This window comes from Neorhizobium galegae, assembly GCF_021391675.1.
In the GTDB taxonomy this organism is placed as follows: Bacteria; Pseudomonadota; Alphaproteobacteria; order Rhizobiales; family Rhizobiaceae; genus Neorhizobium; species Neorhizobium galegae_B.
This window is the reverse complement of record NZ_CP090095.1, coordinates 4,005,001-4,059,458: the sequence shown is the minus strand read 5'-3', so window position 1 is coordinate 4,059,458 and position 54,458 is coordinate 4,005,001. Positions and strand designations below refer to the sequence as shown.

Here is a 54,458-nt window from a genome sequence, read left to right as displayed (position 1 = left end):
TGGCTCCAGTCCAGCCTGCAGCCGCGCGGCAATGGCCCGTTCAGCAATACCCGGCTCCCGCCGGTCGGCCTCAAGAAGCTGTTTCGCGTAGTGGAGATCCTTGCGGGTCAGGCCAGCTTCTTCGGCCGTGAAAGCGTTCTCGTCTGGAACGCTTTTCGGGCGCCCTTTCAAGGTCTTGCCTTCCGCCTTCGCCTTCTCCCACTCCTCGGCAATCCGCATTTTGGTCCGGACTTCGATGCTGAGCGCATCCGCCTGGATACGGTGACAGGCCTCAAGGCTTTCCTTCAGCCGGAACCGCGCCGAGAACCGACCGCCGGCCTTCGCCTGCTCATATATGCCCTCGGCGAGTTCCCGCGCCGCCATCACGTCGCCATGGGCGAGCAATGACCGGGCCGTGCCCAGTTTGGCTTCCATCGCCGCGACACCCGTTCCGGCCGGCTCGCCAACAGACGCAACCGGAACGGCGATACCACCTGCGATCTGAGTTTCCAGCCAGGCCAGCATCTCCCGAGCCTTTTCGGTCGGATACCACTTCGCCCCGTCCTTCGGATCGCGGTCGAGATAGCCGTTCCCGTTGGCTTTCGCCGCCGCCTGCCGGTCCGATTGCCGTTTGCCATCGTCGAAAATGCCGCCCGCCACCGCGGTGCGGATGATTTCGAGGCCGCGAATGCCTGGGACCGTAAAGGGCTTTTTCCCGGAATAAGTCATCACTCGCACCTCGCGAGGCGCCGGAGATAATCCTTGCCCTTTTCGGTGATGACGAAGGTGAAGCGGTCGCCGGCATCATGATCGAGATATCCGGCGGAGAAACATTCTCCGGCCAGCGCCAATTCATCGGCACCCGTGACGCAAATCACGCCCGAGTTCATAACCACCTGCCGCATGAAGGCACGTGCATGGCCGCCGATCGGCTGGATGATCGTGGCGGTCATTGGAGCACCCCGCCGTCGTCATTCATCCTGTGGCGCAACCCATCCAGCGCCGCCTGCAGCGCGACATGCGCGTCGACGTCGTCGTGGCCACGCTTGATGCAGGCGTAGGCGCAAGCCGTGGCGGCCGCGCCAAGCGCTTCGTCGTCGCCTTCGGGCAGATTGCTCGCCACAAGGTTGACGAATGCCCGCGCCTTGTCGGAGACATTTCCCATCTCATCCTCCCATCATTGAAAAGAGCCGCGCGAGATCCTGCTGGGCGGCGACGATGCGGCTGCGCACGGCGGCCCGCTCCGCAGCGTCGATTCTGCCGTCCTCGATTGCGCGCACGACCTCACGCACGACGTCGTCGAGCACCCCATCGAGTTTCAGGACTGCGGTTGGCGTGAGCGACGTTGCCGGCGCGATCGGTTCGTTGCGAACCAGGCGGCTCATGGCATCGAGGAAGAAGGGATGCGACGTCCGCCGATCCAGTGCCACAGCAAGGTCGAGACGGATGTAGCTCGAAACCCATTCCGAGCCGGTAGAGGCATATTTCGTAAGGGTCGACGACGCGACCCCGATCGCATCGGCGGCGCGAGTGACACCGCCGATGGCGTCATAGCTCGCAGCCGTCGCGGCCTTGAGAGCTTCCTGTTCTTTGGCGTCGAGTGGGCGCACGAAAATACCCCTGAAAATCGGTCAAGGAAAAAAGGTGGATGGTTTGATTCCGTGAATGCCGCCGGGAGGCGGCTTAAGGTCCGCCTGTCAAATCACGGGGGACCGCATGCCATCTGCAGAAAAAGAAAGTCGCCGGAGCATTGAGGTCCGCCACTCCGGCGACAGTTGGCGCAACCCGTACCCGAGAGGCAGCGCTGGAGGAACTTTAGGTGGAAGCGCCTCATTCGACGGCCTCCTGAAGCACTGTTTGTTCGCGAGCCGCGCAGTTGGCACGATAGAGTTCTTTGGGGCCAAGGTCGGTAAGCTGAATCAAGGCATCCCAATAGCGATCCGGGACGCCGGTTTTCGGCCACTTGTAGATCGCGTCGCGCGTGAGGTCGTGGCCTCGCCTCTCCAGTTCGGCCTGAACAGCCGCCGGCCCTCCAGCTACCTTGATGACGTCCCTGATCGAAAGAGCTTCACTCATGCTGAACAAATACTGGATTATAAATCCAATTACAAGGCACTGGAAATCCAATCCGGAATTTTTATCCGGAACTATGATGCTTGATATGGAATGGTGGAAACGACTTGATCAAGCCCGTAAGGAACTTGGCTGGAATAAGGCTGAGTTGGCTCGCCGTTCAGGCGTGCCTTATGACAACATCAACAAATACCTCCGGGGGGACATTGATCAACCTCGCGGTGACGTCATGCAGAAGCTCGCAGACACAGTGAGCAAGCCGCTCCTTTGGCTACGGGATGGACTGGACGCCGCGGATGCAGATGCATTCCCTGTGCGCGAGCGCATGACATCGGCAGCAATTGTCGGAACGGTAGAGGCCGGAACCTTTCGGGAGGTGGATCAATTCGATCAGTCCGAGAGTGAGTACATGACCTTGTCGCCCGACGAACGATTCCCGAACGCGCGCTTACTTATCTTCAATGTCGGCGGAGATTCAATGAACGATCTCCGGCCCCGAGCAATCCTGCCTGGTGACCGCGTCGTATGTGTCGCATATGAGGATGTTGCACACGAGGTTCCTTTGCGGGATCGAATGGTTGTGGTGGTTGAGCGCACAAGAGACGGCGGGCATATCCGCGAATGGTCGGTCAAACAGGTTGAAATATACCAGGACCGGACCGAGTTTCACCCGAGGTCAACCAACCCGAAACATAAGCCCATTGTGGTGCAGCGGGACATGGCGGCCGACGAAGGAACCACCGTTGAAGTCATTGCGCTGGTGAGGAAGATACAGAACGAGGTTCCTCTTTAAGCCTCAGGTCGCCGGCGTGACACGCCGAACAGGCGCCCAATCGTTCCTTCACAACGGCGACAGGAGAACCGCAGCGATCCTAGGAAGCCGCTTTCCATCAACTCGTCCTCGTCAGACGGCGCGTCATCCACATTCGGAACTTCGACAGCCCGCAAATATTCCCTAAGGCAGTTCTCACATCGAATGTGCAGATCAAAAATCCGCACCTCTCGGCTCATCTCCATCTGCATTTTGTTCTCCTTTGGTTCTTACTGAATCCATAAGTGCAACCGAGAGTCTAGGCGAATCAGCAAGTTGGAAAATTAATCCAACTTCCCGATTGACGTTTCCATAAATTGGATTTAATTTCCATTTCATCCAAGCCGCACCGCGGCGAGGACCTCCCCGCAACGAGAGGGACCGGCGCGCCACCGCCAATCACGCGCCGGTCCAGCGGGGTCCCCTTCAAGATGGAGAGAACCATGCGCCAGCAGATCCAGAACCATAACGCTTTTCCACTTTGCCGAAATCGCGACGAGCAGGTTGCTTGCCTTGCCGAAGCAATGCGCCGCTTCGGCGAAGGCTGCACCGCCGACGACCTGAAGGCGTGCCTTGGCATCACCCAGGCTCAGCTAATGGACATCGCGGACGATGCCCGTGCCCGTGCTGTTACGCTCAGCACCTATCAGACCCGCGTCTCAGTGCCGGCTAATCGCGCCACCGGCATGTTCGAAAACCGGATCTAATCGCGATGCCGGCGACCGACCACATCTTCGACCAGCGCGGGCTCAATCTGAAGCGCCCGCCCGCGGCTGCGGCTAAGACAGCCCCTCAAACGCATTTCCGCGTCCATCTCGCGGACGGCTCCAAGCACGACGTTCTCGCTGCCTCGTCGGCTGACGCGAACAAGCATGTCGAGAAGCTGTTTCCCGGCATCAAGGTTACCAAGACTAAGCGTGCTGCCCCGAGGACGCCGGCATGAACACCATCCGCGTCATCCCCTTCGCTATAGAATCTCGTCGCGAGCAGAGCCGCCGCGAGTTCCTCGACATCCTTGCTACCGCCAACTTCTGGCGCGCTCGCGCGGTCGAATTCCTGTGCCTGAGCGTGATCGTCTTCTGGCTTGGCTTCGAGATCGCCCGCCGCCTCTGAAGGGCGACCGGCAAACGTTCGTCACCCTCGGGGCGGTCCCGATGGGAAACCGGGGAGAACACCCATGAAAATCATACGCGATGCAAAACTGCTGCTCGGCCTGCTCGAACGGGGCGAGCTGAACAAGGAACTGACAGACGTTCTGCAAGAGACCCAGAAGGCCCTGGTCGATCTGGTCGCCGCGCAGCCGAATCGCAAGTTCTCCGCCACCGTCAAGCTTGAGATGAAGCTGACGGCGGCCGGCGATACGATCGAGTTCAACTGCGACATCCCACCGGTGAAGCTGCCGAAGCTTCCGCGCCGCTCGACCGTTTATTTCGCCCTCGACGACGGCAACATTTCCACCGAGCACCCCCAGCAGATGGACATGATCGGCGGCCCCTTCGAGATCGACCACAACCGCAAGGGCCTCACCCGCCCGTCCTGATCACCGCCTGCTCGTCGTCTGACGAATCGGCACCCTCATCTTATTAATGGAGAATTTGAACCATGGACCAGCTGTCCGAAACTGCCGTCAATGCCGTTGCCGATCTCGTCAGGGAGAAGGGCTTCCAGATCGTCAGCGTCACAGCGCCACCCGGTGCCAAGGGCGTCCCGACCAGCATTCCCCTTCTGCTCAATCCGAAGGATGGCACCGCCGCTGGCATCAAGAGCCATTTCGACAGCTGGCGCGATACGCCCGAGCGCAAGACGGGCACCGCAAAGGCCACCACGCTCGACAGCTTCATTGAGCTGACAGAGCGCCACATGACCGATCACTCGGTGATCTTCGCCGACACCAACTGGCCGAAGCCGTCCTTCACTACTGTCATCGACTACCACCAGATGAACATCGCGAATGTTGTCGAGGGCAGCAAGGACACCTTCACCACCCTCGGAAGCCCGGATAAAGGGCACCACCGCATCCACTACCCGTTCCCGCTGTCCGAAGAATGGCAGGCTTGGGTTGCCGGCAACAAGAAGCCGATGAATCAGGTCGATTTTGCCGAGTTCATCGAAGACCGCATCGGCGAGCTTGCCGCTCCGCACGAGGACGAGATCACCTTCTGGGAAGCGAAACTTGGCGGCAAGATGGCATACCCCAACGAGCTGCAGCTCCTGTCCCGCGGTCTGAAAATCCATGCGCAGACCAAGGTCTCCAACATCGTCACCCTGTCGAGCGGCGAGGGCGAGATCAGCTTCGAGGAAGAACACCGGGACATGAAGGGCGACAAGCTCACCATTCCGTCTCTCTTCATCATCCAGCTTCCGCCGTTCTTCCAGGGAGAGCCGACCCGCGTTCCGGTCCGCCTCCGCTATCGTGCCAAGGAAGGCATCACCTGGTTCTACCAGCTTTACCGGCCCGACCAGTACATCACCGAGCAGGTGATGCGCGATCTTGCCCGCGCCGCCAGCGCGACGGGCCTTCCCGCCTACCAGGGCACGCCGGAAATGTCCGGCTCATCGTCCATGTAAGCCAGCTTTGGTGACCGCCGCCTGTCAGAGAGGCGACGGCATCCAAAACCGGCTTTGGAGGCTATGATGGGCAAACAGACGAACAGAATTGAGAAACGGGTCACGACAATCGAGCTCGACGAGCCGGCGATCCGCGCCGCCTACCTTGCCGGTGACGCGCCTTCGACGATCGCCAGCCGGGCACCAGACAAGGCGCACTATGCGGCCATCATCGGCTTCATCGCAATGCATCGAGACGTCTGGCTGCGCGAACGCCTGAAGCTGCGCCGCATGCCGAACGACAAGAAGATTGTCGTCGAGCGCTGCATCTACGAAGACGAGATGGGCCGGTCCCGATTCATGAAGATCAGCCTCCCGCGCGTCTCGATGCACATCGCCGCCATGCAGGAGGCGCAGCAATGACCGATCGTCAGCCCGTGCCAGGGGTCCACGAAAACTTCGCCGAATCTCTAGCCCCGTTCTCTCCGGCAGTAGATTCAGAGCCGATTGGATGGTGGTACCAGGACAGCACCGGTTGCATCCACATGAGCCTCGACATGGACCTCGGCCACCGGCACGAACGGGAGACCGGTCATGCCCTGAACTTGATGTATGGCAAACCCCTGCCGAGCCAGCCATTTGGCACGGCCCCACCACCCCAATCACATAGGCGTGGGATCTACATCGCCAGCAAGACGAAACACGCCGATCGCTGGCGCCGGCTTCGGGAGGCAGGATTTCCGATCATCTCGACATGGATCGACGAGGCAGGCGCAGGCGAGAGCGGCGATCTGTCCGATCTATGGCGGCGTTGCATTCTCGAAGCTTCGACCGCCTCCGCGCTGGTCCTCTATCGTGAGCCGGCCGATGTCTTGAAGGGTGGATGGGTGGAGCTCGGCGCTGCGCTCGCATGCGGTGTCCCTGTCTTCGCTGTGGGCATCGAGGAATTCACGATCGCCAAGAATAAGCGGATCCGGCACTTCGCCACGCTGCACGCCGCCCTTGCCGCCACCGCGACGGAGGGCTCGGCCGAATGATCCGCGTCCTCGATCTCTTCTCCTGCGTCGGCTTCCACTCGATCGGTCTGCAGCGCGCCTCGATCGATTTCCAGTTGGTCGCTCTATGCGAAGCCAACGAGCGTCGCCGCCGCGTTCTCGAAAACATGCACCACGGAGTTCCCGTATATGACGATGTCCGCACCCTTCCTGTCATCGAAGCTGACGTCGTCTTCGGCGGGCCTCCCTGCCAGCGAACCAGCGTTGCTGCCGCTATCCACGGATACCGCGACGGGCATTCTCTCTGGCCCTACATGTTATGCGCCGGGATCGACGCCGGAGCAGAATGGATTGTCGTGGAGCAGCCGCCCGGCAACGCGGCGTGGGAAGCCCAGGTCAATCGACAGCTTTCGCGATCTGGCTACCACGTCGCCCGATTTGTCTTCGGCGCTGAAGACGTTGGTGCGCCATATCCAAGGCGGCGAGTGTACCTTATTGCCTGCACCAGCCTGCCGAGACTGGAGATCGCCTGGCAGGCGGGACCATCCGCGATTGACCGCGCCAAGAGGGCAGCAGCTGCCCGAGGTGATTGGAACCCGGATACCATCCCCGCTTTCGATCTGGATACTTGGCGCTCCGAAGACGTGCTGGAACGTCGAGAAGCCATAGAGGCTCTTGGCGACAGCAATCCCCCGGCTATGGCTGAGGTCATCGGATACATGATCCACGACGCCATGCAGGTGTCACCAGGGCCCCAACCGAGGGTCACGGTAGCCTACGCACACTGCTGCTCTGGCTCCGTTCTCTATTGCGACTGTGTCAACAAGAGCCACGGCACGGCCATGGTGGGCGAGAACGAGGCAGGCGAAGACTATCCGATTGTCACCCCGCCGCCGGAAACGAGTCTGGCTCTCCACGCTTATGAGCCCGGCGACAACGGTTGCCTCTTCTGCGGACGAGGCATCAACCATGCTTCGCACTCGCCAGCGCCCGAAACCAATATGGCTGGTGAAGATCGGGAAGCGATCGCTAGATTGCAAGCCGCCCTCGAAGCAGCGCACCCACACCATAAGACGATGTTCGTCTACGTTGAAGATCTTCGCCGCGCCCTTGCCGTCACCGCGCCGGAGGCCGGCCGATGACCATGCGAAGCTGGATTGCCGAAAAACTCTACCCGCAGGCTTTCGCCGATCAACGGTCCCATCTGCGCATGAAGGCCGAAGCTGCCGATGCATATCACTGGCTTGGCGGATATCCTGATGCTGCCGATACGCTTCGCTGGCTTCTGGACAACAACCACAATCGAAACCGTGCGATCGGCGAAAAGGCCATCGGCGAGCTTCCGTCCCAGATCCACGAATTTCGGGAGCGTCTTCGCGCCCGACAGAATGCGACATGGGAAGAAGACCGGAAAATCCGGGAGATTGCCTATCATCTTGGCGACGCATGCGTTCCGGGCAACATCGATCTACTCGACCAGGCCGCCGATCTCGTCGACTGCGAGCCGGGTTGCGATCATGGCGATGTCGAGTGGGACACCAACGCCTTCAACTGCAGCAAGATGGACGAAGGCACCTGCGGCAACACGATGGCCGAGGAGCTGCGAGCGCTCGCGGTAGCGTTCCGCAATCATCAGGCTCTATCACCAGCGCCCCAACCGAATTTGCCGCCGGATGTTTTTTCTGTCCATGATGGCGGGAACTCGATCACGCTGCACTTCGCCGAGATCAAATCCGCAAGGACCTTCCGCGACACGTTCCCGGCCTCCATTGTGGCGCCAGCCCCCGAGAAACAACCGGGCGGACTAGTCGAGCTGAACTGCGGATCGGAACAGCACCTCCCGAAGCACAGTCCCGTCCTCGGCGGTGATTTCGAAACGGGTCACGTCAATAACGTCGTTGGCCAGACCCACCTCCGCAATTACCTCCCGCGCGGCCTTGACGGCATAATTGTAGGCGTCGTCGAGGTTGGCAAACTTAGTTCCCTTAGGATCTTTCCCGAGGACACCGCCCTCTCGGACATGGAAGTAGTACCTAGGCATGCGGCCTCCATAGAGCCAATGGACCATAACTCCAGTATTCGATCCGGGTTCTCGCCATCGCCCCCACCAAATGTGGTTTCGTCTCATGTTCTGACGGATGAGGCGATCGACCAGATCCGCGACAAGCTTCTGGACTGGGACGGCGTGCCTAATCCAGAAGTCCTGCGCGAGATTTTGCAACCTCTGTTCAGCCCGCCCGCTCCCGATGTGGTGGACCAGTTACGCTGCCATGAGCGCCCAAAGTCCGAATACCAGTGCGATCGCAATGAGGCCGACCACCATAAGGATGCGTCCGAGGCAACCGCGACCTTCACGCGAAAAGAGCATGATGTACACAGCGCAAACAACGGCGAAGACGAGCAAAAAAGACATAGTACCCCCGGTGCATATGAACCCATTCTGGGAGCGGCTGCAACCACTTCACCCTCGACGGATGTGGAGGCTTTCAACCCTGCGCATGGGTCGAAGGCGACCGCGGATCAAATGGCCGCTGTCATGCTCCTGCACGGAACACCAGAGCAGAAGCGGGAGGCACTGAATCTCCCGCCCCAATCGAAAGGCGACCAGCCATGACCGCAACGGCGATCGTCAAAAAGTCCGACCTTGATCGGATGGCCGACGTGGCGAATGCGAAGAATGTGACGGTCGAGATCGTTGAAGGCGGCAGGACCATCCGGGTTTCTCCGGCCCCACCAGCGCAGCCCGAACGGAATCCGCTTGCGCCTAGAGGTGGAGTTCGGCTTTGATGGAACTCATGCCGCGCAAGTTGCCCCTCAACGTGATCAAAGAGAAGACCCGACACCAAACGTGGGTCTTCTACTATCGCGTTGGCAAGGGACCGCGTACCCGCCTGCGCGGCGAACCTGGGACTGAAGAGTTTCAGGCAGCCTACAAGGCGGCGGTTGCGGGAACCCCTATAGTGGAACGCCGGCAGACTGCCGATAGCCGATCACTGAAGTGGTTGGTTGAGCGATACATGGAGAGCCGCAAGTGGGCGGCTCTGTCGGTTTCGACCCGGCGGGCGAGGGGGAATCTTTTCCTCCAAATGCTGAGAAACGCTGATGATGCCTTCTTCGGAGACATCTCGAAGAAGGATATAGAGGCCGCCCTCGACGCCCGTGTCGGCACGCCGGCGCAGGCCAACGCGCTGCTGAAAGCTCTGCGAGGTCTATTCGAGTGGGGCGTCAAGAATGACATATGCCTCTTTGATCCGACGCATGGCGTCGAGAACGTCGCATACAAGTCGGATGGTTTTGAGCCCTGGACTGCCGAGGACGTGAACAAGTTCTGCAGGAAGTGGAAAGAGGGCACAACGCAGCGCCTGGCGTTCGAACTGCTGCTTTGCTCTGGACTGCGCCGCTCAGACATCGTCAAGGCCGGACGCCAACACATGACCGGGAACACGTTCTCTATGAGGACGAAAGAAGACCGGCGCGGAAATAACCGTCGAGTTTCCCGCAAGGCTTATGAAGGCCATAGCTGAGACGAAGACCGGCGATCTCGCGTTTATCGTTGGCGAAAACGGTCGGCCCTTCACCACCGAATCATTCGGAAACTGGTTCCGCAAACATTGCACCAAGGCGGGCGTGAGCAAGAGCGCCCATGGCGTCCGAAAATTATCGGCAACACTGGCCGCCAATGCCGGCGCCACCTCCCATGAATTGATGGCGCAATATGGCTGGGCGACCTCCAGGCAAGCAGAAACCTACACGAAGCAGGCGGACCGCAAGCGTCTCGGGATCAAGGCGTCGAAGCTGGTTGCAGAACAAATTGAGATCGAACTTTCCCCGCACCTAAATCCGAGTGCGGGGAAAATTCAAAATAGCACAAGGAAATCAAAGGCCGGAAAGTGATGTGGTGCCCCGTGCCGGAACCCCCCCCCCCCCCCCCCCCCCCCCCCATATTATGAGCCCCCCCCCCCCCCCCCCCCCCCCCCCCCCCCCCCCCCCCCCCCCCCCCCCCCCCCCCCCCCCCCCCCCCCCCCCAAGGAAAAAGAAGCCCCCCCCCCCCCCCCCCCCCCCCCCCCCCCCCTTCCCCCCCCCCCCCCCCCCCCCCGTCCTTTTTTCCCCCCCCCCCCCCCCCCCCTTCCCTCTTTTCCCCCCCCCCGGAACAACCCCCCCGCCCGGACCTCCGGGGCCGCGATATCAGGTCCCCTCCGATGTCCCCCTTGTATTTTCGGCATCCCGGATGTTAGCTGGTGCAGCAAAAATAGAAGCGCTGCCCATGAAACTGCCTGCCCCTGCCTCTTATCTAGACCTTTTCCGCGATTTCGCCTGGGAGATCCCCCAGCGATTTTTTATGGGGGGGGGGGGGCCCGCCCCCGGCGCCACAAAATCCCCGCCCCCCCCCTCCCCCCCCTTTCTCCCCCCAGGGTCATTTTTCCCCCCCCCCCCATCTCGGGTTTTCCCCCCCCCCCCCCCCCCCCGCGGAAACTTTTTTCCCCCCCGGTTTTAAACCCGGGGTTCGGATTTCCCCCCTCCCCCCCCGGAGTTTCGAGACGGGGATCGCGCATGTGGCGATCTACAAAATGGGCGGCATCGCCCTGCCGCTGGCGCTCCTGTTCGGGGCGGAAGCGCTCGAATACCTTAGCTGAAGGCATCGGGCGCGACGGCGATCGTCACCAACCCCTTCGGTCTGTCGCGGCTGGCGGATCTGCGCGAAAAGCTGCCGGAGTTGCGGCATGTCATCGTCACCGGCGAGGCGCCCCCCGCCGGGGGGGCCTTCTGGGGCTCGACGCGCTGATTGCCGCCCATCCGCCCGTGTTCGAGGTTGTCGATAGCGGGCCTTCTGGGGCTCCACGCGCTTATTCCCCCCCATCCCCCCGTTTTCGAGGTTTTCGATGGGGCCTAACGATCCGGCGCTGATGATCTTCACCTCCGGCACGACCGGCCCGCCGAAGGCGGCGCTGCACGGTCACCGGGTGCTGGCCGGCCACATTCCGGGTTTTCAGCTGGCGCATGAATTCGCGCCGCAGGAAGGCGACAGGATCTGGACGCCGTCGGACTGGGCCTGGGCAGGCGGCCTGCTCAACGTGCTGCTGCCGGCGCTGATGCTCGGCATTCCGGTCGTCTCCTCGCCGGCCCAGAAATTCGATGCGGACATGGCTTTCCGGATCATGAGCGAGATGGATGTGCGCAATGCCTTCATTCCGCCGACGGCGCTCCGGCTCCTGAAGTCGGTCGAAAAGCCGCTTGAAAAATACGATCTCAAGTTGCGGACGATCGCCTCGGCCGGCGAGGCGCTCGGCCGCGAGACCTATGACTGGGCGAAGGCGGCATTGGGGCTGACGGTCAACGAATTCTACGGCCAGACCGAGTGCAATTTCGTGCTGTCCTCGGCCGCCAATCTCGGCGTGTCGCGCGGCGGGGCGATCGGGCGGGCGGTGCCCGGCCATCACGTGGCGGTGGTCGACGGCAAGGGCATCGAGCTGCCGGCCGGCAAGATGGGGCAGATCGCCATCCGCCGTCCGGATCCGGTGATGTTTCTCGGCTACTGGAACGACGAGGCTGCGACGGAAGCAAAATTCGTCGGCGACTGGCTGATCACCGGCGATCTCGGCCGCCAAGATCGCGACGGTTATGTGGAGTTCATCGGGCGGGATGACGACGTCATCACCTCGTCCGGTTACCGCATCGGGCCGAGCGAGATCGAGGACTGCCTGACCGGCCATCCGGCGGTGCGGCTGGCGGCCGTGGTCGGCAAGCCGGACCCGATCCGCACCGAGATCGTCAAGGCCTATATCGCGCTGGCACCAGGCTATCTTCCCAGCGACGAGCTTGCGGCGGAAGTCAGCGACTGGGTGAAGACGCGGCTGTCGATGCACGAATATCCGCGCGAGGTCGCCTTCGTCGACGATATTCCGCTGACGACCAGCGGCAAGGTCATCCGCCGGCTGCTGCGGGACAAGGCGGCCGCCGAGTGATCATTCCGGAGTGATTATTCCGAACGGCCGGCGAGCGACATGATCTTTTCCCGGAGCATGCGGGCCATGTTGCGGGTGTTGCGGTAGAGGTGGAGCTGGGCTGCCACCTGGCGCACATCGCGGTCGCCGTTCTGCCTCAGGCCGATCACCAGCGTCCCCATCTCCTCGCGCTCTTCCCAGAAACGGCTCATGATCGGGTGATCGGGAACCGCGCAGCTGTCGGTGCGCATGATATTGGCGTCGTCGAGATGCCATTCGGTCAGCTTCACCATCAGCAGCTTGCCGGGCGAGAACTGGGAAAAGCTTTCGTCGTAGGCTGTCTTCCACGTATAGGCCTCGCCGGCCATGATGAAGACGATGAGCGAAGCGATCGCGCGGCCGTCGAAATCGATGGTGTGGATGCGGACCGCATCGACTTCCGCCAGGTTGGTGATTGCCTCGCGGGCGAAGGCGGCGCGGTAGCGGTCGTTGATCAGGGCCGAGCGTTTGCGGCCCTTCCAGCCTTGGGCTTCGAGTGCGAGGAATTCCTCCATCCGCAGGCGGATTTCTTCCGGCTGGCGGGCAACCGAATAGCTGAGCGAGCCCTTGTTGCCGAGCTTGCGCCAGATGCGGCGCATTTCGCGGTAGTGATGCGACGAGATCGCGTGCTTGAGATAGGCCTCGCCGTCGAGCAGGCTTTCCAGCATCGGCCGCTGTTGGGGATCGGTGACGGTGACCGGCAGGTTGCGGCCGATCGCGACGGCCTTGGCGAGCTGCGCGAACGGACCGGAGAGCCTGACGTCCGGCATGACCAGCACGGAGGGGAGGCGGGCTTCGCGCATGCTGAGCGCCTCGAAAAGGTTGTCGATCGTCTCGGCTGAATCTTCCGCGTCGACGAGCGGCGTGCCGATCGGCCCGAAGGGGTTGGCCCAGGCGCGGATGATCGAGGCGCCGACGGAAAAGCCTGGCTTTTCGACCGTGAACGGCATCAGCAGCCGCATGCGGCTGCGCGTGCCGGTCTCGTCGCGGATCAGCGCCAGGCGGACCTGCTTGTCCTCGACCCGCGGCATGGCGGGGGCGAGCAGCCGGGCCGAAAAGAAGATGTTCGGCTCCAGCGCACGGTTGGAGAGGAATTCGAGTTCTTCCTGCAGGTCGTAGCCGAACGCGGCGGGATAAAGGCAGAGCTCGCGGCCCGGCCGGCCGACCTGGAGATGGGTGTCGGCATCCGGCCGCTCGGCGCGGAGCGTCTGGAGCATGCTCATCCGGCCGCCGCCATTGCCCTCGAATTCGCTGCTGAATGGAGGTTGCGCCATGGTCAGGAAGCCTTTGAAGGAGCAGAGGGCGTCGGATCGGCAAAGGCAAAGAGCACGATGCCGAGCGTGCGGCGGACTGCGATATGCAGCAGGATTGCCTCGATCATCATCGCCGCCGCCGTCGCCATCGCGGCCCCGGTCAGGCCGAAGCGGGGGATCAGCGCGATGTTGAGAGCGATGCTCGCCAACAGCGTCACGGCGTAAAGCAGGACGCAGAGCTTCTGGCGACCGGCCATGCTGAGCAGCACCTCGCCGGGGCCGACCATGGATTTGGCGAGGATGCCGCAAAACAGGATCGCCATCAGCCAGTACCCGGCCGTAAACGCGCTGCCGAACAGCGACAGGAGCAGTTCGCCGGATGCCAGCGCCATGAGCCCGACGGCAAGCGACGGCCAAAAACTCCAGCGTGCGGTCTGTCCGGCAAAGGAGGCGAGCGCCGTCATGTCGTTCTCCGCCATGATGGCGGAGAAGCGGGGTCCGGCGGCAGCCTTGATCGAGAAGTAGACGAACTGCACCAGCACGATCGTCTTTGCAGCAGCGTAATAGATGCCGACCTGGTCCGGCGGCAGGTAGAGGCCGACGACGACCACGTCGGCATTGGTCAGCAGGAAGCCGATGCCGTCGACGAGGAAGAGCGGCAGCGAATAACGGAACCAGGCGCCGATCTCGAACTGCATCGGGCCCGGGCCGTAGAGCCGGCGCAGGCGCAGCGTCAGGCGCAGCAGCTGCAGGAGCGTCGTGACATAGGTTGCGGCAAGCGCCGCCTCCATGGCGGTGACGGCGGTATGCGGCGCCCCGAACCAGAGGGCGGCCAGCATAAAGGCGAGGATCAGGGTCGGGCGGATCAGGTAGGTGGGCGAGAGCGCCGTCACCGTCCAGCCGTTCGAGCGCGCGGTGCCGTCGAGCACGTCTCCGAGCGCGATCATCGGTATGGTGAAGAAGGCCAGTGACACCGGCACGAGGTAATAGGCCTCGACCGTGTGGCCGTAGACATGCAGGAACAGGAAGCCGAGGCCGGCCACCGTGCTTGCCGAGATGAGCGCCACCAGACGGACGGCGAGATTGAGCCCGCGCACGGTCGCCACCTCGTCGCGTGCCTTGTGCTGGTGCAGGAAGCGGATGACGGACGTGTGGAAGCCGAGGCAGGAGAGATTGCCGGCGAGCACGACCAGAACCCAGACGAATGCGAAGATGCCGTATTCGAATTCGCCCATCAGGCGAGCGAGCACGATCTGCGACACGAAGGCGATGGCCGCGCTTGCAACACGGATCACGAAGGCGGTCAGCGCTCGACGCTGGGCGCGGGCTGTCTCGTCGTCGTCGGTGAGGATCGATTCGAGCTTGCGGGTCAGCGGTGCCAGCCGGGTCCTAAGACCAGGCGGAAGCAATCTTTCCGCTGTTTCGATAACCGCCATGATGGGCACGCAATACTCGTAACGACGACGGGAACAATGGGCAAAAGTGTTGCCACAGCAGGGTTAAGAAAGGGTTCGCCCGGGCGTCGATGGCTTCACGAACTGCGAACTTCAAGGCTCCCTGGAAGACCCGGCCAAAAGCTTGCGGATCGCCGGAACAACGTGGTGAAGGGCCGCAATCGCGAGTGCGACGGCAGTCATCCCCACGGCAATTGCAAAGGTGAACGACATGCCGGCGGCCACGGCTTCGGGAGGTGCCGTCGCGACATCGCCCGTTCCCGAGGCCATTGCGAACACCGCGCCCATCAGCGAAGCGCCGGTGATGAGGCCGAGATTGCGCGACAGATTGAGCAGGCCGGAAACGACGCCGCGCTGCTGCGCGCCGACGTCCGCCATGACCGCGGTATTGTTGGCTGCCTGGAACAGTTGATAGCCGGGCGTCAGCACCGCGATGGCGGCGACGTAACCGCCAATGCCGAACGTTCCGGGAAGCAGGGTGAGGGCAAGCGAGCCGGCCACCATTCCGACGAGACCGATGACGGCCGCCGTCCCCGCGCCCATGCGGTCAACGAGCCGGCCGGCCGGCACGCCGCTGAATGTGGAAACAATCGGGCCGATCGACATGACGAGCCCGACGAAAGCCGCGTCGAGACCGAGCGAACGCGAAAGATAGAACGGCCCGACCACCAGCGTCGACATCATCACCGCCGAGACAAGCGCACTGGTTATCAACCCCGTGCTCAAGGCCGGATTGCGCAACATCGATAGTCGGATCAGGGGTGACGTCGCTTTCGCTTCGACAAGAACAAACAGGCCGGCTCCGACGGCAGCCAGCAGCAGCAGGGCGGCGTTGACTGGACCAGGATTGCCGCGGCCGATCGTCATGGCGAGTGCATAAGCTGCAAGCACCAGGGCAAGCAGCAGCGTGCCAGAGACGTCGAAGCCCGGTCTTTGGTCCGGTCTTTCGCGGCGAAGATCGGCAGGCAGGTAGCGAAAGGCAAGGAGGAGCGCCAGCAGGCCCAAAGGCACGTTGATCAGGAAGATCGCCCGCCAGCCGGCGCCGGCGATCAGCAGGCCGCCCAGGGAAGGGCCGAGCGCGGTGCCGATTGCCGACATGGTTCCGAGCAATCCCATGGCCGCGCCGGTGCGTGTCTTTGGAAATATGTCAGCGACAAAAGTCATGGTGAGCGCCATCATGGCGGCGGCTCCGAGACCTTGTGCGGCTCTTGCGGCGATCAGGATACCCAGCGTCGGAGCAATCCCGCAGGCGATCGAGGCCACCGTGAAAAGGGTAATCCCGGCGAGCAGGAGCCGCCGACGTCCCGAAATGTCGCCAAGCCGCCCGACGCTGACGATCAGTGTGGTGATTGCGAGAAGATAGGCAAGGACCACCCATTGGACCTGCTGGAAGGAGGCGTCGAACGCCTGCGCCAATGTCGGCAGGCCGACATTGGCGACGCTGGTGCCGAGCGAAGAGAGCAACATCGAGAGCGAAAGACCGGCGAGCGCCCCACGGAAGGCACTCGCCCGTTCTGCCGGTTGCGGAACCGGATCGTGGGCGGCAGAGGTCATCGCTTTTTGCCCTCCGCCGGTTTCGCGAGGTTGCTCACGATCCGGCGCGCAAGCGGCGCGACAACCAGCACGACCGGAAAAGCGATGATCCAGGAGGGAAGCCATGCTCCCATCCAGATCCCGAGGAAGCCGTCGATCGGTCCTGTGCTGCGGAGCGTGGAAACGCCGGAGACCAGCAGGGACATCAGGCAGGAAAGAACAAGGCCGAAAACGACGGGTATCAGTCGTACGGGTATCATGGGGGACCTCCAGAAACTGTTGTCCGATGGCTATCTCAAGGGCAGTCATGGCGGAAGGCGCATCGTTTGCATCAATTCAATGCGTCGGGCGCCATGTCATATCGAAGCGCCTGTGTTATGCTGCGCGCATGTCCAGACCCGATCTCAACCTGCTTTTCACCCTCGACGTTCTTCTGGCCGAAGGCAGCGTGGCGCGGGCGGCCAAACGGCTGCGGCTCAGCCAGTCGGCCATGAGCCGGGCCTTGGCGCGATTGCGCGAGACGACGGGTGATCCGCTGCTGGTGAGGGCCGGCCGTGGGCTTGTGCCAACGCCACGGGCGATCGAACTGCGCGAACGGGTCGGCGGCCTCGTGCAGGACGCGGAAGCGGTCTTGCGGCCAGTCGAGATGCTCGATCTCGGTAAGCTCGTCCGCACATTCACGCTGCGCACCAGCGAGGGTTTCGTCGAGAATTTCGGGCCTGGCCTCATCGCTCGTGTCAGCGCTCAGGCGTCCGGCGTCCGGCTGCGTTTCATCCGCAAGCCGGACAAGGACAGCGCCTCGCTTCGCGATGGAAGCGTCGATCTGGAAACCGGGGTCGTCGGCACGGCGATCGGTCCGGAAGTGCGGGCCCAGGCATTGTTCCGGGACCGTTTCATCGGCGTCGTGCGCAGCGGGCATCCGCTGGCCGAGGGCGAGATATCGGCTCGGCGATACGCGGCGGGCGACCATATCCTGGTCTCACGACGTGGGCTTGAAAGAGGGGCGGTCGACGAGGTCCTGGCAGCGTCGGGGCTGGAACGGCGGATCGTGACGATCGTAGACGGTTTCGCCACGGCGCTGGTTCTCGCCAGGTCTTCGGATCTGATCGCCAGCATTCCCGAGCGGCACAGCGGCAACCTGCGTGCCGGAATGTTCAGTTTCGCCCTGCCGGTCCAGGTGCCCGAGATTACCGTGTCATTGCTCTGGCATCCGCGGCTGGATGCCGATCCGGCTCACCGGTGGCTGCGGACATGTGTTCGGGAAATCTGCGCCGGGTCTCCAGCCGAAGGCTGATGCGATCTTTCCGGAAGGCGGACACGAAAACGCCGCCCAAGGGCGGCGTTCGCATCATCAGGTTTCGCGGAAGCCTCAGGCCTGCTCGAAGGCGCCGTGGCAATGCTTGTATTTCTTTCCGGACCCGCAGGGGCAGGCCTCGTTGCGGCCGATCTTGCCCCAGGTGGAGGGATCTTCCGGACGACGGTCTTCCGGTGCAGCGATGAAGTTCTCGCTATCGAAACCGGTGACCTGGTTGAGGCCGGTCGTCGGATCGACATGCTGTTCGTCGTAGATCGCCGGCGGCTGCGGCGGTTCCGGGTTCTGCACCAGCTCGACGCGCATCAGCTGTGCGGTGACCGCCTCGCGCAGGTTGGCAAGCAGGGCCTGGAACAGCTCGAAGGCTTCCGCCTTGTATTCCTGCAGCGGATCGCGCTGGGCATAACCGCGGAAGCCGATGACCGAGCGCAGGTGGTCGAGGTTGACGATATGCTCGCGCCACAGGTGGTCGAGCGTCTGGAGCAGCACGGAGCGCTCCACATAGGTCATGATATCGGCGCCGAAGCGTTCCTTGCGATCGGCCGCGGCCTTGTCGGCAGCCTCGGTGATGCGCTCCCGGATGTCGGTCTCGCCGATGCCTTCTTCCTTGACCCAGTCCTCGATCGGCAGGTCGAGGTTGAGCATCCGGTCGGCGTCTTCGCGAAGGCCTGCGGCATTCCATTGCTCGGCATAGGCGCGTTCGGGAATGTGCTTGGCGACGAGAACTTCGATCACCTCGTTGCGCATGTCCTCGACGGTCTCGGATACGTCTTCCGAGTCCATCATCTCGATGCGCTGCTCGAAGATCACCTTGCGCTGGTCGTTGGTGACGTCGTCGTATTTCAGAAGGTTCTTGCGGATGTCGAAGTTGCGGGCTTCGACCTTCTTCTGGGCGCGTTCGAGCGCCTTGTTGATCCAGGGATGGACGATCGCTTCGCCTTCCTTGAGGCCGAGCTTCTGCAGCATGCTGTCCATGCGGTCGGAGCCGAAGATGCGCATCAGGTCGTCCTGGAGCGACAGGTAGAACTTCGAACGGCCCGGGTCGCCCTGACGACCGGAACGGCCGCGCAGCTGGTTGTCGATGCGGCGGCTTTCGTGGCGTTCGGTGGCGATGACGTAGAGGCCGCCGGCGGCAAGCGCCTTTTCCTTGAGCTGCTTCACTTCCTCGCGGCTTGCCGCTTCCAGTGCATCGCGCTCCGGACCCGGCTCCATGCCTTCGAGCTCGCGTTCGAGGCGCATGTCGATATTGCCGCCGAGCTGGATGTCGGTGCCGCGGCCGGCCATGTTGGTGGCGATCGTCACTGCGCCCGGCACACCGGCCTGCGACACGATATAGGCTTCCTGCTCGTGGTAACGGGCGTTCAGGACCTGGAAATTGTTGAAGCCCGACTGGCGCAGCATGGTCGCCAGCAGTTCGGATTTTTCGATCGAGGTCGTGCCGACCAGGACCGGCTGGCCGCGTTCATGGGCTTGTTTGATCTCTTCGATGATCGCCTTGAACTTCTCGTCGAAGGTCCGGTAGACCTCGTCGTCCTCGTCGATACGCTGGATCGGCAGGTTGGTCGGCACTTCGATCACTTCGAGCTTGTAGATATTGCCGAACTCTTCCGCTTCGGTCTGGGCCGTACCGGTCATGCCGGCGAGCTTTCCGTACATGCGGAAATAGTTCTGGAAGGTGATCGAGGAGAGCGTCTGGTTCTCCGGCTGGATCTGCACCTTTTCCTTGGCTTCGAGCGCCTGGTGCTGGCCTTCCGAATAACGGCGGCCGGGCATCATGCGGCCCGTGAATTCGTCGATGATGACGATCTCGTCGTTGCGGACGATATAATCCTTGTCGCGGGTGAAGAGCTTGTGGGCCTTCAGCGCGTTGTTGATGTGGTGGACGATCGCGACGTTCTCGACGTCGTAGAGGGATTCGCCCTTCAGCAGGCCGGCCTGACGCAGCAGGTTCTCGAGCTTTTCGGTGCCGACCTCGGAGAAGTTTGCAGAGCGCTGCTTCTCGTCGATCTCGTAGTCTTCCGGCGTCAGGACCGGGATGAAGGCGTCGATCGTGTTGTAGAGTTCCGAACGGTCGTCGAGCGGGCCGGAGATGATCAGCGGCGTGCGCGCCTCGTCGACCAGGATCGAGTCCACTTCGTCGACGATCGCGTAGTTGTGTCCGCGCTGGACCATCTGGCTGCGCTCGTACTTCATGTTGTCGCGCAGATAATCGAAGCCCAGTTCGTTGTTGGTGGCGTAGGTGATGTCGCAGGCATAGTTGGCGTGGCGCTCTTCGTCGCTGAGGCCATGGACGATGACGCCCGTGGTCAGCCCGAGGAAGCCGTAGAGTTTACCCATCGTGTGGGCGTCGCGCTGGGCCAGGTAGTCGTTGACGGTGACCACATGGACGCCCTTGCCGGCGAGCGCGTTGAGGTAGACGGGCAGCGTCGCCACCAGCGTCTTGCCTTCGCCGGTCTTCATCTCGGCGATCGCGCCATCGTGAAGGATCATGCCGCCGGTCAGCTGCACGTCGAACGGGCGCATGCCGAGTACGCGGCGGGACGCCTCGCGCACCACCGCAAAGGCGGGGATCAGGATGTCGTCGAGCGTCTTGCCCTCGGCGAGCAGTTTCCTGAACTCCACCGTCTGGGCTGCGAGCTGTTCGTCGGAGAGAGCCTTGGTCTTCTCCTCGATTGCATTGATGGCGTCGATGGTCGGCTGGTAGCTGCGCACGCGGCGATCGTTTGCCGAACCGAACAATTTGCGGGCGATGCCGCCAAGGCTGACCATACGAATGGTCCTTTCTGAAATCTGTCCCATGGGGGCGCGGGACCGGTCGAACCATCGGTTTCTGATGCCGATAAAATGACCCGTCACGCCCGGAAACTCTGCTGGACGCCAAGTTGCGTGACAGATAAGAGGGGGGTCGAATGATGTCAACGGTGGCGGCCGATACAGAATGGCCACAATCCGGTGTTTGTGAAGGTTTTCTGGCCGGAATCAGACGTTCTGAAACCGGCATCCTTATCGAAAGGTCTTTATCGATGTTGCGCCACAAATTTCTCATGACGGCCGCGCTGGCCGCCGCGATCCTCTGCCAGGCTCCCGCCTTTGCGGCGGAGGATACGGTCGTTGCCAAGGTCGGTGACCTGGAAATTCACCAGTCGGAACTGGATATTGCGGTTCAGAACCTCGACCCGCAGCTCGCCCAGCTTCCGGACGACCAGAAGAAGGTCGCAGCCCTTTCCGGCGCCATCGACGTCAAGCTGCTCGCCAAGGGCGCTCTCGCCGAAGGCATCAAGGATACGCCGGACTTCAAGAAGCGGATGGACTATATTGCCGACCGCGAGCTGCATAACGCCTACTTCCGCAAGCATGTGATCGACGCCACCACCCCGGCAGAGGTCAAGGCTCGTTACGACAAGGAAATCGCCTCCCTGCCGAAGCAGGAAGAAGTGCATGCCCGTCACATCCTGGTGAAGACCGAGGACGAGGCCAAGGCGATCATCGCCGATCTCGACAAGGGCAAGGATTTCGCCGCGATCGCCAAGGAAAAGTCCCAGGATTCCAACAAGGATGAAGGCGGCGACCTTGGCTGGTTCGGCCGCGGCCGCATGGTCCCGGAATTCGAAGAAGTCGCTTTCACGCTGAAGAAGGGCGAATATTCCAAGACGCCGGTCAAGTCGCAGTTCGGCTATCACGTCATCAAGCTGGAAGACACGCGCGATGCTCCGGCGCCGGCTTTCGACCAGGTCGAGGACCAGGTCAAGCAGCTTGTGATGCGCGACAAGTACGTCGCTCTCATCACCAAGGCCAAGAGCGAGCAAAAGATCGACATCAAGGATGCGGCCCTCAAGAAGGGCTATGACGACGTCAGCAAGATGCAGGACGGTGCCGTCCCGGCCCAGCAGTAATCTTTTGACGACGGGCCCGGATCTTCCGGGCCCTTTTCCTATTTGAGCCAGGTAATTTCCGATGTCCGATTCCGTTTCGCCGCTCGCTCCGAAATCCTATCCCGACATGCCGGCGATCCGCGGCGTGCGCATGGCGACTGCCGCCGCCGGGATCAAGTACAAGAACCGCACCGACGTGCTGCTGATGGTGTTCGACGAGCCGGCGACCGTCGCGGGCGTCTTCACCCGCTCCAAGTGCCCTTCGGCGCCGGTCGATTTCTGCCGCGCCAATCTGTCGCATGGGGTGGCGCGTGCCGTGGTCGTCAATTCCGGCAATGCCAATGCCTTTACCGGCATCAGGGGCAAAGCCGCGACTGAACTCACTGCCAAATCGGCCTCCGAGGCTGTCGGCTGCGGCGAGAACGAGGTCTATCTGGCTTCGACCGGCGTGATCGGCGAGCCGCTCGACGCGACGAAATTCGCAGGCGTGCTCGGCGACATGAACACCGGCGCCACCGGCAACTTCTGGCTCGAAGCTGCCAAGGCGATCATGACCACCGACACCTATCCGAAGGTCGCGACCCGCATTGCCGAAATCGGCGGCGTCAAGGTGACGATCAACGGCATCGCCAAGGGCGCCGGCATGATCGCGCCGGACATGGCGACGATGCTGTCCTTCGTGGCGACCGATGCGGACATCGCGTCGCCGGCGCTGCAGAGCCTGCTTTCCGCCGGCGTCGGCCCGACCTTCAATTCGGTCACCGTCGATAGCGATACCTCGACCTCCGATACGCTGATGCTGTTTGCCACCGGTGCCGCCGCCGACGATGGGCAAGCCCGCGTCGAGACCGCCGACGATCCACGCCTGACGAGCTTCCGCGCGGCGCTCAACGACCTGCTCAAGGATCTGGCCCTGCAGGTCGTTCGCGACGGTGAAGGTGCCCGCAAGATGGTCGAAATCACCGTCACCGGTGCCGAGAGCGATGCCGCAGCCAAGGCGATCGCTCTTTCGATCGCCAACTCGCCGCTGGTCAAGACCGCGATCGCCGGCGAAGACGCCAATTGGGGCCGTATCGTGATGGCCGTTGGCAAGTCGGGCGAGATGGCTGACCGCGACCGGCTGGCGATCTGGTTCGGCGATGTGCGCGTTGCCGTCGACGGCGAGCGCGATCCGGCCTATTCCGAAGCCGCGACCACCGCTGTCATGAAGGAACAAGACATTCCGGTGAAGGTCGATATCGGTCTCGGCAACGGCCGGGCGACCGTCTGGACCTGCGACCTCACCAAGGAATATGTTGCCATCAACGGCGACTATCGGAGCTGACAGGAATTGAACGAAGCATCTTCTCCTCAGAACGATCTGCCATTGGTCAGGCGGCTCGAAGCCGTGGGCTTTCGGGCCTGGCCGGCGGCGTCTGTCGTTTATGACGGAAGCTGGCAGGTGCGGCTGACCGGCGGCCATCCTTCCAAGCGCCTGAACTGCATAGTGCCGCTCGACCCGTCGGATCACCGCGACATGGCGATGCGGCTCGAGAAGGCGCGCAAGCGGTTCGAGAATTATGGCCGTCAGTTGGTCGTCCGGGAGACGCCGCTCGCCCCTCCCAAGCTCATCGACCATCTCGATGCCGCCGGCTGGCGGGTGTTCGAGACTGTCGACGTTCTGACCGTCAACCTTACCGAACTGGAATTGCCGGACACGCTCGATCACCTGCCGAGCCACGATATCGGCCGGTTCTGCGATGCGAGCCTTGCGGTCGATAGCGAGGACCCGGCGCTGAAGCCGGCGCTTGCCGAGATCCTGAGTTCGATCAAGCCGATCTCCGGCTTCTTCATCAAGGAGAATCCGCAGGAAGGAGCCGCGGCCGTGGCGCTCTGCGTCCAGGACAACGATCTTGCCGGCATCATCTCCTTTGCCGTGGCCAAAGCGCATCGGCGCGAGGGCATCGGCACCGAAATCCTGTCTTCGGCGCTGCGCTGGGCTCGTATCAGCGGTGCGCGTTCGGCTTGGCTGCAGGTGGTCTCGACCAACGAACCGGCGATGGCGCTTTATCGAAAATTCGGCTTCCGCAAGGCCTACGAATACCGTTACTGGCGGCAGGAAAGCCGGGCATGAGCGACGCCCCCCGCAAGATCCTGCTCGTCGCCGCCTGCGCGCTGATCGATACCGACGGTCGCGTCCTTCTGGCGCAGCGTCCGGAAGGCAAGTCGCTGGCCGGTCTCTGGGAGTTTCCCGGCGGCAAGGTCGAGCCCGGTGAGACGCCCGAGGAGACGCTGGTGCGCGAGCTCGAGGAAGAACTGGGCATCCAGACCAAGATCCCGTGCCTTGCGCCGCTCACCTTCGCCAGCCACACCTACGAGACCTTCCACCTGCTAATGCCGCTCTATGTCTGCCGTCGCTTCGAAGGTATTCCGACGGGAAGGGAAGGGCAGGCGATCAAATGGGTGCGGCCGAACGCGCTCAGGGACTACCCGATGCCACCGGCCGACGAGCCGCTGATCCCGATCCTGCAGGATCTGCTCTGATCGATAAAATTAGAGCGGCCGAATTCATACGGCGTTAAGGGATCGTTTAGCCGATTGTGGCACCTTCATGGCTTATCCGGTAACGCGTTGATGAGGCTTTAGAAGGCATGGACGAGGAATTCTGGAAAACTGTGCGGGTCCGTCAGCGGGCGACGCATGGCTCCGGCAAAACCGGCGCGCTCAATATCGCTCTTCTGTTCGGGACGGCCGCGATCGCTCTTTCGCTGATCGTGACGCCGATGCTCGCTGGCCGCAATGATGAGCGCCGACTGGCGCATGTCCAGGAGGATTTCGACCTGATCAGCACGGGCTCCATCAAGCCCGGCGAAAAGGGCGCAAGGCATTATACGATCCGGCGCAGCGTGCTGCAGGAAACGCCCGGCTCGGTCTGCATCGTGCAGGGCTATGGCGTCGGCAGCGACTGCTGACGCCAGGGGCTTTTTGGCCCCGCTCATGTTGATTGAAGGATATTCCATGCGCCTTTTCAGGTTTCTTCTGAAGAATAACAGCGGCGCAACGGCCGTGGAATATGGCCTCATCGCTTCAATTCTGGCGGTAACGCTGTTTATCGCGCTCGGCAGTTATTACGACCTCATGAACAACATGTTCGGCGGCATCGCGAATATATACGAGGACGCTACCCGCTAACGCTCCTATTCCGTTTCCCTGCGCAACGCATCGGCCAGCCGCATCTTGGCCGAACCCGGCTTCAACGGCTTCTGCTGGCTTTCGTGCGGGGCCCAGCCGGATGCGTAGATGATCGAGAACGTGGCGCGGATGCGGCCGTCCGGATCGGAATAACGTTCCGCATAAAGCTCTGCAGCCCTTACGAAGAAACGCCTCGTGACCGGCACGCGGCTGCGGCCTGCGAGGGGGTTGGTCATGCCCATGGCGCGTAAATCGCGCATCAGCGGGAAGAGCGAGTCGTAACGCACCGTGTAGGTCTCGGCATCGACGACCGGCAGCGAGAAGCCGGCCCGCTGCAGCAGGGCGCCGACATCGCGGACATCGGCAAACGGAATGACGCGGGGGCTCGCGCCACCGGTCAGTTCCGCCTCGGCAGAGAGAAGGACGTCGCGCATTTCCTGCAGCGTGCCCGAGCCGGGGATCGCCGCCAGAAAAAGCCCGTCGGGCTTCAGCGCCCGGCGGATGCGGATCAGCGTGCCGGGCATGTCGTTGACCAGGTGCAGCGAGAGCGGCGACAGGACCAGATTGACGGATTCGGGTTCCAGGGGGACGTCTTCGAATGGAGCCGTGGTGAAGGCGTCTCCGGGCCTTGCGAAGGTGGCATCGGTCTCGACGCGGCTCAAGGTGCCGACCTTGCCGGTGGCCAGCGCTTCGCGAGCGGCGATGCCGGTTCCGCCATGAAGTTCGACCGCGGTCTCGAACTTCCGTTCGACGACCGCCAGCCGGTCTGCAAGCTCGCGGCCGGCAATGTCCAGAAGGAAGGCGGCATTGCTGTCCTTGGCGGCTATCGCGCGTCTGCGCCGTGCACTCACCAGCTGTTCGTCGAAAAGAATTTCCATGGCCGTCCACTCGTATTCTGGCGTCGCAAAAGCGCGCTCCGTCCGCTATTGTCAAGTCATGTCCGCCGAGCCCAACGTCAATGCGCTGCGACTTTTAGGATCGTTTGCCGTGGGGTGGACGAAATGGGTGGGCGATCTCGTCTATCCTCCGACCTGCCCCGGCTGCGGTGTGCGAACGGGCGCGCATCAGGGCTTCTGCCCCGCCTGCTGGCGGGAGATCCGGTTCATCGAGCGGCCCTATTGCGAGACGCTCGGCCTGCCGTTCTCCTACGATCCGGGGCCTGGCATTCTGTCGGCGCAGGCGATTGCCGAACCGCCCGTCTTCGACCGCCTGCGCTCCGCGGCAATCTTCGAGGGCGCGGCCCGCGACCTCGTCCATTCGCTGAAATACCGCGACCGCACCGATCTCGCGCGCATGATGGCCGGCTGGATGCTGCGCGCCTCCGATGGTTACGTCTCTAACTGCGACGGCATCCTGCCGGTGCCGCTGCATCGCTCGCGTTTCGCCTCGCGGAAATTCAATCAGGCGGCAGAGCTTGCCCGGCATCTGTCGCGAAAATCCGGCCAGCCGTTCCTGCCGTCCACGCTCATCCGCGTCAAACGCACGAACCGGCAGGTGGGGCTTTCGGTGCGGGCCCGGGAGGACAATATGCGGGCGGCCTTCGAGATCGCGCCGGGCCATGAGGATCGCGTCTTCGGCAAGCGGCTGGTGCTGGTCGACGACGTCTATACGACCGGGGCGACGGTTTCATCCGCCACTCGCGCATTGAGGCGAGCGGGCGCCGCCGAGGTCACGGTTTTGACCTTTGCAATGGCTATTGCCGGGCCTATATGACAGAAGAAGACACTATTGCGCGCGGCCTTTTTCCCGCCCGGCCGCGCCCGGAGACGATCATGGCAGAGGTCACTATCTATACCCGCGAATATTGCGGTTACTGCGCGCGCGCAAAAGCTTTGCTGGACACCAAGGGTGTGGCCTATACCGAGCATGACGCCACCTATTCGCAGGAACTGCGTCAGGAGATGATCGGCAAGGCGAACGGTCGCTCGACCTTCCCGCAGATCTTTATCGACGGCACACATGTCGGCGGCTGCGACGATCTGCACGCACTCGACCGGGCCGGCAAGCTGGACCCGATGCTGGCGCACTGAGAGGTATCTACCATGGCTTTCAAAGCTGCCGCCATCCAGATGTGCTCCGGCGTCGATCCGGAAAAGAACGCTGCCGACATGGCGCGGCTGGTGCGGGAAGCTGCGGCTCACGGCGCGATCTATATCCAGACCCCGGAGATGACCGGCTTCCTGCGGCGGGACCGCAAGGCCATGCGTGCCGTGCTGCGCGACGAGGCAGGCGATATCATCGTTTCGACCGCCCGCAGCCTCGCGAGCGAACTCGGCATCCATCTGCATGTCGGCTCGACGGCGATTGCGGTCGATGGCGGCAAGATCGCCAACCGCGCCTTCCTCTTTGCGCCCAGCGGCCGGCAGGTCTGCACCTATGACAAGATTCATATGTTCGATGTCGATCTGGACAATGGCGAGAGCTGGCGCGAAAGCTCGGCCTACGAGCCCGGCAGCGAAGCGCGCGTCGTCGACCTGCCGTTCGGCAAGCTCGGTTTTGCGATCTGCTACGACGTCCGTTTTCCGCAGCTTTTCCGGACAGAAGCCTTGGCCGGGGCCGAAATCCTGACCGTGCCGGCCGCCTTCACCCGCCAGACCGGCGAGGCCCATTGGGAAATCCTGCTGCGTGCCCGTGCGATCGAGAACGGTGCCTTCGTGATCGCCGCCGCTCAGGCCGGCGTGCATGAAGACGGCCGCGAGACATTTGGCCATTCGATGATCGTCGATCCCTGGGGCAGGGTGCTGGCATCCGCCGGCGGCAGCGGCGAGGGCGTCGTGCTGGCCGAGATCGATATTGCCGCCGTTGCTGCGGCGCGGGGGAAGATCCCGAACCTCAAGAACGCCCGCGAGTTCTCGCTCGATGCGGTTACGGACGCGGCGGGAGAGGTGGCCGCTTGATCAAGTATTCCCTCTCCTGCGACAATGCCCACACGTTCGAAGGCTGGTTCTCGGAAAGCGCCGATTTCGACCGGCAGGTGGCGAGCGGGTTCCTCACCTGTCCGGTCTGCAATTCCGCCTCGATCTCCAAGACGCTGATGGCGCCCTCTGTTTCGACCGCCCGAAAGAAGGAAGAGAAGCAGGCGATGGTGATGGATCTCGCCCGCCAGGAGGCTATCGCCAAGCTCAAGGAAGCGGTTGCGGCGATCAGGGCCAATGCCGAGGACGTCGGCGAAAAGTTTCCCGAGGAAGCCCGCAAGATTCACTATGGCGAGGCGGATGCCCGCGGCATCATCGGCCAGGCGAGCCTCGGCGAGGTGCGCGAACTGCTCGACGAGGGCATTGAGATCGCGCCGCTGCCGATCATTCCCGAAGACGCGAACTGAACGAGCGGCAATGGCCGGCGTTGGTGCTCTGGTGGAGCGAGCGCATACTCACGCCCCTATCGCGGCTGCAATACTACCGCGGATCAGCTTTCTCAAAATCACGCCGGCCGCTTGGCCAGCATCATGTAGTTGACGTCCATATCCGGCGACAGATTCCAGCGATCCTGGAGGGGGTTGAAGAAGACGCCGGTGCGATGGATGATGTCCATGCCGGCTGAGGAGATCGGTCTTTCGAGCTCTTCCGGGCGGACCAGCTTTTCGTATTGATGGGTGCCGCGGGGCAGCCAGCGCAGGATGTTCTCGGCGGCAAAAATCGCCAGCGCTCCGGCCTTGAAGGTGCGATTAATGGTGGCGACGAACATCAGGCCGCCGGGGCGGACCATGTTGGCGCAGGTGGTGATGAAGAAATTCACGTCCGAAACGTGCTCCACGACCTCCATGTTCAGCACGACGTCGAACGTCTCGCCGGCTTCGGCGAGCTGCTCGGCGGTAACGGCGCGGTAGTCCACCGAGGTTCCGGTTTCCGCCGCATGGGTGGAGGCGATGCCGATGTTCTTTTCCGACGGGTCGGCGCCGACGACAGTCGCGCCCATGCGGGCGATCGGCTCGGAGAGCAGCCCGCCGCCGCAGCCGATATCGAGGATGCGCAGGCCGGAAAGCGGCAGGTGGCTCTTCGGATCCCGGCCGAAATTTTCGCAGATGCGGTCGCGGAGATAGGCGAGGCGCACGGGGTTGAACTTGTGGAGCGGCTTGAACTTGCCGGTCGGGTCCCACCACTCCGCGGCCATGGCGGAAAACCGGTCGACTTCGCTTTGGTCAATCGTAGTACGGGGATCGATCGTGCTGCGGGCGGCTTCGGTCATGGCTCGACTCCTTGTTCCGATGTTGAAGTCGGATGCAGCGGACGAGAAGTCAAGAGATGTTTCTTGGCGCGCCGCCTTGCCGCAACGAAGATGCAGGCGCGGAGCACGTCGAGATTCGGTTCATCGATGGCTAGCTGCTGAAGCTTCTGCATGGTCTGTCTGAAGAGTTCATAATGTTGCGGTTCGCGATTGGCGATGCAATGCGGAAGATCGGCGCATGCCTTGCCGCTCAAACCGATTTCCTGCTGGGCGCGAACTTTCCAGTTCTGATGCATCGATGGCAGCATCGGGCCGCTGCAGACACGCCGGCGGCGGCAGGCGCGCAAACGGCAGAAGCCGCTGTCCAGAAAGCAGATCGACGCCGTGGCGCGGCATAATTCCTCATGCTGTTCGGCGCGAAGCTTTTCGTAATCGCTAAGGTCTGGCTTATCCATGTTCTTCCTTGCCTAATCTCAAGGCGTACTCATCCCTTGGTGCTTTTGCGTTTCATCCTCGGGTTAAACCCGAGGATCGGCCGGGACACGTCGTGTGCCTCGTATGAAATTAGTTAGGTGACACGCGACGTGTCCCGTTCGGTGTATTTTTCCGCGCAACTCCGGTCCCTCTGCGGCGGCATGGGCTTATTTCCTTGCGGATGCCATACCGGGTTGTGTGCGACACACGCACGCCCCGCCATAAGGCGAGAGGGAGACCATTTTCTGCGCAGCCCCTGACAACCCGCCTGCATGACGGCAGACCACCAAGGCACCGGTCCCATCTCGCCGGTTATGCGGGCCGGTGTAGCCGAAACGGGACGAAGGGATTTTAGGCATGGATCGTAAGGCGGGGATGCGAGGGGATGAGTTTTCGTCTATGTCTTTGAAAAGGTGCAGGGCACAGAAGGCAGTCGTCCTCGCTTCGGGACAAGGAGGGCGGGGCAAGGGTGGAAAGCCGGGAGGAGGGCAAGATGGCGATCACGGTTGAGCGATTGAAGGAGCTGCTTGCCTTCGAGGAGGTCTCCATGACGCTGGCGGACAGTTCGGCGGAGATCCACGACGGCTATATTCTCGAAAGGTTGCGTTTTCGGCTAGAGGATGGCGCGGAGGTCCGGGGCTTCCTCACCCGGCCGAGCGAAGGGTTTCTCACCCGCGGCCCGGCGATCGTCTATGCGCATGCACATGGCGCCCGCTGGGATATCGGCGCATCCGAACTGATCGACGGCCGACCGGCCCTGCTCGATGCCCCCGGGCCGGTTCTGGCGCGCGAGGGATATGTGGCGCTCTGCATCGACATGCCGACGTTTGGCGAGCGCGCCGGGGTGACCGAGGAAGCGGCGACCAAGGCGGCGCTCTGGCACGGCAAAACGCTGTTCGGGCAGATGCTTTCCGAACAGGCGGCGGCGCTGACCTGGCTCGCCGGCCGGCCGGAGGTCGATCCGCAAAGGATCGGCGTCTCGGGGCTGTCGATGGGGGCGACGCTTGCCTATTTCCTGGCGGCGATCGATCCGAGGGTGAAGGCGACGGCGCATCTGTGTTGTTATGCGGATTTCGCGACGCTGGTCAAAATCGGCGCCCATGATCTGCACGGGCATTACCTGACCGTGCCGGGGCTGCTCAAGGAGACCTCGATCGGCGAAATTGCCGGTCTGGTGGCGCCGCGGCCGCAGCTGATCTGCATCGGCTGCGACGACCCACTGACACCGCCGGCGGCGGTGGACTGTGCATTCGCCGAGACGGAGGCCGCCTATCTCAAGGCGCAAGCGATCGGTGCGCTGGTATTCCTGCCAGAGGTGGGTGTCGGGCACCGCGAGACGGAGGCAATGCGGAGGGCAACGTTGGCCTTCTTCAAGGGCTATCTGTAAAGGGGGACGCGCAGGTCAAAAGCGGTCGTAGAGGCTGCGGCTTGCTCAACCTGCCTTGATCGCTCGCATCTGCCGGTCGAGCGTATTGTACGCTGCCTGTATAATGTCGAGATCCTTCATGGCGCCGATCGCGGCAATCTCCTTCATCAGCTCGCCAATTGCGGTATCGATGGCGGGGGCGGGCCTAGCGGCAGCAGCGGCCGCGGCAGTTGCAAGCCCTTCGGCAGAACCGCCAAGAACGTAAAAAAGTTCTATCGCGGCCACGAGACAGGCCTGGCTACGCTGCTCCTGGTCGAAGGTGAAATTTTCACCCACGCTTGCCGTTACCAGTGCGACAGCTCTGTTCTGATACTCGCCCATGATCTTTCCCGATGATGACGCTTAGCCCCAGGGGCATATTAGCGTTCATTTTCTTATCATCGGGTTATCAGCTTGCCCTAATGAACCGCCGCAAGGCGGCGGTTCATGTCCCCTTCACCCTCAATCCATTCCGATCGAACAGGTGCAGCGGAGCGCCGGCGACGGAGAGGTAAGCTTCGTCGCCCGGGGAAATGAGCTTCTGGCCGGGAACGACGGCGAGGAGCTTTTCGCCTTGTAGATCCGCGTGGATGACCGTTTCCGAGCCGAGCGCTTCGACGAGGCGCACCTTCACCTTAAGGCTTCCCGGATCATTGGCGAGCGTGATGTGCTGTGGGCGGATGCCGATCGTCAGCTTGTCGCCGACGGACAGGGAATGGCCCGAGAACGGCACGAGCAGGCGGTGGCCGCCCGCGGTCGTAAGCGTCGCCGTGCCGGTTTCCAGCTCGGCGACCTCGCCGGCCAGGAAGTTCATGTGGGGTGCGCCGATGAAGCCGGCGACGAAGCGGTTGGCGGGCGTGTTGTAGAGGTCGAGCGGGGTGCCGACCTGTTCGATCTTGCCGGCGCGCATGACCACGATGCGGTGGGCCAATGTCATCGCCTCAACCTGGTCGTGGGTAACGTAGATCATCGTCGAGCCGAGGCGGGCGTGGAGAGCGGCGAGTTCCGCACGGGTCGAGACGCGCAGTTCGGCGTCGAGGTTCGACAGCGGCTCGTCGAGCAGGAAGGCGGTCGGGCGGCGCACGATGGCGCGGCCGATCGCGACGCGCTGGCGCTGGCCGCCGGAAAGCTGGCCGGGCCGGCGTTCGAGATAGGGCTCGATCTCCAGCATGCGGGCGGCTTCGGTGATGCGCTCGGCCACCTCGGCCTTGGGCATGTTGGAATTTTCAAGGCCAAAGGCGAGGTTCTGGCGCACGCTCATGTGGGGATAGAGCGCATAGGACTGGAAGACCATGGCAAGGCCGCGGTCGGCGGCTGACACTTCGTTGACGCGCTTGCCGTCGATCTCGATCTCGCCGCCGGTGACCTTTTCAAGGCCGGCGATGGTGCGCAGCAAGGTCGATTTTCCGCAGCCGGACGGGCCGACGAAAACGATGAACTCGCCGTCCTTGATATCGAGGTCGATGTCCTTCAGGACGTCGACTGCGCCGAAGGACTTCTTGATTTTGGTGAGGGTGATCTCGCCCATCGGTGATCCTTACTTCAGGCCGGTGCCGGCAATGCCGGTGGTGATGAAACGCTGCAGGAAGATGAAGACAAGCACGACCGGGATCATGGTCACGACCGTCATCGCCAGGATGAAGTGCCACTGGACGTTCAGTTCGCCGGAATAGATGCTCAGCCCCACTTGAAGGGTATAGAGTTCGCGCCGCGACAATACGATCAGCGGCCACAGGAAGTCGTTCCAGCGCCAGACGACCGAGAAGATCGCCAGAACCGCGAGCGCCGGTGCCGTCAGCGGCAGGACGATACGCCAGTAGATCTGCCATTCGGACGCCTTGTCCATGCGCGCGGCGTCGATCAGCTCGTCGGGGATGGTCAGCATGTACTGACGCAGGATGAACACGCCGGTCGGTGTCGCGACCGTCGGCAGGATGACGCCCCAGAGGTTGTTGAACAGGCCGAGCGACGAGATGATCGAATAGAGCGGCACCATGATCACCGAGAGCGGCACCATCAGCGTCGCAAGGATGATCAGCATGGCGAGCGAGCGGCCGCGGAACTCGTATTTCGACAGCGCGAAGGCGGCCATGGAATTGACGATCAGGGTGATCAGCGTCGCCGTCACCGTCACGAAGACCGAGTTCCACAGGTAGCGCAGGAAATCGAACTGGGTGAAGGGCGTCGTGTAGTTTTCCGTGGCGAACGAGACCGAACGTACCGGGGTGCGGTCGTTGATGTTGACGCGGACGATTTCTCCGGGCGTCGTCGGATCGACCATCTGGGCGACGAGACCGATGCGGCGCACCTCGGCCAGCACCTTGGTCGAACCGTCCGGCATCTTGGCTTCGAAGAGCTGCAACGGCTTGTCGTAACCCTGGACTGTCGCCTGGCTGGTGACGTAGGGCAGGATCGACGGCGGGAATTCGGCAAGGGCTGCCGGCGTCTTGAAGGACGAGAAGGCGAGCCAGACGGCCGGGCCGAACATGATGATCAGGCCGCCGACGAGCCAGACCCAGGTGACGATATCCGTCCAGTGCCAGCTTTTGCCGCCGCGGCGGCGCAGAATGAAGCGAGAGGCGACACCCATCAGCGTTTCCCCTTCTTTTCGCCACGCTGGCCTATGCCGAGCTGGATCAGTGTCAGGACGACGAGCACGAGGCCCATCAGGATCGAGGCGGCTGCGGCAAGGCCCGGATTGCGGAGCGTCGAGGCAAAGCCGGTCTCGTAGATGTACTGGGTCAGATAGAGCGTGCTGGTGCCCGGACCGCCGCCGGTCAGCACGTAGACCTCGTCGAAGATCTGCACGGCCTTGATCAGGGCGAGGACCACGACGACCAGAAGGTTCGGCGCGAGAAGCGGCAGCGTGATGCGCCGGAAGACGCGCGCCGGCTTGGTGCCGTCCATCTCGGCAGCTTCATAGAGATCCTTCGGGATCGCCTGCAGGCCGGCGAGCAGGATCAGAGTGTAGAGGCCCATATGCGCCCAGATCGAGACGCCGATCGTGGCGATGAAGGTCCAGTTGCGGTCGGTAAGCCAGGTATAGGGCTCGATGCCGAACTGGTAGAGGCCGAAATTCAGGAGGCCCTGGCGCTGCAGGATCCACTTCCAGATCAGGCCGACCACGACGGGCGACAGGAGGACCGGGAAAAAGAACACGGCGCGCCAGAAGGAGCGGGCGGCGAGATCGCGGTTGAGGATCAATGCCGTAATCAGCGACAGGCCGATCATCAGCGCCACCTGCAGGATCACGAACCAGAACGTGTTGCCGACGGCGGCCCAGAAGGCATCCTCCTGGCAGGACATCGGGTCGAGGTAGTTCGTGCAGGTGAAGAGGCGCTGATACTGCTCGGCGCCGACGAAATTGCGCTCGGAAAGGAAGAAGGCTGTGCCGCCGGTCATCGAATAGACGAAGTTGATGACGAGGGGCAGGAGCACGAAAATGCCGAAGATCAGCATGTTCGGGGCGAGGAACACGGCCGCCATGCCGCCGATGCCGGCCGCTTTCTGGACGGCGCGGAGCGGTATGTCGATGATGCGCATCAGGAGATGCACGGGCGCCATGAGAAGGCTGCCGAGACGGTCTGTGAGAGACGTCGTGCTCATGTTCGTATTCCATCCCTCCTTGTCTTCTTGTCCGGATGGCGAGGCTCGCCCCTCATCCGCCTGCCGGCACCTTCTCCCCGCGGGCGGGGAGAAGGGATATGCCGCGCCGTCGCCGGTCCCCCTCGCCCCGCTTGCGGGTAGAGGGTGCGCCGAGCGGAGCGGAGGCGGGGTGAGGGGCTCACCCCAATGCTGTCATCAAAGGCCGCTGTCCTTGACCTTCTGGGCGATGTCGGCGTCGATGCGCGTGAAAGCGTCATCGAGTTTCAGTTCGCCGGCCAGCGTCTGACCGACGCGGGTGACGATCGCGGCATAGACCGTGTCGGACCAGCGCCAGCCGGGCAGCTTCAGGGCGGTATCGGCCGTGGTCTTGGATGCCTCGACATATTTGGTCAGGGCAGCCTTGGCGAAGGCGTTGTCGGTCTTGAAATCGAGGCCGCCCTTGTCGACGACGCCCTTGTGGCCAGGCAGGAAGAGGGTGCGCTCGGAGAATTCCTTGACGACTTTCTCCTGGGCGAACCAGTCCATGACGGCGGCGACGTCCTTCGGGTTCTTGGTATATTTCACGGCGACGAGTGCCGCGCCGCCGGGCATGCCGGTGCAGGCTGCCGGGCCGCAGGGGCTGCCGGTCGCCACCCAGTCAAAGCTGTTGCCGATCTTGGTGGTGAGGTTCGCCACCTGCCAGGAACCGGAATAATAGAAGGCGAGCTGGCCGTTGATGAAATCTTCGGCCGCGGCACGGTAGGTCGAGCCGGCAGCCGAGACCCAGACGTCCTTGGCAAAGGAGCCTTCGCCGACCCAACCGACGAACTTGGTCAGGAAGTCCTTGGCGCCCTTGTCGAGCGGAGCCGGCTTGCCGTCCTTGCCGACATAGTTGGCGCCGTAGGACAGGAGCGGAGCAGTCAGGCGGTGGCCGGAGCGGTCGATCGCCATGGCGAACGGAAGCTTCTGGCTATCCTTGACCTTTTTGGAAGCAGCCGCCCATTCTTCCCAGGTGGCCTTGGGGCCTGGAAGCGGAACGCCCGCCTGGTCGAACAGGGTCTTGTTGGCATAACCGCCGGTCAGGGTGATCTGCGTCATGAAGCCGGAGATCTGCTTGGAGCCGTCCGGACGCATCCAGTCGGCCTGGGCGCCGAAATTATCGTCCCAGTACTTGGCGTCCTTGACCAGCGGGCGCAGGTCGAGCCAGTGCCTGGAGAGGTCCTTGATCGCCGTGACGCGGGCGATGTCCGGGCCGTTGCCGGCTTCGAGCTGCACGGGCAGCTGGTCCTTGATGACGCTGTAGGCAACGTTGTCGAGGATGACGTTGATGCCCGGGTTTTCCTTCATGAAACGGCCGACGAGGTCCTTCATGACGTCGCCTTCGACGCCGTCCGAATACCACATGATCCGCACGTCGCCGGCATGTGCTGCCGTCGACATGAGAAGGGCGAGCGCAGCGCCCGCCAGAAGCGATTTGGTTTTCATGCTCATTTCCTCCTCTGAATGGACGGGCCTCCACCCGTCCGGTTTTTAGATCACGAAGCGCTCAGCATCGTTGCTTCGCCTTTTACTGTGTAATCCGCCCGCGCGATGACGCGGCCTTCGGCTTCCACGGAGCCGTCTTTCCTGAAGCGGACGGTACCATATTCCGGGTCCTCGACAACGACGGTGCCATCGGATTCCTGTCTTGGGGCGAGTCCGCTGAAGCGGTACTCGACGGCAGTGAGATTGTCCGCTTCGCAGACGCGGACGATCCAGCGGGTCTTCTGGCCGTACTGGCGCAGTTCAGCCCCTGCCGACGGGCCTTCGGTGACGGCCTCCAGCTTCGAGGCGGTGCGCAGCATGACGGCGCCCTTGCCGGAGCGGGCAAGCGCCACGCCGCCGGAAACAAGCGTTTCGTCGAACTCGGCCTTGGGGAACCAGGCATGGGTGAAATCCGGCTGTTCCTCATAGGTGGTGAATTCGAGGACGGCGAGGCCGCGATACTGCTGGGCGCGCGGAATGGTGCCGCAGCCGCCCCAATAGGATGGTCGGCCGTAGCCGAACTGGATGGTTTCGCCTGGATGGTTGATCCAGATCGCCGCTTCCGGTTTATCGCCGAGACGCAGGTGCAGGATGGTTTCCTGGTAACCCCATTCGTCCCAGCGGTAATGAACCGTCGAGCCCATGGCGAAGTGCTCGCCCTTGTAGTGATAGAGAGCGGCAAAGGAGTTTTCGCCCTGGGCGAAACGCCATTCCTGGTGCTGGCTCCCGCGGTGATCGGCAATCGCGGCGAACTCGGCCGGGATTTCGAGACCATGGTCGCGCAGGCAGACGGCCATCTGCGGCAGGCAGTGGACGCGGCGGCCATACCAGCCCTTGCCCCAGAGCAGGCGGGCGACGCCGGACAGTTCCAGCGAGCGGCCGGCACAGAGCGTGTGCTCGTAGGAGCGGCCCTGCGCTGCCGTCACCATGCCGTGATGGGCGGAGCGGGCCATGATTTCGCAGAGGCGGACGATGCCGGCCTTGGCGCGGTCGGCGATATCCCTGTCAGGCGAAAGGGCTGCAAGCGCCGTCAGGCCCTTGAGATCGATCGGGAAATAGGGGGCGGAGTTGAACTCGGCCATTTCCCAGTGCTCGAAATGGTCGAGCCAGGCGCGGACGCGGGCGGCACCGACCTTTGCCTGCTCCGAACCCTTGCGGCCGGAGCGGACGAAGGTGGCGTCGGGCAAGAGACTGCCGCCGAGATAGGCCGAGGTGTGGAACAGCAGCGCGTGGTTTTCGGAGAAATACCACTGCACATCGTTACCCGGCTCATCCATCCAGTAGCGGTAGTTGAGGATGGCGCCGTCGATGCGGGCACGGGTCTTCTCGTTGATGTCCTTGCCCCAGACGGTGCGCGACCAGATGAGCGGCACCAGCGAGAAGTCGGCGCAGTCGTGGCAATCCTCGATCGAGGGCAGGATTTCCTCGATCATCGCATCCGTATCGGGCCCGGAACGGCCGCTCGCGAGACGGGCGAAGGCGCGCACTGTATCGCGTTCGGAATTCTCGGAAATCTGCGTCAGGGTCTCGGTGATACGATCGCTCAGCGATGCAGGAGCCTGTCCCTGGCTTTCGGCGTGGCAGATCTCGACGCCGAGCGAACGGGACACGACGAAGCCGCCGGCATTGAGGGTGATGCGGAAGTGGCGGAAGTCGGCGGGCGCCTTTTCCGACGGGCCGATATTGAGGCTGGTGGCGCCGGCGGCCAGGGTGAAGTCGAAATCGAAGCGCTCGCGCGACATGAAATCGCCTTCGACCGCGACATTGACCTTCACCTCGACCGGCAGGGGCGCGGAGAGAAGCAGGGTGATATCGCCGCCGAAATAGTGCTGGCGGTCGAAATACATGGTGTCGAGCGCCTTTTCGAGGCTTGCGGCGACGGGGCTCGTGACAGGAACCGGCAGGGCGACACTGGCGGCCGGGCCGGAGACGTAGTCGAACTGATAGAAATAGCGGGCGTCACGCTCGGCAAGATCATCGAAGAACAGCGTGATCTCGTTGAGGCCGGCGACCAGCGGCAGTTCGAATTCCTGCTTGGCTTCGAGATTGCGGCTGTAGGGCGCCATCCAGCCGGCTTCCTCGCCGTTGACCCAGATGACCGCGCCGCCGCAGGTGCCGAGGCGAATCTTTGCGGTGCCGGCGGTTTCTGCTTCGATATAGGTGCGGGTCCAGCTGGCAAGCCGGGTCGGGCGAAACCAGAAGCCGGAGAGATCGAGCCGCGGCGAACCGAAAGGCAGCCACCAGCGGGTGGCATCGAAGGAGCCGCGGACATCCGGGCGCTTGCCGCGATAGGTCTCGGCAAAGATGGTGCGGCAGGGATATTCGTGCGGAATGAAGTTCTTGACCTTGGTCAGGAAGAAGAACGGGTCCATCTCGCCCTTCATCGGGGCATCGGGCACGTCGAAACGCTCTTCGGCGATGCCGCCGAGCTGCCAGTACCGGACGGCTTCGCCCGGCTTTAACGTCTTTCGCATCCAGTTTGCTTCGGGATTCATGGCAGTCTTATCTCAGCTCGCTCAGGGCCACGGGGGCCACGTCGTTGTATTCCTGGTTTTCGCCGGTCATGCCCCAGACGAAGGCGTATTGTGCGGTGCCGGCGCCCATATGGATTGACCAGGCGGGCGAGAGAACCGCGTCAAGGTTCTTGACCACGAGATGGCGCGTCTCTTCCGGGCGACCCATCAGGTGGATGACCCGTTCCTCTTCCGGCAGGTCGAAATAGCAATAGGCCTCCATGCGGCGCTCATGCAGATGAGGCGGCATGGTGTTCCAGATGCTGCCGTCGGCAAGATCGGTGATGCCGAGCAGAAGCAGGCAGGACGGCGTGACTTCCGGATGGATGTACATGCGCAGGTTCCGCAGATTGGCGCGCTTGGGATCGCCGAATGTCAGCATCTTGGATTCCGCCCGCTTGATGAGGCGGTGCGGAATGTCGGCGCCTGCAGGAACGGAGTTCATGTAGAAGCGGGCCGGCTTTTCGGCCGAGGCGCTGGCGACGGAGATTTCCTGGGCGCCGCGGCCGACATAGAGCACGTCGCGGTTTTCCAGGGTGAAACTCTTGCCGTCGATCGAGACGACGCCGGTGCCGCCGAGATTGGCTATGCCCATTTCACGGGCCGACAGCAGGAAGGGCGTGCCGATCTCTTCGCCCGAACCGAAGCTCAGGGTGGACGATGTCGGAACCGCGCCGCCGAGGATCAGCCGGTCGACATGGGTATAGGTGAAGCTGACCTTGTTCGCCTGGAAAAGGTCTTCCATCAGGAATTCGGCGCGCAGGCGCGCGGTGTCGTAGGTCTTGATGTCGTTGGGGCCAGCCCCGTAGAGAACCTTCATCGTCATGCCGCCTCGTCTCCCGGTTCCACATGCCGGATGGCTTCGGAGAGGCAGAGGATCGAAAGCGCCTGTCCGTAGCCGGTCGGCTGGATCGGGATATCCCGATAGAATTGCAGATCATGGCCCATGCGCGTCCCATAGGAGACGTTGAGCACGGTGCCTGTTTCGTCGATATTGGCGAGCACCGCTTCAACGGCCTTGAGGCCGGCGACGCGCCATTCATGGGTGCCGAGGCCGAGGCGGTAACCCTTGAGCAGGCCGTAACCAAAACCCGCCGTCGCCGAAATCTCCTCGTAGGAGGACGGGTCGTCGAGCAGGGTGCGCCAGGCGCCGGAAGCGGCCTGCAGCGGCAGCAGTGCATTGACCTGCGCCGTCAGCACGCCGAGCAGGAAATCCTTTACCGGCTTCGAAACCTCGGCGAGATCGAATAGGTCGAGCATGCCGGCGGTGATCCAGGCATTGCCGCGCGCCCAGCGGGCTTCCGCAAAATTATGACGGCCCTGGAACGTCCAGCCGTGGAACCAGAGGCCGGTCTTCGTGTCGGCGAGGTAACGGGAATGGACGAGGAACTGCTTTGATGCCTCATCGACCAGCTCGCGGCGACCGCTCGCCTCGCCGTAGGAGGCGAGGAAGAGGGCGACCATATAAAGCGTATCGTCCCAGAGCTCGTCGTCATTGACCTTGTCGGAGACGTGGTGCTCGAAGGCGCCTTCCTCGGTGCGGCCCATTTGCGCCATGACGCGGTCTGCCCAGGCGTCGAGAACCGGCTTCCAGCGCGGGTCGCGGGTTTCGCGCCAGAGGACGGAAAGGCCGAGCATCGGTGCCGTGGTGTTGACGTTGAGCGTCGGGAGCCCGGCTTCGATGCGGGACGCGTACCAGTTCTCGATCAGCGTCTTCAAATCTTCGCGACCGGTGAACAGCCACAGACGGATCAGGCCGTAGAGGCCGACGCCCTGCGGCCATTCCCAGCTTTCGAAAGAGATATAGTCGCCAGCGGTCCCGTCGAGATTGGGTTCGTGGAAACGGCCATCGTCGCGAAGCCCGGTCATGCCGGTCACGAGGCGGTCAAGCTTTTCACGGATGTCCCGGGCTGAAAGGCCCATGTCTCAATTCCTCCCTTTGCTGCAGCATTTGCTGCGCAGCATTTTCGATCCGCTTCTCCCGAGCGATGGCCCCATGAAAACATCTGAAAATTGATTGCGCAATCTGAAAATTTTTTGCAGTGTGCGCATCGGTGATGGGAGGACGTGATGGCGACGACGATCGTGCCGGGCAAGCGCGGCAAGAAAAGCCGGCGGGTGCGGCTGGAGGATATTGCGGGAAAGGTGGGCGTGTCGCTGAGCACCGTGTCACGGGCACTGGCCGGCGAGAAGGGCGTGCGCGCGGACATCCGCCAGCGGATCATGGAGGCGGCGAAGGACGCCAATTACGCGATGCCGACGCCGGTCGCCGGCAAGAAGGTAATTCTGGCAGCTTCGAGCGCGGCGATGATCGATTACGTCCGCAACCAGTTCACGCTCTACGTCCTGGAAGGGTTGCGGGACCGCGCCCAGGCTCTCGGGCTCGACATCGTCACCCGCGCCGTCGCTGATCAGTCGGAGGAAAAGGTGGTGCTGGAAGAGGCGCGGGTCGATCCGGACGTTGCGGGACTGCTGTTTCTGACCGTCGACGACGAAGGAATGCTCGAGGCCACCCGCGGCTTCGGCAAGCCGGTCGTGCTGATCAACGGTGACGATCCGATGATGCGGCTGTCGAGCGTGACCCCCTGCAATCGGTCGGCGGCGCATATGGCCACCGACTATCTCATCCGGCTGGGCCACAAACGCATCCTCTTCCTGATGCGTCCGGGCCGGCGGACGATCGACCGGCGCCGCGAAGGCTGGCAGGATGCCTTCCAGCATCACGGTTTGCCTTGTCCCCCGGATCTCGTCGTGCCGGTCGAGGACTGGCTGCCGGAGCTCGCCGCCCAGGCGATCAGCGAGCGGTTGCGCAGGAACGGGCCTGATTTTACGGCCGTGCTGACGGCGGGCGACAGTCTCGCCGTCGGCGCGATGATGGGGGTCCAGCAGATGGGTTATACCGTGCCGGGCGACGTTTCGGTGATGGGCATGGACGACCTGCCGCAGGCCGCCTTCCTCAACCCGCCGCTGACCACCGTGCATATTCCGATGCGCGAACTCGGGGCCGTGGCACTCGATCTTTTGCGGGACGGGATGACCGGATTTGCAAATCCGGCGCGGCGGGTGGAACTTGCTTGTCACATTGCTGAGCGGCAGTCGACCGGGCCGGCCAAAGGCTAACCCCGGCCAAGACGTTTATTCATGCGCCATTCAGAGCCGTGCTGGAACAATGGGAATGTCTCGAACATTGATATCCGGCGAAATCCGTTCGGCAGTTGGTCAGTCCGGTTCGCGCGTTATTCGGTTTCTCAGGAGGAAGCCCGTGAAGAAAATTCTGATGTCCGTTGCGGCACTTTGCGCCCTGTTTGTGGCGCCGTCGATTGCGGATGCGGCTGTGCGCGGCGTTGCCACGGCCAATGTCAACATGCGGTCCGGGCCGAGCACTGGCTATCCGGCCGTCGACGTCATACCGGTCGGTGCGGCGGTAACGATCTACGGCTGCATGAGCAGCGTCAACTGGTGCGACGTCGCCTTCGTCGGCGGACGCGGCTGGGTATCGGGCAATTACGTGCAGGCGAGCTATCGTTCCAACCGCGTCTATGTCGCTCCCGACTATTACGAGGGCCTCGGCATTCCGATGGTCACGTTCGACGTCGGCAACTATTGGGGCCGCTACTATCGCAACCGCGACTTCTACCGCGATCGCGATCGCTGGGACCGCTACGACTGGAGACGGGAATCGCGTCTTCCGCCGCCTCCGCCCCCGCCGCCGCGCTGGGATCGTGACGGAGCCCCACGGTGGGACCGGGATCGCAGCTGGAGCCCGGGCGACCGGCAGCCGCCGCGTCCGCCAGTCTGGCAGGGAGATCGCGACCGTTTCGACCTTTACCGTGACCGGGTTGATCGCAGCCCGCCGCCGCCGCGTTTCGACCGTCGCGATGAGAACCAGCAAGCCCGGCCGCAGCGTGTCGAGCGCAGAGACGATCGCCGTGGGCCGCTGCGCCCTGACCCCCGGGAGGAGCAGCAGGCTCAACAGCCCGATGCCAATCCCGCGGTGCAGCCCGATGCTCCCAGGCGGCCATGCCTCGGTGCGGGCTGCAACCCGAACCGCTAACCCATCGATGATCTCGAAAGGCCACCACCGGGTGGCCTTTTTACGTCCGGCATTGCGACACCTTTATACGGAGCGTACCGTTCGCCTATGTTCTGACCATTGCGCCTTTTCAGCCTTTTCGATAAGAGACCCCGCAACTTGATGATCCTGTCATAAACGATGGGATTTCGAGGCGGTTTGAAAGCAGACGCCCAAGGCTCCCCAAGCCTTGAGGCGAAACAGTGGTTTTGGTCGGTATGGCTCGCATCGTCATGAAGTTCGGCGGCACTTCGGTCGCCAATCTCGAACGCATTCACAATGTCGCGCGCCATGTGAAACGGGAGGTCGAAGCCGGACACGAGGTCGCGGTGGTCGTCTCGGCGATGTCGGGCAAGACCAACGAGCTTGTCGGCTGGGTTCAGGACATGCCGAAGGTCTCCGGCGCCAATTCGCCTTTCTACGATGCGCGCGAATATGATGCGGTCGTGGCATCCGGCGAACAGGTGACGTCCGGCATCCTCGCCATCGCGCTGCAGTCGATGGGCATCAACGCCCGGTCCTGGCAGGGCTGGCAGATCCCGATCCGCACCGACAGTGCCCATGGCGCGGCGCGGATCATGGAGATCGACGGTTCCGAGATCGTCAAGCGGATGGGCGAGGGCCAGGTGGCCGTCGTCGCCGGATTCCAGGGGCTCGGCCCCGACAACCGGATCGCCACGCTCGGCCGCGGCGGTTCCGATACGTCGGCGGTGGCGATCGCGGCCGCGGTCAAGGCCGACCGCTGCGACATCTATACGGATGTCGACGGCGTCTATACGACCGACCCGCGCATCGTGCCCCAGGCGCGCCGCATGAAGAAGGTCTCCTTCGAGGAAATGCTCGAAATGGCCTCGCTCGGCTCGAAGGTTCTGCAGGTGCGCTCGGTCGAGCTCGCCATGGTCCACAAGGTCCGCACTTTCGTGCGTTCCAGTTTCGAGGATCCCGATGCGCCGGGCATGGGTGACCTTTTGAACCCGCCCGGTACTTTGATTTGCGACGAGGAAGAAATCGTGGAACAGGAAGTCGTCACCGGCATCGCCTATGCCAAGGATGAAGCGCAGATTTCGCTCCGGCGTCTTGCCGACCGGCCGGGCGTGTCGGCTGCGATTTTCGGCCCGCTCGCCGAAGCGCATATCAATGTCGACATGATCGTGCAGAACACGTCGGAAGACGGCTCGCGCACCGACATGACCTTCACCGTACCTTCGGGTGACGTGCAGAAGGCCATGAAGGTGCTCGACGACAACAAGGAAAAAATCGGCTTCGACGTTGTCCAGACCGAATCAGGTTTGGCGAAAGTCTCGGTCATCGGCATCGGCATGCGCAGCCATGCGGGCGTTGCCGCGCATGCTTTCAAGGCACTTGCCGAAAAATCCATCAACATCAAGGCGATCACCACCTCGGAAATCAAGATTTCGATCCTGATCGATGGTGCTTATTCCGAACTCGCTGTTCGGACTTTGCATTCCGCGTACGGTCTCGATAAGAGTTGAGAACGAACCGTTTGGACGCGCTGGCCGTTGGGCGCGCGGTCTTTCGGTTGGGGTGACCTCGTTTCGGGAGAGCATAGGCGATGAGAGACCTGTCGGCAGGTCCGCGCGTTCTGTTGAAGCGGCTACGCGAGTTGATGGCGGAGCCGCTCGAGCCACAGGAGCGCCTTGACCGGATCGTCCGCCAGATCGCCAGCAACATGGTGGCCGAGGTCTGCTCGGTCTATGTGCTCCGCTCCGACGGCGTTCTCGAACTCTACGCCACCGAAGGCCTCAACAAGGAAGCCGTCCACACTTCGCAGCTGAAGATGGGCCAGGGCCTCGTCGGCACGATCGCCGCCTCCGCGCAGCCACTCAACCTTTCCGATGCTCAGGCGCATCCGGCCTTCCGGTATCTCCCCGAAACCGGCGAAGAGATCTACCATTCCTTCCTCGGCGTGCCGATTCTCCGGGCCGGCCGCACGCTTGGCGTTCTCGTCGTCCAGAACAAGGCGAGCCGCAACTATCGCGAGGACGAGGTCGAGGCGCTCGAAACCACCGCGATGGTGATCGCCGAGATGATCGCCACCGGCGAGCTCAAGAAGATCACCCGGCCGGGCCTCGAACTGGACCTCACGCGGGCCATCACCATCGATGCCGACGCCTATAACGAAGGCATCGGCCTTGGTCATGTGGTGCTGCACGAGCCGCGCATCGTCGTCACCAATCTCCTCAACGAAGATGCAGAGAAGGAAGTGACCCGGCTGGCGGAATCGCTCGGGTCCTTGCGCATCTCCATCGACGACATGCTGTCGCGCCGCGAAGTATCCCAGGAAGGCGAGCATCGCGAGGTGCTTGAAACCTATCGGATGTTCGCTCACGACCAGGGCTGGGTCCGCCGCATGGAAGAGGCGATCCACAACGGCCTGACGGCGGAAGCCGCGGTCGAGAAGGTCCAGAGCGATACCAAGGCGCGGATGATGCGCCTGACCGATCCCTATCTGCGCGAGCGGATGCATGATTTCGACGACCTGGCCAATCGGCTTCTGCGCCAGCTGACGGGGTTTTCCGGCCGCGCCTTCGACGAAGGTTTCCCGACGGACGCCATCATTCTCGCCCGTGCCATGGGGGCCGCCGAACTGCTCGACTATCCCCGCGCCAGCCTGCGCGGCCTCGTGCTGGAAGACGGAGCGGTGACCAGCCATGTGGTGATCGTCGCACGCGCCATGGGCATTCCGGTCGTCGGCCAGGCGGCAGGTGTCGTGGCGCTCGCCGAAAACGGCGATCCGATCATCATCGACGGCGACGACGGCCAGATCCACCTGCGGCCGGTTCTCGACCTGCAGAAGGCCTACGAGGAAAAGGTACGCCTGCGGGCCCGTCGGCAGGAGCAGTTCAAGGCGCTCAGAGACGTCGAGCCGGTTACCAAGGACGGCAAGCGCATCAGCCTGCAGATGAATGCCGGCCTGCTGGTGGATCTGCCGCAGCTCGCCGAGTCCGGCGCCGACGGCATCGGCCTGTTCCGCACCGAACTGCAGTTCATGATCGCCTCGACAATGCCGAAGCTCGAGGAGCAGGAGAGTTTCTACCGCAACGTCATCAAGCAGGCGGCCGGGCGGCCGGTGACGTTCCGGACCCTCGATATCGGCGGCGACAAGGTCGTCTCCTATTTCCGTGCCCAGGAAGAAGAAAACCCGGCGCTCGGCTGGCGGGCGATCCGCCTGTCGCTGGACCGGCCCGGACTTCTGCGCACCCAACTTCGGGCGCTGCTCAGGGCCTCCGCCGGCGCCGAGCTCAAGATGATGCTGCCGATGGTGACCGAGGTTTCGGAAATCCACGCGGTGCGAGAACTGATGCAGAAGGAAGTGCAGCATCTTTCGAAATTCGGCCACAGCCTGCCGCGCAAGCTGCAGTTCGGGGCAATGCTCGAAGTGCCGGCGCTGATGTGGCAGCTCGACGAACTGATGGCGGAAGTGGATTTCGTCTCGGTCGGCTCCAACGACCTGTTCCAGTTCACCATGGCGGCCGATCGCGGCAATGCCCGGGTTTCCGATCGCTTCGACAATCTCGGCAAGCCGTTCCTGCGCATTCTGCGCGACATCGCGCGGGCCGGCGAACGGAACAAGACGGTGGTGACGCTGTGCGGTGAGATGGCGGGCAAGCCGCTGTCGGCCATGGCTCTGCTGGGGGTCGGTTTCCGCTCGGTTTCCATGTCCCCGACCTCGATCGGGCCGGTCAAGGCGATGCTGCTCGGGCTTGACATCGACAAGCTGTCCGCCGAATTGAACGCGGCGCTCGACGATATAAGGTCGCCGGAGCCGATCCGCGGGCTGCTTCTGCGGTTCGCCGAGGCCAATAATATTCCGGTTTGATGATTGAATGACGGCCACTGGTCGAGCTATGTGCTCTCACCGTCATCCTCGGGCTTGTCCCGAGGATCTGCTAACCCGTAGGCGTGGATAGATCCTCGGGACAAGCCCGAGGATGACGAATGGCATAGTTGGAGTTTTATAGTTGGCGAAGCTTCCTGTCGAAAAGATGCGCGAGCTGGAACGCCGGTTCGGCGAGATCGAGGCGCGCATGTCGGAAGGTCCGGCGGCCGACGTCTACGTCAAGCTGGCGTCCGAATATTCCGAACTGCAGCCGGTGGTGCGCAAGATCCGCGAATACGAAAAATCGATCGCCGAAGTGGCCGATCTCAGGGCGATGCTGACCGACAAGGGCACCGACCGCGAGATGCACGAGCTTGCCGAAATGGAGCTGCCGGACGCCGAGGAACGGCTCGAGACGCTGGAAAAGGACATGCAGGTCCTGCTTCTGCCGAAGGACGCGGCCGACGAGAGGAGCGCGATCCTCGAAATCCGCGCCGGCACCGGCGGCAACGAGGCAGCACTTTTCGCCGGCGATCTGTTCCGCATGTACGAGCGTTATGCCGCCACCAAGGGCTGGAAGGTCGAGGTCCTGTCGGCGAGCGAAGGCGAGGCCGGCGGCTACAAGGAAATCATCGCGACCGTGACCGGCCGCGGGGTGTTCTCGAAGCTGAAGTTCGAGTCCGGCGTGCACCGGGTGCAGCGCGTGCCCGACACGGAAGCGAGCGGCCGCATCCACACCTCGGCTGCCACCGTGGCGGTGATGCCGGAAGCCGAAGAGATCGATATCGAAATCCGGCCGGAAGACATCCGCATCGATACGATGCGTTCGTCGGGCGCTGGCGGCCAGCACGTCAACACCACGGACTCCGCGGTGCGCATCACCCACATGCCGAGCGGCATCGTGGTGACCAGTTCGGAAAAATCGCAACACCAGAACCGCGCCAAGGCGATGCAGGTGCTGCGCACCCGCCTCTACGACATGGAGCGCCAGAAGGCGGACAGCGAACGTTCCGCCGACCGCAAGAGCCAGGTCGGTTCGGGCGACCGCTCCGAGCGCATTCGTACCTACAATTTCCCCCAGGGGCGGGTGACCGATCATCGTATCAACCTGACCCTCTACAAGCTCGACCGGATGATGGAAGGCGATATCGACGAAGTGGTCGATGCGCTGATTGCCGACTACCAGGCTGGCCAACTTGCGCAGCTCGGCGAGCAACACGGATGACGACGCTTGGCGCAGCCGTCGCGGATGCCAGATCGCGGTTTTCGGCGGCGGGCCTGCCGGATGCGGCGATCGAAGCGCGGCTGCTGATCGGCGGCCTGCTCGGCCTTTCCTCGACGGACGTTTTTACCGGCGGCGACCGTGTCCTGACGGACCAGGAACTGTCCCTCGTCGAGAAAGCGGTCGCGCGGCGCTTGAAACGGGAGCCGGTGCACCGCATATTAGGGTCACGTGAATTCCACGGCATGGAGCTCCTGATTTCCAAGGAAACGCTGGAGCCGCGCCCGGACACGGAAATCCTGGTGGATTCGATGCTTGCCCATGTGAGGCAGATTGTCGCAGTCAAGGGTTCGGCACGTATCCTCGATCTTGGTACCGGGACCGGCGCGATCGTTCTGGCGCTCCTGAAGGAAAGCCCGAGGGCTCAAGGGATCGGCAGCGATATTTCGGAGGATGCTCTCCAGACAGCGACGCGGAATGCGGCGCGGTTGGGAATGTCGGAAAGATTTCAAGCGATCCGCAGCGATTGGTTCGACGCAATTTCCGGCCGGTTCGACATAATCGTGTCAAATCCGCCCTATATACGTAGCGATGTTATCCCCGCATTGGACCCGGAAGTCCGGGATTTCGATCCGCTGACAGCGCTAGATGGAGGTCCGGATGGGCTCGAAGCATATCGCGCGATTGCAGCGGGTGCAGGAGATTTCCTCGAAAAGGACGGCGTTATCGGCGTCGAGATCGGGTTCGATCAAAAGGAAACCGTGACCGCGATTTTCCGCGTCGCCGGCTTTACGCTGGCGGAGGCGGTGCGCGACTACGGCGACAATGATCGGGTTCTCGTATTTACCGTGAATCATCCTTGATTTTGCAGGCAAAAGAAAAGGCTTGGATTTCCGGAGGAAGCGGGATAGCTTGCAATTACGCACTGGGACGGCTGGGAATGAACAGCGATTCGTTCGGGTTACAGGGCAACCCTTTGATCCTTCTCTTTTCGAAGAGTTGCGAAGGTTGAACAATTCCCGGTGCGTGAATCAGTTAATTTGACTTTCACAAGCGGCAGGACGCTTTGATCGGCCTGTGCGCGGCATGCGAAGTCTTGTTCGGCTCTGTCCGACAGACCGCGTGGCCCCTTATCAGCGAAGACAGAGAATTGGTGAACGATAGATGAGGCCAGGACAGCAGAACAAACGCGGTCGAGGTCGCGGCAGTAACAACAATAACAATAGTGGCGGCGGCGGCGGTGGTGGAAATAACAACTTCAACCGCAAGGGCGGCAATCCTCTTAGCCGCACCTACGACAGCTCCGGCCCGGATGTGAAGATCCGCGGGACCGCCCAGCATATCGCCGAAAAATATAGCCAACTCGGCCGCGACGCCCAGAGCTCTGGCGACCGCGTGATGGCGGAGAACTATCTCCAGCACGCCGAACACTATAACCGCATCATTGCCGCCGCACAGGCGCAGATGCAGGACAGGTTCCAGCACGACAACCGTGGCGACTATCAGGATCGGGACGGCAACGTCCAGGATCAGGACGACATGGACAATGGCGATGGCGAGGACAATGGTTACTCGCAGCAGCCGTCCATGGACGAGGCTCCCCCAGCCGCAGGTCCAGCAACAGCAGCCCCGCCGGGAACAGCCCCGGGAGCAACGCGAGCCTCGCGAGCAGCGGGAACCCCGTGAACAACGCGAGCCCCGCGAACAACGTGACCAGCAGCGTGAACGCCCCCGCCGGGAAAATCGTCCGGAACAGCCGGCCGTTGCAGCGGTTCCGGCCCAGGTCGCAGCACCTCAGCCAGTCGCTCCGGTCGTCGATGGTTCCGGTCCGCAGCCGGTGATCGAAGGCACGCCTGCCGAAGTGGCGGTCGAGGAAGAGGCACAGGCAGAAGCCGCTCCGCGCCGCCGCCGCGCTGCCGGCAGCCGCCCGCGTCGTCCGCGTCGTGGCGAAGGCGCCGGTGAAGAGGGTGGTTCCGAAGGCGAAGCCTCGGGCGACGGCTCGCAGCCGGCCCTGGCTGATGCCGCTTCCGAATAAGCCCCACGGGCTGGTATAACGAGATCAAGAAGGCCGCTCGGGAAACCGGGCGGCCTTTTTCCGTGAGCAAAGCCCTTCTGCTTCAGGCCCGAGTTTGGCGCCGATCGCGGACGGAGCGGGCAAGCTCTTCGAGCGTCAGGACCGATGTCTCCCAATCTATGCAGCCGTCGGTGATGCTCTGGCCGTAGACGAGAGGTCTGCCGGGCACCAGATCCTGGCGGCCGCCGACGATATTGCTCTCGATCATCATGCCCTTGATGGCCATGTTGCCGGCCGCAATCTGCGTCGCGACGTTTTTGACGACCAGCGGCTGGTTCATCGGATCCTTGCCGCTGTTGGCATGGCTGGCATCGATGAGGATGCGCGGCTCCAAACCGCGTTTTGCGGCATCCCTGGAAACGGCCTCGACATCGGCCGCCTCGTAGTTCGGCTGTCTTCCGCCGCGAAGGATGACGTGACAATCCTCGTTGCCGGTCGTCGTGGCGATCGCGGCCCGGCCGTCCTTGGTCACCGCCGGAAAATGGTGCGTCTGCGAGGCGGCCAGTATGGCGTCGAGCGCAACCGCGACGCCGCCATCGGTGCCGTTCTTGAAGCCGATCGGGCAGGAGAGGCCGGATGCCAGCTGGCGATGTACCTGGCTTTCGGTCGTCCGCGCGCCGATCGCGCCCCAGCTGACGAGGTCGGCAATGTATTGCGGGGTGATCGTATCGAGGAATTCGCAGCCGGCCGGAAGGCCCGTCGCATTGATATCCAGAAGAAGCTGCCGGGCGATCCTCAAACCCTCTTCGATCCGGTAGCTGCCGTCGAGATGCGGGTCGTTCATCAGGCCCTTCCAGCCGACGGTGGTGCGCGGCTTTTCGAAATAGACGCGCATGATGATTTCGAGATCGCCACCGAAACGTCGTCGCTGCTCTTCCAGCCGGGCCGCATAGTCCCGCGCGGCAATCGGGTCATGGATGGAGCAGGGGCCGATGACGACGATCAGCCGGTCGTCCTCGCCATGCAGGATGCGGTGGACCGTGTCGCGCGTCCGGGTCACGGTCTCGGTGACCGCCTCGTTGCGCGGAATTTCGGCGATGATGTCGGCGGGGATAGTCAGCGGCGTGATCTCGACGATGCGGCGATCGTCGACAGTATTGGCGGGAGTGGCATTCAGCACGGGTATGGCTCCTGTTTGATCCTACCGTGCGGAATTGAAAAAGCCGCCAGGTAGACTAGCGGCTTGAGGGAATGTCGTTGCGTCGAAATCAGCTACGCACGGACCCGCATCCGCTGGGAAAAGCGGTAGCTATAAAATCGCGAGGCGTAGGCGGACGTGAAAGACATGGGGTTTCTGTATTCGCTCGATTGTGGATTGTCACGCGGAAAATTTGTGAGGTTTCCGCTCGCAGATTTTGACCGTCTGAACACTTTAAACACGAGAATCCGCTTACCATATCTCCAGCAACGCCGAGGCTTCGGCAGGGCTCGCCTTTGAGGGAGCTCAATCTCAATCATCGGTCCGTGCCTTATAAAGGGCGGGTCGATCACTGGAGGTACCATAATGAACATCGAAAAATACTCCGAGCGCGTCCGCGGTTTCCTGCAGTCGGCTCAGACGCAGGCCTTGGCCTTGGGTCACCAGCAGTTCACGCCCGAACATGTGCTGAAGGTTCTGCTCGACGACGACCAGGGCATGGCGTCCTCGCTCATCGACCGCGCCGGCGGCAGTGCCAAGGAAGCGCGCATCGCCAATGACGCCGCACTCGCCAAACTTCCCAAGGTTTCCGGCGGCAATGGCGAGATCTATCTCTCCCAGCCGCTCGCCAAGGTTTTTTCGACCGCGGAAGAGGCAGCCAAGAAGGCCGGCGACAGTTTCGTCACCGTCGAACGCCTGCTTCTGGCGCTTGTCATCGAGACCTCGGCCTCGACGTCCGCGACATTGAAAAAGGCCGGCCTGACGGCGCAGGGCCTCAACCAGGTCATCAATGACATCCGCAAGGGTCGCACGGCCGATGGCGCCAATGCCGAAGCCGGCTTCGAGGCCCTGAAGAAATATGCCCGGGACCTGACGGCGGAAGCCCGCGACGGCAGGCTCGATCCGGTGATCGGCCGCGATGATGAAATCCGCCGCACGATCCAGGTTCTCTCCCGCCGCACCAAGAACAACCCGGTACTGATCGGCGAGCCCGGCGTCGGCAAGACGGCGATCGCCGAAGGCCTGGCCCTTCGCATCATCAATGGCGACGTGCCGGAAAGCCTCAAGGAGAAGAAGCTGATGGCGCTCGACATGGGTGCCCTGATCGCCGGCGCGAAATATCGCGGCGAGTTCGAGGAGCGCCTGAAGAGTGTGCTCAACGAGGTGCAGTCGGAAAACGGCCAGATCATCCTGTTCATCGACGAAATGCACACGCTGGTCGGTGCCGGTAAATCCGACGGCGCCATGGATGCATCGAACCTGTTGAAGCCGGCACTTGCCCGCGGCGAACTTCACTGCGTCGGCGCGACCACGCTCGACGAATACCGCAAGCATGTGGAAAAAGACCCGGCGCTTGCCCGCCGTTTCCAGCCGGTTGTGGTCGACGAGCCGACGGTCGAGGACACGATCTCGATCCTGCGCGGCCTCAAGGAAAAATACGAGCAGCACCACAAGGTCCGCATCTCGGATTCGGCCCTGGTGGCGGCGGCGACGCTTTCCAACCGCTACATCACCGACCGGTTCCTGCCCGACAAGGCGATCGACCTAATGGACGAAGCCGCAGCGCGGTTGCGCATGCAGGTGGATTCCAAGCCCGAGGAACTCGACGAACTCGACCGCCGCATCATGCAGCTGAAGATCGAGCGCGAAGCACTGAAGCGGGAAACCGACAGTGCCTCGGTCGACCGGCTGGCGAGGCTCGAGGGCGAAGTCACTTCGTTGGAAGAGCAGGCGGATGCACTGACGGCCCGCTGGCAGGCGGAAAAGCAGAAGCTCGGACTTGCCGCCGACCTCAAGAAGCAGCTCGACGAGGCGCGCAACGAACTGGCGACTGCCCAGCGCAAGGGCGAATTCCAGCGTGCCGGCGAGCTTACCTATGGCGTGATCCCCGAACTGGAAAAGCGCCTGGTGGAGGCCGAAGCCCAGGACAGCTCGACCAATGCCATGGTCCAGGAAGTCGTGAACCCGGACGCGATCGCCCATGTGGTGTCGCGCTGGACCGGCATTCCGGTCGACAAGATGCTGGAAGGCGAGCGCGACAAGCTGCTGCGGATGGAAGACGAGCTGGCAAAGTCCGTCGTCGGCCAGGGCGATGCGGTCCAGGCTGTCTCGCGTGCGGTTCGCCGTTCGCGCGCCGGGCTGCAGGATCCGAACCGGCCGATCGGCTCGTTCATCTTCCTCGGTCCGACCGGCGTCGGTAAGACGGAGCTGACCAAGTCGCTGGCCCGCTTCCTGTTCGACGACGAGAGTGCGATGGTTCGCCTCGACATGTCCGAATACATGGAGAAGCATTCTGTCGCGCGGCTGATCGGTGCACCTCCGGGTTACGTCGGTTACGAGGAAGGCGGGGCGCTGACCGAGGCGGTGCGGCGCAAGCCCTACCAGATCGTGCTGTTCGACGAGATCGAGAAGGCGCATCCTGATGTGTTCAACGTTCTTCTGCAGGTGCTCGACGACGGGCGCCTGACGGACGGGCAGGGCCGCACGGTCGACTTCAAGAACACGATGATCATCATGACCTCCAATCTCGGGGCGGAATACCTGACCGCCCTTCGCGAGGGCGAGGATTCCGAAAGCGTGCGCGAGCAGGTGATGGACGTCGTGAAGGCCTCGTTCCGGCCTGAATTTCTGAACCGCGTCGACGAGATCATCCTGTTCCATCGCCTGAAGCGCAACGAGATGGGGGCGATCGTCGATATCCAGATGAAGCGGCTGCTGTCGCTGCTGGCGGAGCGCAAGATCAGCATCGATCTCGGTCCAGACGCCCGCGAATGGCTGGCCGACAAGGGTTACGATCCGGTCTATGGCGCGCGTCCGCTGAAGCGGGTGATCCAGAAGTTCATGCAGGATCCGCTCGCCGAGCAGATCCTCGGCGGCCAGATCCCGGATGGATCGGCCGTTGCGGTGAGTGCCGGTTCCGACCGGCTGCTCTTCCGCGTCAAACGGGCAGTGAGCGAGGCTGCGTAAGCCGAGCTGAACGTTAAAAAGCAGAATGGCGGCTTCGGCCGCCATTTTTGCTCGTTCCCAACTGGTCCGGGAAAGGCCTCAGCGGCTGGCGACCTCGTCGGCGGACTGGGTGTTGAGGATCGTATCGATCCGCTTGCGTTCCTCTTCGAAACGGGCGAGCGCCTTGCCGGTCAGCGAATTGCCACCCGGCAGGCGGATCTTCATCGCATCGACCTTGGTGCCGTTGACGATCAGCTCGTAATGAAGGTGGGCGCCGGTCGATTGGCCGGTGGAGCCGACGTAACCGATCACTTGGCCCTGGGTCACCTTGGCACCTTCGCGAACACCTGGCGCGATGGCGCTCTGGTGATTGTAGGAGGAGACGTAGCCGTTGGCGTGACGGATGAGCGTCTGGTTGCCATAGCCGCCTGAATCCCAGCCGGCCTTTTCGACGACGCCGTTGCCCGTGGCGATGATAGGCGTGCCGCGCGGGGCGGCCCAGTCGGTGCCGGTATGCAT

The 54,458-nt window shown here is 62.7% G+C and carries 57 protein-coding genes and 3 pseudogenes (2 of these 60 only partly in view); 34 read left to right on the top strand and 26 right to left on the bottom strand.

Going from position 1 to position 54,458, the window contains the following annotated elements:
- From LZK81_RS19865 to LZK81_RS19845, 5 genes are all read right to left on the bottom strand, one after another.
- Positions 1–708 carry the 5' portion of an SAM-dependent methyltransferase gene (locus LZK81_RS19865; protein ID WP_233954380.1) on the bottom strand. 702 nt of this gene lie to the left of the window's left edge, so 708 of the gene's 1,410 nt are visible here — the first part of the coding sequence; it begins with the start codon at positions 706–708; its stop codon lies beyond the left edge, outside the window.
- Entirely contained in the window at positions 708–932 is a 225-nt protein-coding gene (locus LZK81_RS19860; RefSeq protein ID WP_233954379.1) for a hypothetical protein, read from the bottom strand. The genes LZK81_RS19865 and LZK81_RS19860 overlap by 1 nt, the downstream gene beginning before the upstream one ends.
- A complete protein-coding gene (locus LZK81_RS19855) occupies positions 929–1,144 on the bottom strand; it encodes a hypothetical protein (protein WP_038539509.1) in 216 nt (71 codons plus the stop codon). Before LZK81_RS19855 ends, LZK81_RS19860 begins: the two co-directional genes overlap by 4 nt.
- Before the next feature lies 1 nt (position 1,145).
- Positions 1,146–1,589, bottom strand: a complete 444-nt coding sequence (locus tag LZK81_RS19850) for a phage regulatory CII family protein (RefSeq protein WP_105426055.1) — start codon at positions 1,587–1,589, stop codon at positions 1,146–1,148.
- Positions 1,590–1,809: 220 nt separating this feature from the next.
- Positions 1,810–2,055 carry a hypothetical protein gene (locus tag LZK81_RS19845; protein ID WP_233954378.1) on the bottom strand — a complete coding sequence of 82 codons (246 nt, stop codon included), beginning with the start codon at positions 2,053–2,055 and terminating at the stop codon, positions 1,810–1,812.
- Between LZK81_RS19845 and LZK81_RS19840 the strand changes: the two genes are divergently transcribed.
- Positions 2,054–2,845: a helix-turn-helix domain-containing protein gene (locus LZK81_RS19840; protein WP_233954377.1), complete on the top strand. Its 792-nt coding sequence runs from the start codon at positions 2,054–2,056 to the stop codon at positions 2,843–2,845. The genes LZK81_RS19845 and LZK81_RS19840 overlap by 2 nt on opposite strands.
- On the opposite strand, the gene LZK81_RS19835 is transcribed toward LZK81_RS19840, so the two are convergent.
- A complete protein-coding gene (locus tag LZK81_RS19835; RefSeq protein ID WP_233954376.1) occupies positions 2,842–3,075 on the bottom strand; it encodes a hypothetical protein in 234 nt (77 codons plus the stop codon). The two genes, LZK81_RS19840 and LZK81_RS19835, sit on opposite strands and share 4 nt — an antisense overlap.
- Positions 3,076–3,306: 231 nt before the next feature.
- Here LZK81_RS19835 and LZK81_RS19830 point away from each other — a divergent pair, with 231 nt between their 5' ends.
- The 8 genes from LZK81_RS19830 to LZK81_RS19795 all read left to right on the top strand — a co-directional run bounded on the left by LZK81_RS19830 (position 3,307) and on the right by LZK81_RS19795 (position 7,547).
- Positions 3,307–3,570, top strand: coding sequence for a hypothetical protein (locus tag LZK81_RS19830; RefSeq protein WP_233954375.1), 264 nt, complete (start codon positions 3,307–3,309; stop codon positions 3,568–3,570).
- Positions 3,571–3,575: 5 nt separating this feature from the next.
- A complete protein-coding gene (locus LZK81_RS19825) occupies positions 3,576–3,806 on the top strand; it encodes a hypothetical protein (RefSeq protein ID WP_233954374.1) in 231 nt (76 codons plus the stop codon).
- Positions 3,803–3,976 carry a hypothetical protein gene (locus tag LZK81_RS19820; protein ID WP_233954373.1) on the top strand — a complete coding sequence of 58 codons (174 nt, stop codon included), beginning with the start codon at positions 3,803–3,805 and terminating at the stop codon, positions 3,974–3,976. The genes LZK81_RS19825 and LZK81_RS19820 overlap by 4 nt, the downstream gene beginning before the upstream one ends.
- A gap of 64 nt (positions 3,977–4,040) precedes the next feature.
- Entirely contained in the window at positions 4,041–4,403 is a 363-nt protein-coding gene (locus LZK81_RS19815; RefSeq protein ID WP_233954372.1) for a hypothetical protein, read from the top strand.
- A 62-nt stretch (positions 4,404–4,465) separates the two neighbouring features.
- Complete coding sequence (locus tag LZK81_RS19810) at positions 4,466–5,431, top strand: DUF2303 family protein (protein WP_233954371.1); 966 nt, start codon at positions 4,466–4,468, stop codon at positions 5,429–5,431.
- A gap of 66 nt (positions 5,432–5,497) precedes the next feature.
- Complete coding sequence (locus tag LZK81_RS19805; RefSeq protein ID WP_233954370.1) at positions 5,498–5,833, top strand: hypothetical protein; 336 nt, start codon at positions 5,498–5,500, stop codon at positions 5,831–5,833.
- Entirely contained in the window at positions 5,830–6,447 is a 618-nt protein-coding gene (locus LZK81_RS19800; protein ID WP_233954369.1) for a hypothetical protein, read from the top strand. Before LZK81_RS19805 ends, LZK81_RS19800 begins: the two co-directional genes overlap by 4 nt.
- Positions 6,444–7,547 (top strand): DNA cytosine methyltransferase, encoded by a 1,104-nt coding sequence (locus LZK81_RS19795; protein ID WP_233954368.1) that lies wholly within the window; start codon positions 6,444–6,446, stop codon positions 7,545–7,547. Before LZK81_RS19800 ends, LZK81_RS19795 begins: the two co-directional genes overlap by 4 nt.
- Positions 7,548–7,873: 326 nt before the next feature.
- On the opposite strand, the gene LZK81_RS29435 is transcribed toward LZK81_RS19795, so the two are convergent.
- Together LZK81_RS29435 and LZK81_RS29430 are read right to left on the bottom strand one after the other, a co-directional pair.
- Entirely contained in the window at positions 7,874–8,038 is a 165-nt protein-coding gene (locus LZK81_RS29435) for a hypothetical protein (RefSeq protein WP_418936457.1), read from the bottom strand.
- A 171-nt stretch (positions 8,039–8,209) separates the two neighbouring features.
- A complete protein-coding gene (locus LZK81_RS29430) occupies positions 8,210–8,446 on the bottom strand; it encodes a DUF6894 family protein (protein ID WP_105430174.1) in 237 nt (78 codons plus the stop codon).
- 18 nt (positions 8,447–8,464) lie between these two features.
- Here LZK81_RS29430 and LZK81_RS29425 point away from each other — a divergent pair, with 18 nt between their 5' ends.
- From LZK81_RS29425 to LZK81_RS19770, 5 genes and pseudogenes are all read left to right on the top strand, one after another.
- Positions 8,465–9,019, top strand: coding sequence for a hypothetical protein (locus LZK81_RS29425; protein ID WP_418936456.1), 555 nt, complete (start codon positions 8,465–8,467; stop codon positions 9,017–9,019).
- Positions 9,016–9,192 (top strand): hypothetical protein, encoded by a 177-nt coding sequence (locus tag LZK81_RS19785; protein WP_233954366.1) that lies wholly within the window; start codon positions 9,016–9,018, stop codon positions 9,190–9,192. Before LZK81_RS29425 ends, LZK81_RS19785 begins: the two co-directional genes overlap by 4 nt.
- Positions 9,192–9,929 carry a hypothetical protein gene (locus tag LZK81_RS19780; RefSeq protein WP_233954365.1) on the top strand — a complete coding sequence of 246 codons (738 nt, stop codon included), beginning with the start codon at positions 9,192–9,194 and terminating at the stop codon, positions 9,927–9,929. Before LZK81_RS19785 ends, LZK81_RS19780 begins: the two co-directional genes overlap by 1 nt.
- Complete coding sequence (locus tag LZK81_RS19775) at positions 9,913–10,299, top strand: hypothetical protein (protein WP_233954364.1); 387 nt, start codon at positions 9,913–9,915, stop codon at positions 10,297–10,299. The genes LZK81_RS19780 and LZK81_RS19775 overlap by 17 nt, the downstream gene beginning before the upstream one ends.
- Positions 10,300–10,669: 370 nt before the next feature.
- Positions 10,670–12,368, top strand: a pseudogene (locus LZK81_RS19770) (AMP-binding protein).
- 14 nt (positions 12,369–12,382) lie between these two features.
- Here LZK81_RS19770 and LZK81_RS19765 read toward each other — a convergent pair.
- The 4 genes from LZK81_RS19765 to LZK81_RS19750 all read right to left on the bottom strand — a co-directional run bounded on the left by LZK81_RS19765 (position 12,383) and on the right by LZK81_RS19750 (position 16,886).
- On the bottom strand, positions 12,383–13,609 hold the full coding sequence (locus tag LZK81_RS19765; RefSeq protein WP_233956629.1) for a GNAT family N-acetyltransferase: 1,227 nt from the start codon (positions 13,607–13,609) through the stop codon (positions 12,383–12,385).
- A gap of 53 nt (positions 13,610–13,662) precedes the next feature.
- Positions 13,663–15,084, bottom strand: a complete 1,422-nt coding sequence (locus LZK81_RS19760; protein WP_326491496.1) for a lipopolysaccharide biosynthesis protein — start codon at positions 15,082–15,084, stop codon at positions 13,663–13,665.
- 102 nt (positions 15,085–15,186) lie between these two features.
- On the bottom strand, positions 15,187–16,647 hold the full coding sequence (locus LZK81_RS19755; protein ID WP_233954362.1) for an MFS transporter: 1,461 nt from the start codon (positions 16,645–16,647) through the stop codon (positions 15,187–15,189).
- The gene (locus tag LZK81_RS19750; RefSeq protein WP_046605341.1) at positions 16,644–16,886 is read right to left on the bottom strand and encodes a DUF2798 domain-containing protein; all 243 of its coding nucleotides are present in this window, start codon (positions 16,884–16,886) and stop codon (positions 16,644–16,646) included. Before LZK81_RS19750 ends, LZK81_RS19755 begins: the two co-directional genes overlap by 4 nt.
- A 128-nt stretch (positions 16,887–17,014) precedes the next feature.
- Here LZK81_RS19750 and LZK81_RS19745 point away from each other — a divergent pair, with 128 nt between their 5' ends.
- Positions 17,015–17,920, top strand: coding sequence for a LysR family transcriptional regulator (locus LZK81_RS19745; RefSeq protein ID WP_233954361.1), 906 nt, complete (start codon positions 17,015–17,017; stop codon positions 17,918–17,920).
- 75 nt (positions 17,921–17,995) lie between these two features.
- Here LZK81_RS19745 and secA read toward each other — a convergent pair whose 3' ends face one another.
- Positions 17,996–20,707 carry a preprotein translocase subunit SecA gene (gene secA, locus LZK81_RS19740; protein ID WP_046605342.1) on the bottom strand — a complete coding sequence of 904 codons (2,712 nt, stop codon included), beginning with the start codon at positions 20,705–20,707 and terminating at the stop codon, positions 17,996–17,998.
- 254 nt (positions 20,708–20,961) lie between these two features.
- Between secA and LZK81_RS19735 the strand changes: the two genes are divergently transcribed.
- From LZK81_RS19735 to LZK81_RS19710, 6 genes and pseudogenes are all read left to right on the top strand, one after another.
- Positions 20,962–21,831 carry a peptidylprolyl isomerase gene (locus LZK81_RS19735; protein ID WP_046612343.1) on the top strand — a complete coding sequence of 290 codons (870 nt, stop codon included), beginning with the start codon at positions 20,962–20,964 and terminating at the stop codon, positions 21,829–21,831.
- A gap of 61 nt (positions 21,832–21,892) precedes the next feature.
- Positions 21,893–23,134 carry a bifunctional glutamate N-acetyltransferase/amino-acid acetyltransferase ArgJ gene (gene argJ, locus LZK81_RS19730; protein ID WP_233954360.1) on the top strand — a complete coding sequence of 414 codons (1,242 nt, stop codon included), beginning with the start codon at positions 21,893–21,895 and terminating at the stop codon, positions 23,132–23,134.
- Positions 23,103–23,923, top strand: a pseudogene (locus LZK81_RS19725) (GNAT family N-acetyltransferase). Before argJ ends, LZK81_RS19725 begins: the two are co-directional and overlap by 32 nt.
- On the top strand, positions 23,920–24,333 hold the full coding sequence (gene mutT / locus LZK81_RS19720) for an 8-oxo-dGTP diphosphatase MutT (RefSeq protein ID WP_233954359.1): 414 nt from the start codon (positions 23,920–23,922) through the stop codon (positions 24,331–24,333). Before LZK81_RS19725 ends, mutT begins: the two are co-directional and overlap by 4 nt.
- A gap of 107 nt (positions 24,334–24,440) precedes the next feature.
- Positions 24,441–24,761, top strand: a complete 321-nt coding sequence (locus tag LZK81_RS19715; RefSeq protein ID WP_037081748.1) for a hypothetical protein — start codon at positions 24,441–24,443, stop codon at positions 24,759–24,761.
- A 46-nt stretch (positions 24,762–24,807) separates the two neighbouring features.
- Positions 24,808–24,981: a Flp family type IVb pilin gene (locus tag LZK81_RS19710; RefSeq protein WP_233954358.1), complete on the top strand. Its 174-nt coding sequence runs from the start codon at positions 24,808–24,810 to the stop codon at positions 24,979–24,981.
- A 5-nt stretch (positions 24,982–24,986) separates the two neighbouring features.
- Here the strand turns inward: LZK81_RS19710 and LZK81_RS19705 are convergent, their stop codons facing one another.
- Complete coding sequence (locus tag LZK81_RS19705) at positions 24,987–25,859, bottom strand: class I SAM-dependent methyltransferase (protein ID WP_046605347.1); 873 nt, start codon at positions 25,857–25,859, stop codon at positions 24,987–24,989.
- A gap of 58 nt (positions 25,860–25,917) precedes the next feature.
- On the opposite strand from LZK81_RS19705, the gene LZK81_RS19700 reads away from it, so the two are divergent.
- The 4 genes from LZK81_RS19700 to LZK81_RS19685 are packed head-to-tail and all read left to right on the top strand — an operon-like array spanning position 25,918 to position 28,303.
- Entirely contained in the window at positions 25,918–26,694 is a 777-nt protein-coding gene (locus tag LZK81_RS19700; RefSeq protein WP_046612347.1) for a ComF family protein, read from the top strand.
- Between the two features lie 59 nt (positions 26,695–26,753).
- On the top strand, positions 26,754–27,011 hold the full coding sequence (grxC, locus tag LZK81_RS19695; protein ID WP_046605348.1) for a glutaredoxin 3: 258 nt from the start codon (positions 26,754–26,756) through the stop codon (positions 27,009–27,011).
- 12 nt (positions 27,012–27,023) lie between these two features.
- Complete coding sequence (locus tag LZK81_RS19690; RefSeq protein WP_233954357.1) at positions 27,024–27,878, top strand: carbon-nitrogen hydrolase family protein; 855 nt, start codon at positions 27,024–27,026, stop codon at positions 27,876–27,878.
- The gene (locus tag LZK81_RS19685) at positions 27,875–28,303 is read left to right on the top strand and encodes a DUF1178 family protein (protein WP_046605350.1); all 429 of its coding nucleotides are present in this window, start codon (positions 27,875–27,877) and stop codon (positions 28,301–28,303) included. The genes LZK81_RS19690 and LZK81_RS19685 overlap by 4 nt, the downstream gene beginning before the upstream one ends.
- Positions 28,304–28,401: 98 nt before the next feature.
- On the opposite strand, the gene ubiG is transcribed toward LZK81_RS19685, so the two are convergent.
- Both ubiG and LZK81_RS19675 read right to left on the bottom strand, forming a co-directional pair.
- Complete coding sequence (ubiG, locus tag LZK81_RS19680) at positions 28,402–29,166, bottom strand: bifunctional 2-polyprenyl-6-hydroxyphenol methylase/3-demethylubiquinol 3-O-methyltransferase UbiG (RefSeq protein ID WP_046605351.1); 765 nt, start codon at positions 29,164–29,166, stop codon at positions 28,402–28,404.
- Entirely contained in the window at positions 29,163–29,453 is a 291-nt protein-coding gene (locus LZK81_RS19675) for a hypothetical protein (protein WP_233954356.1), read from the bottom strand. Before LZK81_RS19675 ends, ubiG begins: the two co-directional genes overlap by 4 nt.
- A gap of 659 nt (positions 29,454–30,112) precedes the next feature.
- On the opposite strand from LZK81_RS19675, the gene LZK81_RS19670 reads away from it, so the two are divergent.
- A complete protein-coding gene (locus tag LZK81_RS19670) occupies positions 30,113–31,006 on the top strand; it encodes an alpha/beta hydrolase family protein (protein WP_046605353.1) in 894 nt (297 codons plus the stop codon).
- A 45-nt stretch (positions 31,007–31,051) separates the two neighbouring features.
- Here the strand turns inward: LZK81_RS19670 and LZK81_RS19665 are convergent, their stop codons facing one another.
- The 8 genes from LZK81_RS19665 to LZK81_RS19630 all read right to left on the bottom strand — a co-directional run bounded on the left by LZK81_RS19665 (position 31,052) and on the right by LZK81_RS19630 (position 40,569).
- Positions 31,052–31,366: a hypothetical protein gene (locus tag LZK81_RS19665; protein ID WP_046605354.1), complete on the bottom strand. Its 315-nt coding sequence runs from the start codon at positions 31,364–31,366 to the stop codon at positions 31,052–31,054.
- Positions 31,367–31,469: 103 nt separating this feature from the next.
- Entirely contained in the window at positions 31,470–32,552 is a 1,083-nt protein-coding gene (locus LZK81_RS19660; RefSeq protein ID WP_233954355.1) for an ABC transporter ATP-binding protein, read from the bottom strand.
- A 9-nt stretch (positions 32,553–32,561) separates the two neighbouring features.
- On the bottom strand, positions 32,562–33,614 hold the full coding sequence (locus LZK81_RS19655) for a carbohydrate ABC transporter permease (protein ID WP_046612354.1): 1,053 nt from the start codon (positions 33,612–33,614) through the stop codon (positions 32,562–32,564).
- Positions 33,614–34,630, bottom strand: a complete 1,017-nt coding sequence (locus LZK81_RS19650; protein WP_046605357.1) for a carbohydrate ABC transporter permease — start codon at positions 34,628–34,630, stop codon at positions 33,614–33,616. Before LZK81_RS19650 ends, LZK81_RS19655 begins: the two co-directional genes overlap by 1 nt.
- A 195-nt stretch (positions 34,631–34,825) precedes the next feature.
- On the bottom strand, positions 34,826–36,094 hold the full coding sequence (locus LZK81_RS19645; protein ID WP_046605358.1) for an ABC transporter substrate-binding protein: 1,269 nt from the start codon (positions 36,092–36,094) through the stop codon (positions 34,826–34,828).
- A 50-nt stretch (positions 36,095–36,144) separates the two neighbouring features.
- Entirely contained in the window at positions 36,145–38,628 is a 2,484-nt protein-coding gene (locus LZK81_RS19640) for a hypothetical protein (protein ID WP_233954354.1), read from the bottom strand.
- A gap of 7 nt (positions 38,629–38,635) precedes the next feature.
- Positions 38,636–39,472, bottom strand: coding sequence for a 5-dehydro-4-deoxy-D-glucuronate isomerase (gene kduI, locus LZK81_RS19635; protein WP_080952496.1), 837 nt, complete (start codon positions 39,470–39,472; stop codon positions 38,636–38,638).
- Positions 39,469–40,569, bottom strand: a complete 1,101-nt coding sequence (locus LZK81_RS19630; protein WP_046626840.1) for a glycoside hydrolase family 88/105 protein — start codon at positions 40,567–40,569, stop codon at positions 39,469–39,471. The genes kduI and LZK81_RS19630 overlap by 4 nt, the downstream gene beginning before the upstream one ends.
- 147 nt (positions 40,570–40,716) lie before the next feature.
- Here LZK81_RS19630 and LZK81_RS19625 point away from each other — a divergent pair, with 147 nt between their 5' ends.
- From LZK81_RS19625 to LZK81_RS19595, 7 genes and pseudogenes are all read left to right on the top strand, one after another.
- Positions 40,717–41,766 (top strand): LacI family DNA-binding transcriptional regulator, encoded by a 1,050-nt coding sequence (locus LZK81_RS19625; protein WP_046605361.1) that lies wholly within the window; start codon positions 40,717–40,719, stop codon positions 41,764–41,766.
- 142 nt (positions 41,767–41,908) lie between these two features.
- Positions 41,909–42,700, top strand: coding sequence for an SH3 domain-containing protein (locus LZK81_RS19620; protein ID WP_046626842.1), 792 nt, complete (start codon positions 41,909–41,911; stop codon positions 42,698–42,700).
- A 236-nt stretch (positions 42,701–42,936) separates the two neighbouring features.
- On the top strand, positions 42,937–44,211 hold the full coding sequence (locus tag LZK81_RS19615; protein WP_046605362.1) for an aspartate kinase: 1,275 nt from the start codon (positions 42,937–42,939) through the stop codon (positions 44,209–44,211).
- A gap of 80 nt (positions 44,212–44,291) precedes the next feature.
- Positions 44,292–46,559: a phosphoenolpyruvate--protein phosphotransferase gene (gene ptsP, locus LZK81_RS19610; RefSeq protein ID WP_046605363.1), complete on the top strand. Its 2,268-nt coding sequence runs from the start codon at positions 44,292–44,294 to the stop codon at positions 46,557–46,559.
- Between the two features lie 142 nt (positions 46,560–46,701).
- A complete protein-coding gene (gene prfA / locus LZK81_RS19605; protein WP_233954353.1) occupies positions 46,702–47,784 on the top strand; it encodes a peptide chain release factor 1 in 1,083 nt (360 codons plus the stop codon).
- Positions 47,781–48,644, top strand: coding sequence for a peptide chain release factor N(5)-glutamine methyltransferase (gene prmC / locus LZK81_RS19600; RefSeq protein ID WP_233954352.1), 864 nt, complete (start codon positions 47,781–47,783; stop codon positions 48,642–48,644). The genes prfA and prmC overlap by 4 nt, the downstream gene beginning before the upstream one ends.
- Before the next feature lie 301 nt (positions 48,645–48,945).
- Positions 48,946–49,816: pseudogene (locus LZK81_RS19595) on the top strand (DUF4167 domain-containing protein).
- 82 nt (positions 49,817–49,898) lie between these two features.
- Here LZK81_RS19595 and LZK81_RS19590 read toward each other — a convergent pair.
- On the bottom strand, positions 49,899–50,975 hold the full coding sequence (locus tag LZK81_RS19590; protein WP_233954351.1) for a 3-deoxy-7-phosphoheptulonate synthase: 1,077 nt from the start codon (positions 50,973–50,975) through the stop codon (positions 49,899–49,901).
- Between the two features lie 384 nt (positions 50,976–51,359).
- Here LZK81_RS19590 and clpB point away from each other — a divergent pair, with 384 nt between their 5' ends.
- Entirely contained in the window at positions 51,360–53,960 is a 2,601-nt protein-coding gene (gene clpB, locus LZK81_RS19585; RefSeq protein WP_233954350.1) for an ATP-dependent chaperone ClpB, read from the top strand.
- 78 nt (positions 53,961–54,038) lie between these two features.
- On the opposite strand, the gene LZK81_RS19580 is transcribed toward clpB, so the two are convergent.
- Positions 54,039–54,458 carry the 3' end of a M23 family metallopeptidase gene (locus LZK81_RS19580; protein ID WP_233954349.1) on the bottom strand. Its footprint extends 1,521 nt past the window's final position, so the window shows 420 of its 1,941 coding nt (coding positions 1,522–1,941); its start codon lies off the right edge, out of view — the gene reads right to left on this strand; the stop codon is at positions 54,039–54,041.

Excerpts from the sequence above, each read along its gene's own strand:
- LZK81_RS19860 (WP_233954379.1), bottom strand. The coding sequence starts at position 932 with ATGACCGCCACGATCATCCAGCCGATCGGCGGCCATGCACGTGCCTTC.
- LZK81_RS19855 (WP_038539509.1), bottom strand. The coding sequence starts at position 1,144 with ATGGGAAATGTCTCCGACAAGGCGCGGGCATTCGTCAACCTTGTGGCG.
- LZK81_RS19840 (WP_233954377.1), top strand. The coding sequence starts at position 2,054 with ATGCTGAACAAATACTGGATTATAAATCCAATTACAAGGCACTGGAAA.
- LZK81_RS19845 (WP_233954378.1), bottom strand. The coding sequence starts at position 2,055 with ATGAGTGAAGCTCTTTCGATCAGGGACGTCATCAAGGTAGCTGGAGGG.
- LZK81_RS19835 (WP_233954376.1), bottom strand. The coding sequence starts at position 3,075 with ATGCAGATGGAGATGAGCCGAGAGGTGCGGATTTTTGATCTGCACATT.
- LZK81_RS19830 (WP_233954375.1), top strand. The coding sequence starts at position 3,307 with ATGCGCCAGCAGATCCAGAACCATAACGCTTTTCCACTTTGCCGAAAT.
- LZK81_RS19825 (WP_233954374.1), top strand. The coding sequence starts at position 3,576 with ATGCCGGCGACCGACCACATCTTCGACCAGCGCGGGCTCAATCTGAAG.
- LZK81_RS19820 (WP_233954373.1), top strand. The coding sequence starts at position 3,803 with ATGAACACCATCCGCGTCATCCCCTTCGCTATAGAATCTCGTCGCGAG.
- LZK81_RS19815 (WP_233954372.1), top strand. The coding sequence starts at position 4,041 with ATGAAAATCATACGCGATGCAAAACTGCTGCTCGGCCTGCTCGAACGG.
- LZK81_RS19810 (WP_233954371.1), top strand. The coding sequence starts at position 4,466 with ATGGACCAGCTGTCCGAAACTGCCGTCAATGCCGTTGCCGATCTCGTC.
- LZK81_RS19805 (WP_233954370.1), top strand. The coding sequence starts at position 5,498 with ATGGGCAAACAGACGAACAGAATTGAGAAACGGGTCACGACAATCGAG.
- LZK81_RS19800 (WP_233954369.1), top strand. The coding sequence starts at position 5,830 with ATGACCGATCGTCAGCCCGTGCCAGGGGTCCACGAAAACTTCGCCGAA.
- LZK81_RS19795 (WP_233954368.1), top strand. The coding sequence starts at position 6,444 with ATGATCCGCGTCCTCGATCTCTTCTCCTGCGTCGGCTTCCACTCGATC.
- LZK81_RS29435 (WP_418936457.1), bottom strand. The coding sequence starts at position 8,038 with ATGATTGCGGAACGCTACCGCGAGCGCTCGCAGCTCCTCGGCCATCGT.
- LZK81_RS29430 (WP_105430174.1), bottom strand. The coding sequence starts at position 8,446 with ATGCCTAGGTACTACTTCCATGTCCGAGAGGGCGGTGTCCTCGGGAAA.
- LZK81_RS29425 (WP_418936456.1), top strand. The coding sequence starts at position 8,465 with ATGGACCATAACTCCAGTATTCGATCCGGGTTCTCGCCATCGCCCCCA.
- LZK81_RS19785 (WP_233954366.1), top strand. The coding sequence starts at position 9,016 with ATGACCGCAACGGCGATCGTCAAAAAGTCCGACCTTGATCGGATGGCC.
- LZK81_RS19780 (WP_233954365.1), top strand. The coding sequence starts at position 9,192 with ATGGAACTCATGCCGCGCAAGTTGCCCCTCAACGTGATCAAAGAGAAG.
- LZK81_RS19775 (WP_233954364.1), top strand. The coding sequence starts at position 9,913 with ATGAAGGCCATAGCTGAGACGAAGACCGGCGATCTCGCGTTTATCGTT.
- LZK81_RS19765 (WP_233956629.1), bottom strand. The coding sequence starts at position 13,609 with ATGAGCATGCTCCAGACGCTCCGCGCCGAGCGGCCGGATGCCGACACC.
- LZK81_RS19755 (WP_233954362.1), bottom strand. The coding sequence starts at position 16,647 with ATGACCTCTGCCGCCCACGATCCGGTTCCGCAACCGGCAGAACGGGCG.
- LZK81_RS19750 (WP_046605341.1), bottom strand. The coding sequence starts at position 16,886 with ATGATACCCGTACGACTGATACCCGTCGTTTTCGGCCTTGTTCTTTCC.
- LZK81_RS19745 (WP_233954361.1), top strand. The coding sequence starts at position 17,015 with ATGTCCAGACCCGATCTCAACCTGCTTTTCACCCTCGACGTTCTTCTG.
- secA (WP_046605342.1), bottom strand. The coding sequence starts at position 20,707 with ATGGTCAGCCTTGGCGGCATCGCCCGCAAATTGTTCGGTTCGGCAAAC.
- LZK81_RS19735 (WP_046612343.1), top strand. The coding sequence starts at position 20,962 with ATGTTGCGCCACAAATTTCTCATGACGGCCGCGCTGGCCGCCGCGATC.
- argJ (WP_233954360.1), top strand. The coding sequence starts at position 21,893 with ATGTCCGATTCCGTTTCGCCGCTCGCTCCGAAATCCTATCCCGACATG.
- mutT (WP_233954359.1), top strand. The coding sequence starts at position 23,920 with ATGAGCGACGCCCCCCGCAAGATCCTGCTCGTCGCCGCCTGCGCGCTG.
- LZK81_RS19715 (WP_037081748.1), top strand. The coding sequence starts at position 24,441 with ATGGACGAGGAATTCTGGAAAACTGTGCGGGTCCGTCAGCGGGCGACG.
- LZK81_RS19710 (WP_233954358.1), top strand. The coding sequence starts at position 24,808 with ATGCGCCTTTTCAGGTTTCTTCTGAAGAATAACAGCGGCGCAACGGCC.
- LZK81_RS19705 (WP_046605347.1), bottom strand. The coding sequence starts at position 25,859 with ATGGAAATTCTTTTCGACGAACAGCTGGTGAGTGCACGGCGCAGACGC.
- LZK81_RS19700 (WP_046612347.1), top strand. The coding sequence starts at position 25,918 with ATGTCCGCCGAGCCCAACGTCAATGCGCTGCGACTTTTAGGATCGTTT.
- grxC (WP_046605348.1), top strand. The coding sequence starts at position 26,754 with ATGGCAGAGGTCACTATCTATACCCGCGAATATTGCGGTTACTGCGCG.
- LZK81_RS19690 (WP_233954357.1), top strand. The coding sequence starts at position 27,024 with ATGGCTTTCAAAGCTGCCGCCATCCAGATGTGCTCCGGCGTCGATCCG.
- ubiG (WP_046605351.1), bottom strand. The coding sequence starts at position 29,166 with ATGACCGAAGCCGCCCGCAGCACGATCGATCCCCGTACTACGATTGAC.
- LZK81_RS19675 (WP_233954356.1), bottom strand. The coding sequence starts at position 29,453 with ATGCTGCCATCGATGCATCAGAACTGGAAAGTTCGCGCCCAGCAGGAA.
- LZK81_RS19670 (WP_046605353.1), top strand. The coding sequence starts at position 30,113 with ATGGCGATCACGGTTGAGCGATTGAAGGAGCTGCTTGCCTTCGAGGAG.
- LZK81_RS19665 (WP_046605354.1), bottom strand. The coding sequence starts at position 31,366 with ATGGGCGAGTATCAGAACAGAGCTGTCGCACTGGTAACGGCAAGCGTG.
- LZK81_RS19660 (WP_233954355.1), bottom strand. The coding sequence starts at position 32,552 with ATGGGCGAGATCACCCTCACCAAAATCAAGAAGTCCTTCGGCGCAGTC.
- LZK81_RS19655 (WP_046612354.1), bottom strand. The coding sequence starts at position 33,614 with ATGGGTGTCGCCTCTCGCTTCATTCTGCGCCGCCGCGGCGGCAAAAGC.
- LZK81_RS19650 (WP_046605357.1), bottom strand. The coding sequence starts at position 34,630 with ATGAGCACGACGTCTCTCACAGACCGTCTCGGCAGCCTTCTCATGGCG.
- LZK81_RS19645 (WP_046605358.1), bottom strand. The coding sequence starts at position 36,094 with ATGAAAACCAAATCGCTTCTGGCGGGCGCTGCGCTCGCCCTTCTCATG.
- LZK81_RS19640 (WP_233954354.1), bottom strand. The coding sequence starts at position 38,628 with ATGAATCCCGAAGCAAACTGGATGCGAAAGACGTTAAAGCCGGGCGAA.
- kduI (WP_080952496.1), bottom strand. The coding sequence starts at position 39,472 with ATGACGATGAAGGTTCTCTACGGGGCTGGCCCCAACGACATCAAGACC.
- LZK81_RS19630 (WP_046626840.1), bottom strand. The coding sequence starts at position 40,569 with ATGGGCCTTTCAGCCCGGGACATCCGTGAAAAGCTTGACCGCCTCGTG.
- LZK81_RS19625 (WP_046605361.1), top strand. The coding sequence starts at position 40,717 with ATGGCGACGACGATCGTGCCGGGCAAGCGCGGCAAGAAAAGCCGGCGG.
- LZK81_RS19615 (WP_046605362.1), top strand. The coding sequence starts at position 42,937 with ATGGCTCGCATCGTCATGAAGTTCGGCGGCACTTCGGTCGCCAATCTC.
- ptsP (WP_046605363.1), top strand. The coding sequence starts at position 44,292 with ATGAGAGACCTGTCGGCAGGTCCGCGCGTTCTGTTGAAGCGGCTACGC.
- prmC (WP_233954352.1), top strand. The coding sequence starts at position 47,781 with ATGACGACGCTTGGCGCAGCCGTCGCGGATGCCAGATCGCGGTTTTCG.
- clpB (WP_233954350.1), top strand. The coding sequence starts at position 51,360 with ATGAACATCGAAAAATACTCCGAGCGCGTCCGCGGTTTCCTGCAGTCG.